Source organism: Plantibacter sp. Leaf1 (assembly GCF_001421315.1).
Classification (GTDB): Bacteria; Actinomycetota; Actinomycetes; order Actinomycetales; family Microbacteriaceae; genus Plantibacter.
On record NZ_LMJX01000002.1, the window covers coordinates 1,816,766 to 1,871,778 of the forward strand.

The following is a 55,013-nucleotide window of genomic DNA, read 5'->3' on the forward strand; positions in this document are numbered from 1 at the left end:
CGGCGATGAGCGAGGCGGCCAAGACGTAGCGACTCCATGCGACCATGATTCGAGCCTAACCGCACCGCACGAGGCACTGTTCTCCGTGTTCCACCACGCGCTGGACAGACCCGCAGCCTGCGCCGACCTCGCCGGGTCAGGGTCGCACTCGACCGCGGCGAAGCCAGGCTGGGCTCGGGTCACGTCGGCTCCACGACGGCTGCCAGCGCGGCTACGTCCCGAGCAACCGCCCCGTCCAGTCGGCCAGAGCCGCCGTGGCGGTCCTGGAGATGGTGGCGTCCGGCATCATGCTCGTGAAACCGTGGAACGCACCCGGCCACACGTGCAGTTCCGCGTCACCACCCGCAGCCCAGAGCGCACTGGCGTAGGCGACCGTCTCATCGCGGAACACCTCAGCGCTGCCGCAGTCGAGGTACGTGCGCGGGAGCCCGGTGAGGTCGGTCGCCCGAGCCGGCGCGGCGAAGATGGAGACGTCGTCACCAGCACGCCGGGATCCGAGGTACGCATCCCAACCGAACCGGGTCAGCTGTCGATCCGCGACCCCCACACCGTCGATCTGCTGCGTCGACACCGTGGCGTCACGGTCGTCGAGCATCGGCGACACCAGGATCTGCGCCAGGAGCGCCGGCCCGTTGCGGTCCCGGGCGAGGAGGGCGGTGCCCGCGGCGAGTCCGCCGCCCGCACTCTGCCCGGCGATCACGATGCGCTCAGGATCGATGCCGAGTTCGTCAGCGTGCGCCGCGACCCACACGAGTCCGGCGTAGCAGTCCTCCACGGGGTACGGGTCCGGATGTTCCGGGGCGAGACGGTAGTCGACGCTCACGAGCACCACGTCGTGGTCGTTCAGGAGCCAGTCGTCGTAGGAGTCGAGGTTCCCGAGGTGGTGGCCGAACATCATCCCACCCCCGTGGATCGTGTAGACCGCGGCCGTCGCTCCCATGCGACCGATCCGCTGAATGACCGCGAGCGTGATCGGATCCCCGAGGTGGCCGGGAACGGTGAGCGTGCGCCGCTCGTATCCCCGCGAGCGCAACCGCTCGTCGAGGGCCTCCTCGGTCAGCTCGAGGGCACGCATGTGCGGCAGCATCTCCGCCGTCAGGGTGAACGGGCCGCGCGCCTCGAGGGCGGTGAGGAAGGTGGCCAGTTCGGGATCGAACGGAGGTCGGGGCGAGAGGTCAGACATGGGAGGGCTCCTGGATGGTGGGTTCGGACGGGGTGCGACGTGAACGGTGGATGCCGACGGCGACGAGGGCCGCGGCGAGGCAGGTGATGGTGAGTCCGGCGATGAGGATCGCATCCTCGAACGACGCGAGCCGATCGGAGGTGGACGTCATCGTCGTGATGCGGCCGCCGACGAGCGCGGCGAGGATGGTGCCGGTCGCGGCGATCCCGACAGCCGTGGCCAACTCGCTGGCCGTGTCGACCAGGGCCGCACCGATGGACGTGCGGTCCGACGGGAGGCCGCGGAGGACGTTGTTGCCGGCGACTACCCCGACCACGCGCATCCCGGCGGCCACGAGCACCAACGCGACCAGCACCCAGGGGTACCCGAATCGGCCGAGGAGCGCGAACATGGCGAGCCCCGCGACCACCGCGGCAGCGCTCATCCAAGCGGCGCGATCGAGGCCTAACCGCTGCACGAACGGACCGACGAAGCGACCACTCGCCAGCAACACCACGACCTGCGGGAGCGTGCCGAGCGCGGCGAAAGCGGGCGGCCACCCCCACGCGAACTGCAGTTGCAGCGTCGTCAGGTAGGACAGCCCCGCCATCGCGAGTCCAGAGGCGGCCTTGTAGGCCAAACCGGACGCCACCAGAGGCTGGGCGACGAGCCGCAGATCAAGCACCGGGCGACGCGCGGTGCGCTCGCGGACCACGAACCCGACCGCGGCCGCCGTGGTCGCCACAGCGACGCCCCACGCCAGCGGAAGGTCGGCGCCTGCGACGAACAGGGTCGGCGTGAGGAGGGCGCCGACGATGGTCGCGGTGCCCAGGGAGGCGCCCACCACGTCGATGCGCTCATTGTGCAGATGGTCTCGCTGGTCGGCGGCGACTCCGGCGCGGATCCCGATGAGAGCGACGATCGCGATGGGCGCGTTGGCGACGATGAGCACCTGCCACGGTGCGACAGCGAGGACGAGCCCACCGATCGTGGGTCCGGCGGCGAGACCGACCAGTCCAGCGGTCGAGATGACCGTCAGGGCACGCACGCGCAGATCGTCCGCGTCGAACAAGCGGAACGCCAACGCCATGGAACCGGGGGTCGTCATCGCCGCGGCGACGCCCATCAGCGCACGCACCGCGATCAACTGTTCCACCGAGGTGACGAACACCGTCAGGACGCTCACGATCGTGAGCAGCACGAGGCCGATGAGCATGATCCGTCGCCGACCGAACCGATCGGCCACCGCACCGAACAGCAGCATCAATCCGCCGAAGGCGACCGAGTATGCCCCCGACACCCACTGCAGTGACGACGTGGAGGCAGTGAGCTCGCGCCCGATGGTCGGGAGTGCGACGTTCAGGACGGAGTTGTCGAGCATCTCGAACAGGAACACCGCCGAGAGACCGGCGAGCGCGACCCACGCGTCGCGGAGGCGAGCCGGTGGTGGTGGCTGGACCGCCGGGGAGGTTGAGGGTTCGAGCATGGACGCACTCCTTCGATGAAGAAGTGGCGACTCCCACGAGACGCTTGTGCGTTTCCGTCGGCCGAGGCGCGACGGGATTTTTCCCTCTGGGATGAGAGTAGCGCATCGTCGACCGGCCAGATCCCTCGTGCTCGCCTCGCGATGACATCATCGACCCATGACCACTCCCCCGATCACCCGCGAAACGCTGGCCACCGTGGACCTGGAGGGTGCGCCGTCCTTCGCCTCCGTCGAGGTGCGACGCATCACCATCCCGGCAGACGTCCACCCCGGTGCGCACTGGCACAACGGGCCCGTCTTCGGCGTGGTCGAATCCGGGTCCGTGTTCTTCCAAGTGGGAACCGGAGAGCAGACCGTCCTCCGCGCCGGCGACACGTTCCATGAACCGGCGAACGAGACGATCACCCGCTTCGACGCGACCGACGAGGGTGTCACCTTCCTCGCCTGGTTCCCGGTGCCTGCCGGTATCACGCCCGAGTTGACCATGGGCGAACCACCCGTCGGGAACTCCTCGTCCTGACGACGGAGGAAGACCACCGTCAATCGACGGGCGACACGCGGATCAAGTTGCCGTCGGGATCGGCGACGACGAACGTCCGACCGAAGACGTCGTCGTACGGAGGTTCGACGACCGTGACGCCCTTGGCGGTCCACGCCTCGAACAGCTCGTCGACGGCGGTCTCCGAGCCGGGGACCATGAGCCCGACCTCGGACGTGCGCGGCGTGCCAGGCACCGCGTGTTCGTTGCGTCCCGTCCAGAGCGCGAACAGGACACCCGGAGCCACCGGGAACGCCACGTACCGCGGGCTCGTGAAGACCGGTTCGATCTCGAAGAGCTCGCTGTAGAACGTCGTGGCGGCTCGGGCGTCCTGGACCTGGATCAGGAAGAGGTTCGGTGCAGACATGCGGATCTCCTATCGGTGTGTATCGAGGTGTTCCCAGCCAATCGACAAATCACGACAGTTCCTGTCAGGTTTCACGAGAACATTGATCCCATGAAGGCCTCCCGACTCCTGAGCCTCCTGCTCCTCCTCCAGACCCGGCAGCGCATGACCACCGTCGAGCTGGCCGAGCGGCTGGAGGTCTCCACGCGGACGATCCTCCGCGACGTCGAAGCGCTCTCGACCGCGGGTGTGCCCGTGTACGCCGAGCGAGGCAGATACGGCGGCATCGTCCTCCTTCCGGGCGCGCGGCTGAACGCATCACATCTGGATCCCGCCGAGATGGACTCGCTGGCGGTCGCCGGGCTCGACGGCACGCAGCGCGAACAGTTGGGGATCGCGGCCGCTCACGACATGGCCCTGCGGAAGATCGCCGCCCGCCGCAGCGGGGACGAGGGCACGAACCTGGCCGAGCTCGTCATCGTCGAGAACTCGAGGTGGCTCGCCGCCGAGACCCGCGAACCGGACGTCGCGGATCTCGCGATGACCTTGCGCTCCCGCTCACGGCTGCGGCTCCACTACCGCCGAAGCGGTGCCGAACACGCCACCACCCGCGACGTCGACCCCTACGGGCTGGTGTCGAAGTCAGGCCGCTGGTACCTCGTCGCCGATGACGGCCGGAAGCCGAAACTCTTCGCGCTCGATCGGCTCGAAGGGTACGAGGCACTCCCGGAACGTGCGGTGACACCCGACGGACACGACCTGCGCTCCGTCTGGACCCGACTCCGCGAGCGCACGGAAGCCCCAGGGCAGGTCGAGGTGACCATCCGGCTCCGAGCAAGTCGCCTCGACCTCGCCGCACGCATCCTGGGAAGTCGATTGCACCCAGCCGGGCCGGTCGACGACGACGGCTGGCAGACCCTGACGGTCACCTACCCGGAGGTCGAAGCCGTACGTCAGCTGCTGCAGTTCGGGGATCACATCGACGTCCTCGCCCCGGCAGCCGCCCGCCGACGCATCGCGGAACTCGCGGCAGACCTCGCCCGCCGGCACGACGACGGACCCGCTTTAAGTCCGGGAGGAGCACACGAACCGACGCCGCAGTGAGATGCCGGCGCATGATCGCGTCCGAGTACCGAGAGAATCAGACATGCGCACACGACGGAACCTCCGGAACCTCTTGGTCACCCTGGGAGTCACCGCGCTCGCGGTCCCCCTCCTCGTGTCCTCCCCCGCGAACGCCGCCGCGGGACTGCCGATCGAGGGATACCTCATGACGGGGTCCGGCGCGCAACACCTCGCCCCGAGTGCCGCAGCCCTCTCGCTCGTCGGGATCGACGGCGTCAACCTGTCCTCCAACGGCGCGAAGGTCACGGCGACCCCGCGGGAAGCCGCGGCCATGGTCACCGAGGCGAAGCGGCACGGACTGAAGACCGAACTCCTCTTCGGCAACTTCGACGCGTCCGCGGGTGACTTCTCGCCAGCCATCGCCACCAAGCTCCTCAGTAGCACGGCGAACCGGAAGGCCGTCGTCGCGTCGCTCGTGTCCAGGGTCGAGCGGGGCGGGTTCGACGGCGTGCAGGTCGACCTCGAATCGCTCGACCGTACCCACACGGCCGGTCTCACGAGCTTCATGACGGAACTGCGTGCCGCGCTCCCGGCCGCATCGACCATCTCGATGGCCCTCATGGCGACCGACACCGCAGCCGGCTACGTGGACGAGGGCTACGAGCTGAGCGCCCTGAACGCCTCCGTCGGACGGTTCGTCCTCATGGCCTACGACCAGCACGGCCCCACCTGGACCAAGGCGGGCCCCATCGGCGGTACCCCCTGGGTGAAGAGCGTCCTCGCCGCGTTCATCGCGACCGGTGTCCCGAAAGGCAAGATCGACCTCGGGGTGGCCGAGTACGCGTACACCTGGCCGACCGACGGCGCCGACGGCGTGCAGCTGACCGTCGCCCAAGCCCGAGCGAAGGCCGGGAAGCGTGCGACGTTCGACGCGAAGCAGCAGGAGTGGACCGCGAAGCTCGCCGACGGCACGGTCATCTGGTGGTCCGATGCCAAGACCCTCGGCCTGCGGAAGGCCCTCGCAACGCAGCAGGGGGTGCACGGTCTCGCCGTGTGGGAGCTGAGCCTCGGCGACCCGATCAGCTGACCCGTGGGCGGGCGGCGGCGGTCCGCGGGCGCCGAGCGCGATGACGGCGCCTGCCGAGAACGCTGCTCGCGCGCCAGCTCCGGCTCAGCCCACCCGCGTCATCACCGCTCGCGGAGACCACGCTCACACCATGCGGCGCATCATCCGTTCGGCGATCCGCAGCCCGAACCGCTTCGGCAGGACGCGAGAGGACACCACGGCCAGGATGCTGTTCGCGGCACCGTCGACCACCGAGGGCGCCGTCCCGCGCATCGCCCGCCAAGCGGTGTCGACGACCTGCTCGGGCATGCGCTTGTCGGTCGAGGGATTGGATCCCATTCCGGTGTCGGTGTCGCCTGGGGAGACCGCGAAGATCCGGAGCCCGAAGGGGCGGTTCTCCTCGGACAGGGCCTCGGAGAGGTTGATCACATAGGACTTCGTCGCGGAGTACGCGGCGAAGTGCGGCATCGGTTGATAGCCGGCCGCACTGCCGATGTTGATGATCGTGCCCGTGCGCTGTGCCCGCATGCGGACGACCGCCGCACGATTCAGGAGCGTCAGCGCCGTCACGTTCAGCGCCACCAGGTCGCGAAGGTCACGCTCTGCGGTGTCCGACAGATCCCCCTCGGGCGCGACTCCGGCTGAGTTGACGAGGTGGTCGACGCGCACCAGCCCGTCGAGGAGCTCGGCGACCAGTGCATCGACGTCAGCCGTGCGGATCAGGTCGGCGACGTGCACCTGCGCGACGATCTGATGGACCGAGGCGAGCTCGTCCGCCAGCGCCCGCAACGCCTCGCCGGAGCGGGCGACGAGGACGAGGTCGAACCCTTCGGCTGCATACCTGCGCGCGAATTGCGCGCCGATGCCGGAACTGGCCCCGGTGATGACGGCCACGGGGCGAGAGGAGAGAGGCACGGTGGGCCTTTCAGTCAGAATGCGGATAATCTATCCGCGCGGATACTCTATCCGCTCTCGAGCGTGATCCGGGTACGCTGTGACGATGGCTACCCCTCGGCGAGACGCTGCTCGGACGCGGCTCCAAATCCTCGAGGCGGCTCGCTCCCTGGTCGCCGCAGGGGAGACGCCCGCCCTCAACACGGTCGCCCACGCGGCCGACGTCGGTGTCGGGACGGTCTATCGCCACTTCGCGACGGTCGCCGAACTCGAAGAGGCGCTGGTCTGGGACCGGTTCGACGCCCTTGCGACGATCCTCCGACAGGCCGGCCCGGAGCACCTCGACCAGGCGCTCTCCGCGCATTTCCGCCTCCTCGTCGAAGACTCCCTGTTCGAGAAGGTCGTCTCGCGGCAGGAGGCAGTACTGGAACGGACGACGCAGTTGCAGACGGCGTTGATCGAGGACCTCGGGACGCTGATGCAGCGCGCCGCCGCGCTCGGTCACCTGCGACCGGACGTCGGCCCGACCCAGGTGCTGCTGCTCCTGTGCGGCATCGCCCACGCCGCTCGCACGGCCAGCATGGCGAGCGACGACCCCGACAGTTCGCTGATGCTGCAGGTCGTGCTCGAGGGCCTCCGCCCCGACCAGGCCGGGACAGGACACCCGGTCGCCTGACCGCCGGCGGACAGGACGTGTCCTCGGCCTGGAGCATGCTTGGTCCATGTGGGATACGACGTCACGGACGTTCCGACTGCTGGAGCTGCTCCAGCGGAACGGGTTCATGGCCACCGAACGTTTGGCCGGTGACCTCGGCGTGACGACGAGGACCGTGCGCCGCGACGTGGCACGGCTCCGCGACCTCGGGTACCCGGTCGACACACGCCTCGGTGTCGACGGCGGATACTCGATCGAACCGGGTGCGGTGCTGCCCCCGATCCACCTGACCACCGAGGAGGCGCTCGCCTGCGCGCTGGCGCTCCGACGTTGGCAGGACGACGTCGACGGGACCCTCGCGGCCGGTTCGCTCGGGAAGATCGTCGCGTCGCTGCCACCTCGGGCGCGCTGGATCGTCGACGCGGTCGCAGCCGTCACCCTCGACGCCCCGATAGACGCCCTGGAGCCGATCGACCATCCGACGGTCGACATCGGCCTCCTCGGCGACCTCGCGAGGACATGTCTGGTGCGGCGCCGAGTCGGGTTCGCGTACACGGGGCGCGACGGGACCTCGACCCCGCGCCGCGTCGACCCGCACCGGCTCGTCAACACGGCACGGCGGTGGTACCTCGTCGCCTTCGACCTCGACGCCGACGCGTGGCGCACGTTCCGCGTCGACCGCATCACCGGGTTCGCGGCGACCGAGCTGCCCACGAGGGAACGTCCGCTCCCGGACCCGGACGTCGAGGGATGGGTCACCCGACGGCTCACCGTCGGCTGGCAGCAGGTCACCGGCACCGTCCGCGTCCACGCGCCGATCGAGGCGGTGCGCCGGTGGGTCGCACCGGCGTGGGGCAGCGTCGAAGCGGTGTCGCCCGAGGTCACGGTGGTGCGCGCCGGAGCGGACAGCCACGACGCGATCGCCCGGTGGTTGCTCCTGGTGCAGGCCGACGTGGAGGTGATCGAACCCGACGGGTTGCGGGCCGCGTTCGGCAGGGTGGCGGAGCAGGCGGGCCGGGCGGCCGAGTCAAGCCCGGCCAACCCGCAACCGGTCACCGGAGCGGTCTGAAGAACTCGGTCAGATCGTCGATGAGTGCCGCCGGTTCCTCGAGGGCGGCGAAGTGGCCGCCGCGGTCGGTGACGTCGGTCCACCGCGTGATGGTGTGCTCCCGCTCGGCGTAGGCACGGATCCCGACGTCGTGGGCGAACATGATGACGCCGGTGGGAACGCCGGACGGTTCGTCGACTGCACCCCACGCCGTGTGCTGCGCGTACCCGACGTAGGCGGCGGTGCCGGCGGTCTCGGTGAACCAGTACAGCGAGACGTTCGTCAGCAGACGATCGAGCGGGACGACCGCCTCGGGAAGCGCCTCGCGCGGCACCGTCCACGCGTGGAACTTGTCGATGATCCACGCGAGCAGGCCGACCGGTGAGTCGACCAGTGCCGCTCCGATCGTCTGCGGCCGGGTGGACTGGATCGCGATGTAGCCGTACTCGTCACGCATGAAGGCCTGGACCCGTGCGAGACGGTCGAGTTCCAGCGGGGTGAAGCTCGCCAGCTCCGCCTCGCTCGGCGCCCGCAACGGCATCCCCAGCGAGCCGTTGACGTGCACGCCGACCACGCGGGTCGGCGCCGCCCTCGCCACCTGGGATGAGACCGCAGCGCCGATGTCGCCGCCCTGCACGCCGAACCGTTCGTAGCCGAGCCGCTCCATGAGCGTCGCCCACGTCCGCCCGATCCGCGCCGCATCCCAACCGCCCTCGACGACGGGGCTCGAGAACCCGAAGCCGGGCAGCGAGGGGATGACCAGGTCGAAGGCGTCGGCCGCCTCCCGCCCGTGCGCTTCGGGGTCGGTGAGCGGGCCGATGAGGTCCAGGAACTCGACGAACGATCCCGGCCAGCCGTGCGTGAGCACCAGTGGAAGCGCACCGTCGACCGCCGACCGGACGTGGAGGAAGTGGATGGTCTGCCCGTCGATGACCGTCGTGAACTGCGGGAACGCGTTCAGCGCCTCCTGCTGCGCACGCCAGTCGAAGGAGTCCGCCCAGTGGTCGACCAGGCGGCGGAGGTAGTGGACCGGAACCCCCGTCGACCAGTCGTCGCCCGGCAGCGTCGGCGGGAACCGGGTGGCCCAGAGTCGACGCGTGAGCTCGGCCACCGCGTCCTCCGGAATGTCGATCCGGAACGGGTGGATGTCGGTGTGCATCATGGTTTCCTTCCCTCGCGGGTGGGCTCCGATGAGCCGCACCACGCTGGCGACGATAGGGACGAACGAGGACAGCACCTGTCCGCCGACGGCGCCGAAACGTGCAGCGTCTCGTGGGGCCGGCGAGTCATCCACCGGGAGGATGCCAAGCTCGACGCATGCCCCTACCCGAGATCGAAGCACTGACGTCGGACCGCCTCACGCTGGAGCCGCTCTCGGTCGACCATGCCGCGGCGATGGTCGACGTGCTCGCCGACCCGGCTCTGTACACCTTCACCGGTGGGGAAGCGCCGTCGCTCGACACGCTCACCACGCGGTACCGGACGCAGCTGCGGGGGCCGGCGGACGATTCGGAGGCCTGGCTCAACTGGATGGTGCGCCGCCAGGACACCGACACCCTCATCGGGTTCGTCCAGGCCACGGTGCGCGCCGAGGGTGAGGGTGGTGTGGACAAGGGCACGCTCGCTGAGATCGCCTGGGTCATCGACCCGGCCCACCAGCGACTCGGGTTCGCCGCCGAGGCCACCAACGCGATGGTCACCTGGCTGCACGCCCACGGGGTGGAGCGGTTCGCCGCGTCGATCCACCCGGAGCACACGGCGTCCCAGCGTGTGGCGCAGCGGCAGGGCCTGCGTCCGACGTCGACGGTCGAGGACGGCGAAGTCCGGTGGGAGTCGTCCGCCCCGGAGGCACCCGGGCAGCACGGAGGGACGAGACCCGGTCCGAAGCACTAGCGACGCGGCCGCCAGACCTCGGCGCAGTCACTTGCGATGATCGCAACCCTCGGCGTAGAGTTGCGATCATGGAAAGTCACTTCGAGGACCCTGCGCCGGACCGACGCCCGGCATCTTCCAGCACCTCGCCGTCCGAGGCGCAGACTGCACTCGACGACATGACCCGCGATCAGCAGCACCTCGCCACCCGCATCATCACGCCGTGGTGGTACCACCCGGCGCTCGGACTCATCAGCGCCGTCTTCGCGGGCGCTCACGCTCTCCCCGGGGCCTGGCCATTGGGTGCGATCGCCCTCGGCATCGCCGCGATCCCCGTCCTGACCACGGCGTACGCCCGCACGGCTGGTGTCGTGGTGACGAAGCCGGCCGGCCCGCGGAGCCGACGGCTGCTCCTGGCGACGCTCCTCGTGCTCGTCGCCGCCATGTCCTGCAGCATCGCGTTCAAGTTCCTCGGGGTCTCCCCCTGGTGGGCGCTCATCCCGGCCGGCGTGACGTTCGTGGCGACCGTCGTCCTCGGACGCCGATACGACGAAACGCTCCGCCAGGAGATCGCCGCTCCGACGGCGCGACCCGCCCGATGAGCACACCGGCACCCGCCTTCAACGAGGTGATCCACGCGCCCCTCCGGCTCCGGATCTGCGGGCTGCTCCGCGCCGTCGACGAACTGGAGTTCTCCGTCGTCCGCGACGCCCTCACCATCGACGACGCCAAGCTCTCGAAGCATCTGAAGGTGCTGGTCGACGCCGGCCTGATCACCCTCCGCAAGGAACGGTCGTCGACACGGACCGACTCCCGGCGCCTCACCTGGATCGCCCTCACCCCCGCCGGTTCGGTCGCCCTCGAAGCCCACCTCGCCGCCCTGTCGAGCATCGCCGCCGGGATCCCGGTGGAGTGAGCCGGGACACCGTCGAACCCCGGTGGTCCGTGTACGAAGACGACATCCGAACGCCCTTCGCATGGGCCGGGGACACCTACGCCGTCCGGAGCCGTCGGGGCAGACTGGCGCTCGGCGACACGCACAGACAGGAGCAGGCATGCACCGCCCGACCGCGCTCGATCCCGCCGACCTCGATCGCCTGACCGCCCTCCGTCGGTGGCTGCACCGTCACCCCGAGCTCTCCGGCGAGGAGGACGGCACCGCGGCGGCCATCACCGCCTTCCTCGCCGACACCGCGCCCGACGACGTCATGACGGGACTCGGCGGACACGGAGCGGCGGTGGTCTACCGGGGTGCCGAGCCCGGCCCCACGCTCCTCCTCCGCGCAGAACTCGACGCCCTGCCGATCACCGAGGTGACCGAGGTGCCACACCGCTCCGTGCACGAAGGCGTCGGCCACCACTGCGGTCACGACGGCCACATGGCGATCCTCGCGGGGGTCGGCGTCCTCCTCGGGCGCCACCGACCGACGCGCGGCCGAGTCGTCCTGCTGTTCCAGCCCGCCGAGGAGAACGCCGTCGGCGCCGCAGCGGTCCTCGCCGACCCGGCCTTCGAACAGGTGCGTCCCGATCTGGCCCTCGCGCTCCACAACCTCTCCTCACTGCCATTCGGCCAGGTCGTGCTCGACGAGGGGGTCGTGAACTGCGCTTCGCGCGGGCTGCGGGTCATCCTCGAGGGCGAACCCACGCACGCGTCGGCACCGGAAGGCGGCGTCTCCCCCGCATCGGCGCTCGCGAACCTGCTCACCTCCCTGCCGGCGCTCGCGCGAGGGGACGGGATCGATGCGGACTACCGCCTCGTGACGGTGACCCACGCCGTCCTCGGCGAGCAGGCGTTCGGTGTCGCGCCCGGGCACGGCGAGCTCTGGGCGACCCTCCGCACCATGACCGACGCGGGCATGGATGCGCTCCGTGCCGACGTCGAACGCCTCGCCCTCGGAGCAGCGGACGAGCACGGCCTCCGCGTCACGTTCGAGGAGTCGGACGTCTTCCACCACTGCGAGAACCACCCGGAGGCCGTCGCGCTCCTCCGAGGCGCACTCGACCGCGAAGGGGTCTCCCACACGACGGGCGTCCTCGAGCGGGGGTCCGAGGACTTCGGCCTATTCCGGACAATCGCCCCATCGGCCATGTTCTTCATCGGCTCGCGGCGCACGCCGGAATCACCCGCCTTGCACCACCCGGACTTCGACTTCCCCGACGAACTCATCGGCACCGGCACCCGGGTGTTCGCCAGAGCGGTCCGCGACCTCCTGGGGTGAGGCGATCGTGGCGGGCCGGCGGCACCGACCACCGGCACCGCCCCACCTCACCGACGGTCGAAGCCGGGATCCTCCTCGGGCCGGTCCGCGCCGACCGTCGGAGCCGTCGTCGTCGCGGTGGTGGGCGTCGATGCCGTGGCCGCCGCGGCGACCGGACGCACCCGCGCCCCGCGCGACCCGCTCCGCGACCGACGCCCGCCGGCCGAGCGCCCGTAGACGAGGTACATCGCGACACCCATGATGATCATGAGCAGCACGGTGTAGACGAAGGTGATCGACATCGAGTCGAGGTTGTTCTCGCCCTCGGTGCTCGCCTTGATCGCGATGCCGAGCGGTTCGAACAGCGGCTGGTACAGGAACACCGCGGCGTCGTAGTCGTCGAGCAGGCTGTTGAAGTTCAGCGCCGTGATGGCCGCAGCCGTCGGCAGCACGAGCGGGAACAGCACCTTGCGGAACGTGAACAGCGACTTCGCGCCGAGGATCCGCGCGGCGTCCTCGAGCGAGTCGGGGATCCCGGCGAACGCCGCCTTCAGCAGGCGGAGCGTGAACGGGATCTTCACGATGATGTACGCGACGAGGAGCAGCACCGTCGTGCCGGTCAGGACCGCGCCGCCGAGCAGCGGGTTCGGCCGGTCGAACGTCATGATGAGCCCGAGCGCGATGAGGATCGTCGGCAGGATCCACGGGATGTGCAGCAGGTACTCGAACGTCGCCGTGACCCGGTTGCGGTAGCGCTGGATGATCCGGGAGACGAAGAGCAGGCCGCCGACGACGATCACGGAGGCGAGGGCGCTGTAGACGATGCTGACGATGAACGGTCGGAGCACCGACGGGGTCCCGAACACGGTCGCGTAGTTCGCCAGGGTGAAGTCACCGGGGGTGATCACGCCGCGCTGGATCGCCGTCGAGTCGAGGAAGGAGAACAGCACGATGAGCAGCACCGGCGTCACGTACAGGAGGAAGAGCAGGTAGGCCACGACGTGCACGACGACGCTGCCGAGGCGGCTCTGGATCCGTTGCTTCTGCAGGGGCGTCGCCACCTTCGCGACCGAGAAGTACACGCCGGACTTCTCCACGCGGTTCATGATCGCGAGCAGCACGATCGTCGCCAAGCCGAGGATGATCGCGAGCAGGGCGGCGAGGTCCTGGGAGCTGGAACTCTTCGAGAACGTCACGATCATCGGCGCGACGGTCTGGAAGTCGGGACCGCCGAGCACGAGCGGCGCGGTGAGGGCCCCGAGGCCGATGAGGAAGGTCAGCACCGTCACGGCGAAGATCATGGGCCGGAGCGCCGGGAGCACGATGCGCCACAGGATCGTCCACGTCGACGCGCCCATGTTCCGGGCGGCTTCGATGGTCTGGTAGTCGATCTTGGCGAGCGCCGAGGAGAGGAAGAGCATGTGGTTCGTCGTCGTCGCGAACGTCATCACGATGACGACGGCGAAGAAGCCCGAGAACCAGTTGGGGTCGATGTCCGGGAAGACGTTCCGCACCGCGTTGGTGACGAAGCCGTAGCGGCCGTAGATGAAGTTGTACCCGGCGGCGAGCACGATGCCGCCGTAGATGAGGGTCGTCGCGTACCCGAGCCAGAGCACCCGCGCCCCACGCACGACGAAGTACTTCGTCACGAGGACGATGAAGATCCCGACGACGTTCACCGTGACCGACAGCGTCACGGCCAGGAGGAAGCTGTTCGCGAGCGCCTTGAGGGCCCGCTCGGAGCTGAACAGTTTCTCCACCGCGCGGGCACTGAAGTTCCCGTCGGGGAAGAAGGTTCCGACCAGGAGGTTGAGGTTCGGGAACAGCAGGAACGTGACGACGAACCAGGTGAGGACGACGATCACGATGATGGCGAGCGGCGAGCGGAACATCGGTCCGAGCGTCGAGGGCTTCCCCGGACGCCGGCGACGACGGGGCTTGCCGGCGCCCGCGTCCGTTGCGGCTGCTGCAGGACGGGTCGAGGTGGTCATGTCGGCCTCAGTACTGGAGCACGTGGCTCGGGTCGATGCGCAGTTCGGCGGGCGACCCGGGGCTCAGGGCGTCCGTGCCGCTCTCCACGACCATGGCGCGCAGCCGACCGCCGACGGTCTCGACCGTGTAGGTCGAGTACGCGCCGTGGTAGGAGCGCTCCACGATGGTGCCCTGCAGCGCGACCAGACCGGGCGGCGGTGTGCGGTGGTCGTCGGCCGCCACCACGGCGACCTTCTCGAGCCGCAGGTACGCCGACGCGGACGGGTCGAGCGGCGCGCCCGCACCCGCGAGCGCCCGGACCGTCTCCGGCGAGAGCTGGTTGATCGCGCCGATGAACGTACCCACGAACTCGGTGGCGGAGTGGTTGTAGATCTCCTCCGGCGTACCCAGCTGCTCCACGACGCCCTGGTTGAACACGGCGATCCGGTCGCTCATCGTGAGCGCCTCTTCCTGGTCGTGGGTCACGTACATCGTCGTGATGCCGAGCTCGCTCTGGAGGCGCTTCAGCTGCTCGCGCAACTGCACGCGCAGCTTCGCGTCGAGGTTCGAGAGCGGCTCGTCCAGCAGCAGGATGCGCGGCTTGAGGACGAGTGCGCGGGCGATGGCGACGCGCTGCTGCTGCCCACCCGAGAGCTCGGCGACGTTCTTCTCGAGCTGTTCCGGGGTGAGTTCGACCTGCTCGGCGATCTCGTCGACGAGCTTCGTCGTCTCCGGCCGCTTCGTCTTCCGCACCTGGAGCCCGAACGCGATGTTCTCCCGGACACTCATGCTCGGGAAGAGCGCGTAGTTCTGGAACACCATGCCGACACGACGTTGCTCGCTCGGCAGGCGGGTGACGGTCTTGCCGTCGATGATCAGCTCGCCCGCCGTCGGCTGGATGAAGCCGGCGAGGGTGCGCAACGCAGTCGTCTTCCCGCAGCCCGACGGGCCGAGGAGAGTGAAGAACTCACCCTCCTCGATCGTCAGGTTGAGGTCCGGGATCGCCAGGTGGTCGCCGAACGCGACCTGGATGCCGTCGTAGGTGATCATCTACGGGAGGTACTCGAGCTCGGTCTTCTCGACCCAGGCACCGATGTTCTCGCGGACGAACTCGAAGTCGATGTCCTGCTTCGGCAGCGAGTCGATGAGCGCGACGACCTCCGGGAGGGCCTCGGCCTTGGCCTTCTCGTTCACCGGGTAGGCGGAGAACTCCTTCGCGAACGCACCCTGCGTCTCGGCGCTGCCGAACCAGTCGATGAACTTCTGCGCCTGCTGCTCACGCTTCGTGCCGGCGATCTCGGCGATCTGCTCGGTCACGTACGGCACGCCCGACTTCGGGGCGATGACGCCGGTCTTCGTGCCGTACTCGGCGTCGCGACTCGTGATGCCGCTGCTCGGGATGGTGCCGAAGTCGACCTCGCCGCGGGTGAGCCGGGCGTACAAGTCGGTGCCCTCGACGGCGGGCGAACCGTTCTTGAAGTACTCCTCGACGACCTTCCAACCCTTGTCGGAGATGCCCAGGTCGCCGTCCGCGTCCTTGTAGGGGGCGAGCAGGCCGGCGAGGACGAGCTGCGGGGTGGCCTGGCCGAGGACGGTGTTGACCTCGTACTTGCCCTGGTACTTCGAGTCCTCCCAGAGCTCGGAGAGCTCGGTCGGCGCGTCGGCCTCGGGGATGGTGTTCGTGTCGTAGACGGTGACGATCGCCTGCTCGACGAGCGGCCAGAACGCACCGTCCTTCGGGTCGCCCGAGGCCTGGTCGACCTCGCCGGACCAGGCCGGCTTGTAGGCGGTGATGGCCTCTTCGGCCTTGAGCGTCTCGAAGAACATGTTGTTCAGGCCGAACACGACGTCGCCGACGGGGTTGTTCTTCTCGGCCACGATGCGGTTCGCGAGGTCGGCGCCGCCGAGCCCGACGATCTCGATGTCGATGCCGGCCTTCTTCGCCTCAGCGGTGACCCACTCGCCGCGTCCGTCGCCGTTGGAGTTCGTGTAGACGATCAGGGGGCCGGAGGCGTCTCCCCCACCGTCGGATCCGGCGTCGCCTCCCGCGGAGCAGGCACTGAGGCCGAGCGCACCGATGACGAGGGCTGCGATGGCGAGGGAACGGGGCGCTGAACGCTTCACGGGATTCCTTTCGGGACGAACGCCCGGGGTTGCCGGGGTCGCCGCGCATGAGTAACGACGTTGTGACCGCTGGTGCAGTCTTCAACCTAGCGTGACGTTTCCCGGTGAACGGGAATTGAACGGATCTCGCGTGCACACTTGACGGGTGACCCGAAATGTCGCAGTCCGACCCGATCCGACCGAAGCCGACACCGCCCGAGCGGGTATCACCACGGCCGAGCTCCGCCGCGATCGCATCGGGTGGGAGCGGTGCCCGAACGGGTTCATCGCCGCCGGCGGTGGCCTGCCGCTACACCGGTGCGAGCGGTTCCCCGACTCCGTCCGGGAGCTCGACGACGACGTCGTCACCAGGACGCACGACGCCCCCGGCGAGGACGACGCCCATGACCCCCGCCTTGCGGACGGTGCGACCCTCGGCGTCCGTGCCCACCAGCTGCTTGAGGAGGCCGGGTTCGAAGCGGTCGATCTGGACGCACGGGTTCCGGAGGCCGGTCACCTGGACGACGGCGTCCGATCCGAGCCGCAGCACCGCGCCCGTGGGGAGGGCGAGCAGGTCCAGCCCCTCGGTGGTCACGTTCTCACCCAGCTCCCCCGGCGCTACATCGGCGTCGACCTCCTCGAACAGTTCGCGGTGGATCAGGTGCACCTGGCGGAGATTGGGTTGCGTGGGGTCGCGTCGCACACGGGACCGGTGCTGGACCGTCGCCCCGAAGTGCGCATCCCCCTCGACGCCGAGACCGGCGACGAGCGTGATCGCCTCGCGTCGAGGCTTGGAGAAGCCGTGCTCATCGTCGCTGCTCACCGAGACGATCCGGGCGTGTGTCATCACCCCAGTGTGCACCCGGACGGTCGGCGGCGCAGGATCACGTGAGAGCGGTTGTGGTCCTGCACCAGCCCGATGCGACGTCCGGTTCCCGCCGGCTCAGGGGGACGCGAACGGCGAAGCTGAACCGCTGAGCGAGACTCAGGGGCTGACGATGGGGTGGGCCGGGTACTCGCGCAGCACCAGGGCGGTGCTGACCGGACCGAACCGCCCGATCGCGTCGATGATCTGCTCGAGGCGCTCGGGTGAGGAGGCGTGCACGTCGAGGACGAAACAGTCCTCGCCGGTGACACGGTAGATCCGGTGAATCTCCGGCAGCTCGTCGAACTCTGCCAGTGACGACTGGATCTGCGCGTGGGTCGTCCGGAGTCGGACGACGGCGTGCGTCGTGAGCCCGAGCCTCTGCGGCGACACCCGAGCTCCGTAGCCGGTGATGTAGCCGGCACGCTCGAGCTTGCGGACCCGCGCCGAGACGGCCGGCTGAGACAGGTGCACGAGCCGGGCCAGGTCGGTCATCGTGGTACGCCCGTCGACCTGGAGCACGTCGAGGATCGTCCGATCCGTGCGATCGAAGGAAAGCGAAGCATCGTCCGTCATCTGCTTAGTAAACAACGGAGACGATGCTTCAGACGCTGACTGCATGGGTTCGGCTGGCACGCTGAGGTCACATCTCCCGACAACGACGAAGGAATCCCATGTCGATCATCACCATGCCCGGGATCGGCGGATCCGACGACGCCCATTGGCAATCACAGTGGGAGCGGGAGACGCTCGCGATCCGTCGGATCGTGCCGGCGTCCTGGGACGCACCGGACCTCGACGACTGGTCCGACGCGCTCGACCGGGCGGTGGCCGACGAACCGGCGATCCTGGTGGCCCACAGCCTCTCCTGTCTGCTTGCCGTCCGCTGGACTGCAGCGAACCCCGCTCGGGTCGCTGGGCTGTTCCTCGTCGCCGCACCCGACCCCGACGGACCGCTGTTCCCGACGGTCGCAGCAGCGTTCGCCGAGGGTCTCGACGTTCTACCGTCCGCACCCGCGCTCCTCGTGACGAGCGAGGACGACCCCTACTGCTCGGAGGATCGCGCCGCCGACTTCGCCACCACGTGGGGCGTGCCTCGGGTCGGCATCGGGCGCCGGGGCCACCTGAACTCCGCCAGTGGACTCGGCGCCTGGCCGGAGGGCCGACGACTGCTGACCGCCTTCAGTGCGGGACTCGGGAGACACGATCGGTCATCAGCGAGATGAGGGGCCGCTACCGCCGGGCGCCGGTGAGCGCAGCGTGCGATCGGCTCACCGACGTGATCAGCGGACGCCCGTCAGGCAGACTGGACCGATGAGCCGAGCTGTCACCGCCCAAGCCGACACCAGCCGGGCAGGCCTGCTCCGCAACCGCATCGTATGGGAGATCGCCGAGCAGGGCTTCGGCGCGCACGGCCTGCACGTGCTCGTCGGCGACGACGAGGCCGGGCACCGGTGGACCGAGGACGTCCGTGAGGACGTCCACTCGGCGGCCAAGGGTGTCTGCGTCCTCGCGGTGGGCTTCGCCGTCGACGAGGGGCTCATCACCATGGACACCACACTCGGCGCCGTCTTCCCGGACGCCGAGTTCGGCGACGGCACAGCCGACGTCACCCTCCGACGCCTCCTGAACATGACGAGCGGCGTCGACCTCCCGTGGTCGCCGACCCTGCTCTCGGACTGGCCGGATCTGACCCTCGAGTTCCTGCGCCGACCGTCACGAGAAGCGGTCTTCCAGTACTCGAACGCGAGCACCTACACGGCGATGCGCGCGCTCGAGACCCGCGTCGGCGATGTCGGCGCGTACCTCGACCGTCGCCTGCTCGCACCGCTCGGCATCCACGACGCCGCATGGGAGCGATGCCCGAACGGGTTCATCGCCGCCGGCGGCGGCCTGGCGCTGCGCACCACGGAGCTCGCGCGCATCGGACGCCTCATCCGCGATCGTGGCCGCTGGCACGACGTGCAGCTCCTCGCACCGGAGTGGGTCGACGCGATGCACACCGAGTGGGTGCCGGCCGGCACCGGTCCCGGCTACGAGCGGTACGCGCTCGCCGGATGGGACGGGCCGGGAGCCGCCTGGCGGCTCCACGGCGCGTACGGGCAGCTCCTCGTCTTCGCCGGCGACGCCGTGGTGACCATCACCGCCGAGGACCACGAGGGCGCGGACCGCATCGCGGCCTCCGTGTCCGCATTCCTCGCCGACGCCTAGGCGGGGCCGCCGGTCGTGTGCGCTGCGGTCGCCCGGGCGGGGCCGGACCGACGTCGCGAAGATGTCTCGCTCAACCCTCACCGGTGAGGACCGAGGACTGTCAGCTGGGGATGCGACGTCGACCACGTCCGAGCGTAGGTGGAGCCACCGACACCGCGGCACCGTGTTGCAGACGGCGTCGCACGCGTCAAGAGGAATCACGACGTCGGTGGGCGGAGGTACCGTCCTGGACATGGGTACTTCACGTCCGGCCACCGGTTCCATCGATCGCATCGCGCGCGAGGATTTCGGCTGGGACACGCTCCTGCCGGGGCAGCGTGAGGCGATCCAGTCGGCCGTCGCCGGTCGCGACACCCTCGTGGTCCTCGCCACGGGTGGCGGGAAGTCGGCGGTGTACCAGATCGCCGGCGCCCAGCGTGGCGCGGTGACCCTCGTCGTCTCGCCGCTCGTCGCCCTGCAGGCCGATCAGCTCGCCTCGATCGAGGCCGCACCGGCGGCCCCTCCGGCGGTCGCCCTCAACGCCTCGCTCGGTACAGCGGCCATCGAGGCGGCGTGGGAACGCATCGACGAAGGTGGCCCGGTCTACGTGCTGCTGGCCCCGGAGCAGCTCGCGAACGAGGAGACCGTCGCACGGCTCGCAGCGGCAGGCGTCTCCCTCCTCGTCGTCGACGAGGCGCACTGCGTGTCGTCCTGGGGAACCGACTTCAGGCCCGACTACCTGCGGTTGGCCGACGTCCGTCATGAGCTCGGCGACCCGCCCGTGCTCGCCATGACGGCCACCGCCTCCGGTCCCGTCCGCGAGGAGATCATCGAACGGCTGCGCATGCACGACCCGGACGTGCAGGTGCACGGGGTCGACCGTCCGGAGATCCGCCTGGTCGTGCACCGCCATGAGCGCGAGCCCGAGAAGCGGGCCGCGGTCGTCGAGGAGGCGCGCAGTTGGACGGCTCCCGGCTTGGTCTATGTCGCAACGCGTCGGGAGACCGAACGGTACGCCGAGGAGATCGCCGCCGATGGACGCCGGGTCGCCGCCTACCACGCCGGTCTGAAGTCGACGGAACGTCGCGCGGTCCACGACCGGTGGCGGGCCGGCGAGCTCGACGTCGTCGTCGCGACCTCCGCGTTCGGCATGGGGATCGACCGCGCCGATGTGCGGTTCGTCCTGCACGCCACGACGACCGAGTCGCTCGACGCGTACTACCAGGAGGTCGGCCGCGCGGGCCGCGACGGCGAGCCCGCCACGACCGTGCTGCACTACCGCGCGGAAGACCTCGGACTCCGTCGCTTCTTCACGAAGCGCTCCGTGTCGGAGTCGGCGGTGCGCGCGGTGTGGCGCGCGGTCCGTGCCACACCGGGGCTGACGGTCACCGATCTTGCGTTGCAACTCGACCGGCCGCGACGCACGATCGCCAGGATCGTGAACGACCTCGCGGACGCCCAGCTGGCGGACACCACCGACGGCGTCCGGGCGGTCGACGAGATCGGCCCGAAGCGTGCGATCCGTGCCGTGCGGGAGATGCTGGAATCGCGGGAACGCATCGCCGAATCACGGTTGGCGATGATGCGCGCGTACGCCGAGACCTCGCACTGCCGCCGCCGGGTCCTGCTCGAGTACTTCGGCGTCGACGCCCCCGAATGGTGTGGGAACTGCGACGGCTGCGAGCGGCACGAGGCGCAGCAGGAGCAGCAGCACTTCGGTTCCGCCGACACCACCGGAACGTCGCCGCTCCACGTCGACCAGGGGGTACTCCACCGCGAGTGGGGCCCGGGCACCGTGATGGGCGTCGAGCCCGACCGTGTCACCGTCTTCTTCGACGGCGAGGGCTACAAGGTCGTCGCCCTCTCGGCACTCGAGACCGGCGTGCTCACCGCCCAGGAGCTCGCCTCGGTCTGATCGCGGTGTCGGTCAGACCTCGTCCGCCGGTGCGCGCCCGGGAGCGTCGGCGATGACGCGGTCGATCCAGTCCCGTCGTGACAGGTACTGGATGTCGTCCCTGGCGAACCAACCGAGCTCGAGAAGCTCCTCGTGATCGGGGTTCGCCTCGCTGAGGAGCTCGCAGTCGTAGGCGGTGGTCACGTAGCCCACGTGGTCGCCGTTCGGGTAGCGCACCATCATCGGTTCGCCGCCGTACGCCCCGACGATGCCGCGGATGCGGATGCGGGCACCCGTCTCCTCCAGGACCTCGCGCAGCAGCGCGTCCGCCGGTTGCTCGCCGGGTTCGACACCGCCACCTATCAGGCTCCACAGGCCGGAGTGGCGATGGCGGGCGAGCAGGAACCGGTCGCCGTCCCTGATGACGGCGGTGACCCCCGGGAGCATGAGGAACCCCGTTCCGATGTGGGAGCGGATCGAGGCGACGTAATCGGACATCGGCATGCGGGGAGTCTACGGAACCGGTCTGATCGGAACGGGTCAGTCGGCGTGCTCCGGCGGCCACACCACGGCGAAGTACTCGAACACGATCTCCTCGGACTCGGACCACACGGCACCGCGCGCCGCCGTGGTCCGCTCCCAGTAGCGCCGGTGTTCGCGCTGCCAGCTCGCCAGCGTGCGATCATCCTCGCCCTCCGCGAACGCGAAGGCGGCATCGGCACTCGCGAACGGGCCGATGCGGAGCGAGGTGCTGCGGATGACGATCCGCGGCGCCCCCGTGCTGTCGCAGGCGATCCAGTGCGAGCCGATCCGAGGGAGCGGATCGCCGCGATGGGCGAACTCCGACACGAGTTCGGCGGTGGCGCGCTTGCGTCCGCTCAGGACGATCTCCAGCAGTCCGTCGGCGAGTCCGGCCGTGTCGCCGAAGTGCTCCACGGTGTAGTCGGCGTCGTCCAGGCCCGCACCGCCACGATGCTCGGTGTACGCGCGCCACATCGCGGTCGCAGCGTCACGGTCGGGCGCTGCAACCGGTGCAGTCTCACTCGGAGAGCTCATGTCCGCGATACTGCCAGAAGGACTGCGGTGCCCCGTTCATCGGGCCAGGAAGCCCGCTCACCGTGCCGCGAGAGCAGAACCGTCGGCCGGGGCGACGAACGAGGTGCTGCCGTAGTCGTCCCCGATGCTGAAGGTGACCTGCGGCGGTCCGGCCGGACGGGCGAAGGTGGGGCTGTGGACGTCGGTGTCGGTCGAGCGGACGAGGTACAGGGACGCGTCGCCGACCGGTAGGTCGACCTGCTCGGCCCCCTCCTCCAGGAGCGACCACATCCGGTCGAGCGCGACATCCGACCACGAGAACTGCTCGGCGGCCGACTCGGGTTCGCTGCTCGCAGCGCCCTGGTGGGTGACCTGACCGTACCGGTACTCCCATCGATCGGTCTTGGTGTCCCCCACGGTGAGCGGCGCCTGGGCGATGACGAAGTCGGCTGCGACCGTGATCGACACGACCCGGTCGTGACCGATCGCCTCCTGGAGCGCTCGCTGCGCCTCCGAGAGCGCTTCCGGGCGACGGAGGTCGGGTCGGAGGCGTCCGTCCTCGAGGGCGATGATCGCCTGCGCGACGGACTGGTGGTACGGCACGACCACGATCGCCGCCGCCGCGACCGCCACGATCGCGAACAGGGCGAAGCGGCCGGGGCGACCGGCCCGGCCCACGCCGAGCAACGGTCCGCGTCGACGTCCGTCGACGATGCGCTGGTGCGGCTGGAGAGGGAGGAACGGGAGGGACGCCCGAGCCGGGACGCGCAATCGCGAACGCTCGTCGGCCGAGAGCTCGCCGGCGTCGATGAACGCGACCTCCGGTCCGCCGTCGAGCAGGACCGCGACATCGCGCTCCGTGCCGGGCTGAAAGGTCGGGATGGCCGTCACCGGGATGACGGTGCGCATCGTGGTCGCGAACGCCGGTCCGTTCAGCGGCTGGACGGAGAGGTCGAGCTCGCAGAGCGGCTGGTCGTTGATCTGGGTGCCGGTCTGACGGAGCGTGTCGATACGGGCGACGCCGAGCCGTCTCGCGTCCTTGGCCTGCTGCACGGCCTGTGGTGAGGCGCCGATCGCACTTCCCAACGACCGGCCGACGAGCGAGAGCACCGTCGCAAAGATGCAGACCGGGAGTGCGACACCGGCGACCGCGTACCCGATGTCGGGCGGACCGACGGCGATCACGATGATGCCGCCGAGGAGAGCACCGAGAGCCGCGAAGGCGATCAGACGAAGCATGCCTTCGACCTTATCGAAGCGCTCGATCGCACCACCGCTGCGGTTCAGCCCGGTCCGTCGCTCGCCGCGGCGAGCAACGGCACGACCACGTCGCTGATCGGCGTGGGGATGCCGTGCACGCTCCCCCGCCGCTGGATGACCGCGTTGCGGACGTCCCATTCGAGCGGCTGCCCCTGCTCGCGATCGGCGAGGATCGACGTCCCGCGGTCGAGCGGGGCTGCTCGGAACTGGTCGAGGAGCCGCCGTGGTTCGTCGTCGGCCAATCGCGCACCTTCCGCTCGTGCGACGGCCGCGCACTCCTCGAGGTAGCCGAGCATCAATCGGCCGATGTCGTCGCGGCGGTACATGCCGGATCGGCGACCGGTCAATGCCATGAGTCCGGCGGCGGCGTTCTGCAGGAGCTTCCGCCAGGCGAGGGTCGTGAAGTCGGTCGAGACCTCGACGGTGCAGCGGGAGCCGCGCAGCGCGTCTGCCACCACGGTGGCACCGGGTGCCTCCGGCAGGGACAGGCGTGGCGGACTCAGCAGCGTGACCGGACCGTCGCGTCGGCGGGTGGCCGGGAACCAGACGACCGCCGGGACGACCGTTCCGGCCCGGACGAGGGGTTCCACCGTCTGGCGTTGTTCGACCCCGTTCTGTAGGACGCACACGACCGTGTCCGGACCGCACAACGCGGCGAGCCAGTCGGCAGCGGCAGCCGTCTGGGTCGCCTTGACCGCCAGGAAGACGAGGCCTGCCGTGCCCGGAGACTCCGCCGGATCGGTGTGGACCGGCCCGGGGACCGTCACCGTCTCGTCATCGACCTGGAGCTGGAGTTCCGGCCGTTTTGACCGCCCTGCGATGAACGGCGTCCGTCCCTGTTCGTGGAGCGCTGCGGCGACCGCGGTGCCGATCGCGCCCGGCCCGATCACTGCGACGCGATCGGGTCCCCCTGGCATCACGTCTCGCTCGATCCGGACAGCGCGTCGATCGTCGCGGCGATGACCGCTTCAGGGAACCGACGGAGCTGCTCGACGTCGACCCATTCCTCCGCCGCGTGCAGTCCGCCTCCCGCAGGGCCGCACACGACGGTCGGGATCCCCGCCGCCTGCCACAGCGCCGACTCCATCCAGTAGGGCGCACCGATGGCGGCTGGCACGGTCTCACCGTCGCGGGTGAGCGCTGCCGCCAGGAACTCGGCGAATCGTGCGGCTGGGCCATGCTCATCGGCTTCCCAGGCCTCGCGCTGGTGCGTGAGCCGGGCATCCGTCCGGAGCCCCGGCGTCCGCGCCGCGACCGCGTCGAGCATGGCCCGCACCTCGACGAGGGCGTCCTCAGCGCGTTCGCCCGGCAGCGTGCGTCGCTCGATGAAGAGGGTCGCGTCGGCGGCGATCGTGAACGGGGCGCTCCCTGCCCTGGCGACCGTCGCGGTGAACGAACCGTACTCGAGCAGCGGGTGCGCCGGCCGCTGACGGAGTTCCTCGTCAGCCCGCTCCACCTCCTGCAGCACGTGGCCGAGGGCACGGATCGCATCGACGCTCAACGCCGGTTGCGAGGAGTGCCCGGCCACACCCTGCAGGGTGACCTCGACGACCGCGTACCCCCGGTGCGCCGACACCCGGTCCAACCACGTGGGCTCGGCGATGAGGCACACGTCCGCCGTCACACCACGATCGGCGAGGTGTCGCAGGACGGCCGCGGCTCCTACGCTCGCGTCCTCTTCGTCGGCGACACCCGTGAAGACGACCGTGCCAGGGTGGTCCGCAGCGACGAGTCGGTCCGCGGCGACGATCAGTCCTGCGAGGCCGGACTTCATGTCGCTGGCGCCGCGTCCGAAGAACTTGCCGTCCGCGATCCGCGGATCGAAGGGGCCGACCATGCCCTCGACCCCGACCGTGTCGAGATGGCCGTTGAACACGACCGTCGGACCCGGCCGCGATCCCGCGTGCACGGCCACGACACTGACGCGCTGCGGGTCCTCAGGCGCGGGAACGAGGTCGACCAGGAAGCCGGCGCCCTCGAGTCGTTTCGCGATCACCGTCGCGATCCGACCTTCGCCGGGAGCCCCCGGGACGAGGCTCGGACTGACGGAGTCGATCGAGATGAGCAGGCGGGCGAGCTCGAGCGCGTCGTCGCCGGGGCTGAGGTCGGACATGCCACGACGATAGCGGGGCGGCTCGCCGGGAACGGCCCGAAGACCAGAACAGGCGCCCGTCTCCCTGAGGGGACTGGCGCCTGAGCTCATCGCCGACCACGGGGGTCGTCGATCGGGACTAGCGGTTCTTGACCCGCGTGACCGCGTCGGTGTTCTCCGAACGTGCGTTGCCGGCCTTCTTGTCGGCCTTCGCGGTCCGCTTCTCCTTCAGCGTCTTCGCCGGTGCGGTCTTGCCGCCCTCTTTACGTGCTGACTTCTCGCCCATGTTGGTGCTCCTTTGCGAGCCACGGTGACCCTGTACCGCTGAGGGTACCGTCACATCCCGTCCGGGGACCCCACCCCCAGGACCTTGTTAGCATTCGGGGATGACGAACCCGGCAGAGATCACCGACGTCCCGATCGGCGGCGAGGGCATCCGACTCGGGCAGTTCCTGAAGTTCGCGGGTCTGCTCGACTCCGGTGGAGACGTGAAGGCCGCGATCGCCGACGGCGCCGTGCAGGTCAACGGCGAGGTCGATCGCCGACGCGGTCGGCAGTTGCAGCTCGACGACGTCGTGTCGCTCGAAGGGCGCAGCGTCCGCGTCCGTCCCTGATCGCCCGACTGAGAGGAACCCCGTGAACCCGAGCACACCCCGTCCCATCGCCGTCACCGGATCGACCGGCGCGCTCGGCGGCCTCGTGGCGCAGGACCTCGCCGCCCGCGGGATCCCGCAACGTCTGCTCGTCCGCACCCCCGCGAAGGCCCCGCAGCACCCGGACAGCACCGTGCACCGGTTCACCTACACCGATCAGGCGGCGGCCCGCGCGGCACTCGAGGGCGTCGACACCCTCTTCATGGTGTCGGGAGCCGAGAGCGCCGACCGCGTCGACCAGCACCGCTCGTTCATCGATGCCGCGGCCGCCGCCGGCGTGCAGCACCTGGTGTACACCTCGTTCGCCGCGGCGGCACCGGACGCCGTGTTCACGCTGGCACGCGACCACCATGCGACCGAGGAGCACATCCGAGCGTCGGGCATGCGGTGGACGTTCCTCCGCGACGGCTTCTACCTCGACATCATGGAGGCCCTCGTGGGTGAGGACGGCGTCATCCGTGGGCCGGCCGGCGACGGTCGTGCGTCCTTCGTCGCCCGCTCCGACATCGCCCGGGCCGCCACGGCCATCCTCGTCGACCCGGCACCCCACGCCGGTCGCACCTACGACCTCACCGGCCCCGAAGCGCTCACCATGACTGAGGTCGCGGCCACGATCAGCCGCGTCCGCGATCGGGAGGTCACCTTCCACGACGAGACGATCGAGGAGGCCTACGCGTCGCGCGCCTCCTACGGCGCGCCCGACTGGGAGGTCGACGCCTGGGTGAGCACCTACACGGCCATCGGCAGCGGCGTGATGGCCGAGGTGAGCCCGGCGATCGAGGACCTCACCGGTGTCCCGCCGATGGACCTGGAGACCTACCTGCGGTCGAACGCGGACTGATTCCGCCTCCGCGTCCGTCCCTGAGCGTCGGCCGCCCGGCCGCCCGGATCAGAGGCCGTAGAAGCCCAACTCCCAGTCGTCCGCTTCGGTCGCGCTGAGGGCGACGCCGGCGGGTTCGCGCGGTCGGACCGGGCGCGGTCCACGGCGTTCGTTGGTCGTGAAGTAGATCGACGTCCCCGGACTGACGAAGACGCTCGCCGAGTCCTGGCCGACGACGTCGAGATCGACGAAGCCGCCGCCCGAGAGCGCCGTGCGCTCCATCGTGTCCTTCAGCTTCGTGAGGACGGTACTCGGGTCCAGATCGTAGACGAGCCCGCCGAGGGTGAGAGTGCTGCTTTCCATCGTGATGTCCTCAATGAGGTCATGGTGCGTGAACGGCAACCGTACGCCATCCGTCAGCGCACTGCCCCCTCATCGCGAAGCCCGCCGCGCCCCACGGCCGGAATAGGGCAGGTGCCCGAGGTAGTGGGGGCACCTCAGAGCGGAACGTTGGTGTCCGAGCACGGCATCCGCAGCCGGCTCGTGGAGGGACAGTCATGATGATCACGAGCGCGACCTACAGCTCGGCCATGTCGGCCGAGACGAGACGGTTCTTCGAGCGCCAGCTCGAACAGGACCTCGAACGGCGGCGGCGACACCGCGAGCGCCTGCTCGACGAAGGCGCTCCCCACCACGACCAGGGTGGGACCATGGAGCGGTGACCCTGCCCGCGACGAGCCCGACGATGATCGGGCGCGCGTCCGACCTCGCTGCGATGCGGTCCGTGTTCGACACCGTCGCCGCGGACGGATCGCGCAGCCTGGTGCTGAGCGGCGAAGCCGGCATCGGGAAGACCCGGCTGCTGACGGAGTTCACCCGATCGGTCCGCTCGTCGGCGCTCGTGATCACGGGGCAGTGCGTCGACCTGGGCGACGTCGCCGCGCCGTACGCCCCCGTGCTGGGCCTCATGAAGGACCTCGTCGCACGACGGGGCCGGGAGGCCGTGCTCGACGCCGCCGGGCCCGGCCGGGCCTCACTCGAGACCCTCCTGCCGTCGCCCGGTGTGGAGCCGGAGGACCAGCGCGACGGCGGCGTGGGGCGGCTCCACGAGACCGTCGCCGTCCTGCTCGAGGCGCTCTCGCGAGAGCAGCCCGTGGTCGTCGCGATCGAGGACGTCCACTGGGCCGACGGCGCGACCCTCAGCCTGCTGGCGTTCCTCGTGCGCGTCCTGACCGATGCCCACGTGATGATCGTGCTCACGGTCCGCAACGAGGACGTGTCGCGCGGACACCCCCTGCGCGGGTTCCTGGCCGAACTCGACCGCACGAGGCGGGTCGAACGGCACGGCCTCGAGCGTCTGAGCCGCGGCGATGTGCTGCGTCAGGCCATCGCCATCCGCGGTAGCTCGCTCGACACGGTCTCCATCGACAGCGTGTACGCCCGCAGCGAGGGCGTCCCCTTCTTCGTGGAGGAGCTCTTGGGACTCGGCGACGACGGCGACGATGTCGGCGACGATCTGCCCGACACCCTCCGCGAGCTCCTCCTCGCCCGCTACGAACGGCTCACGCCCACCACCCAACAGTTGCTGCGCGTGATCTCCGCCGGCGGTGTCCGCGTCGAGCATGCGCTCCTGGAGCGCGTGTTCACCGGCGACCACGACGCCCTCGACGCCGGCGTGCGGGAGGCCATCGCGGCGAACGTCCTCGTCGCGGACACGACCACCTACGCGTTCCGTCACGCGCTCGTCCGGGAGGCGATCCACGACGACCTGCTGCCGGGCGAACGGACGCGCTTCCACGCCGGGTTCGCCGAGGCCTTGGAAGCCGCGGCCGGGGTCGAACCGGTTGCGGCCGAGGTGTCGTACCACTGGATGCTCGCTCGCGACGTCGGGCGGGCGTTCCCGGCCACCGTGCGGGCCATGGAGCAGGCGCACGCGGCCTTCGCCTACAGCACGGAGGCGCAGCTCGGGGAACGCCTGCTCGAGATCTGGGACCAGATCCCCGAGGCACAGGATCTCGTCGGCCGCTCACGCTCTGAGCTCATGCGACGCACGGCGAGCGCCCTACGGAACGCGGGCTGGACGGACCGTGCGATCGCGATGGTCGACGAGGTGCTCGCCACGCCGGAGGACCGCGACGACCTCGATCAGGCCAAGCTGCTGCGCGACAAGGCGTTCTACCTCGCGAACCTCGGGCGGCCAGGGTCGGTGGAGCTCCTCGAACAGGCGCTCGCGCGTGTCCCCGCTGACACCCCGGGCGAGCTGCGCGGTGTGCTGCTCACGAGCCTCGCCGCACGACACATGATCGTCGGCCAACTGGAGCGGGCGATCGAGTACGCCGATGCCGCCGCGCAGGAGGCCGCGCGCACCGGCTCGGCGCGGAACGCTTCGGTCGCGGCGAACATCGGCGGCATCGCCCGCATCCACCGTGGTGAGCTGGACGCCGGGAGGCCGATGCTCGCGACCGCGGAGTCGCTGGCCGACGGCGACGGCAGCGCGCTCCTCCGATACCGGGTGAACGCCTCCGACATGGCGAACCTGCTCGGTTCGTACGAGGACGCGCTCGCATCGGCGCTGGAAGGTGTCGCACGCGCGAGGGCACTCGGCGTCGAGCGCAGCTCCGGGCTCATCCTGTCGTCGAACGCGGTCGACCCCCTGGTGGCGCTCGGGCGATGGGACGAGGCGGAAGAGCGCGTGCACCGGGCCCTCGCCCTGCAGCCGCCGCTCGCGTTCTCCGTGTACCTCCGCCAGTCGCTCATCCTCCTCATGCTGTGGCGTGGCGATGCCGAGACCGCAGCGACGCTCTACCGCCGCTGGCGGAAGGGGATGCTCTCACTGTCGGGCCTGGAGGTGCAGACCCGGTTCGGCGTCGCGCGCGTCGTGATGCAGGTCGGCCTCGCCACCGGCGACCTCGCCGGAGCGTGGTCGCCCGCCGGTGTCGGCGTGTTCGACGCCCCCGACCACCGCCCGATGCCGGCGTACGACCTTCCTGCGCTGGCGGACGCGGCCCGGGTCATGGCCCGGGTGCGGGTCGCCATGGCTGCGGGGACGCTCGATCTCGGATCCGGGCCGTTCGCCGGCCTCGACGACGCACGGCTCCGCGAGCAGGAGACGCGTTGGCGAGCACTCATCGCGAAGGAGCGGTTCTGGCCGACCGCACCGCTGTGGAGTGCCCTGGTCGACGCTGAACTCGGCGGGCCGGACGGCATCGGCGACGACGTGGGCGCCTGGGAGACGGCTCGCGCGATGGCCGAGCGTCCGTTCGCGCCCGCCGCGCTCGCGCCCTACACGGCGCTCCGACTCGCGGAAGCGCTGGTGGCCGCCGGCGATCGTCCACGGGCGCAGGACGCCCTCATCACCGCCGTCGCGGAGGCGACGACACTCGGCGCCGGCCTCGTCCTCGACGGTGCACGGGCGTTGGCGGCGCGGGCATCACTGAACCTCGACGGCCGACCTCGGGCACGCACCTCGGGCGGGTCCGTGGAGCTGACCGCGCGCGAACGCCAGGTGCTGCAGCTCGTCGCGGAGGGCCTCAGCAACCCGCAGATCGGTGAGCGCCTGTTCATCAGTGCGAAGACGGCCAGCGTCCACGTCTCGGCCATCCTGCGGAAGCTCGGTGTGTCGACCCGGACCGAGGCCGCGATGGTCGCCGGAGCGAGTGGATTGCTCGCGGCGAGCGCCGAGCAACCCGACTGACCCGGACGACCGTCTTCGCGGCGGGGTGGGTCCCGGCCGAAATCGAGGGAACGTCGGCCGGGAACCCTGACAGGGCGAAAGGGTCCTGTCGGCATCAGCGTAATCACGGAGCCGGAGGCGGGGCGGGCTGTTGCGTTCTTTGGACAGCGGGTGCGTTCGGGAGCCCCCTGGCCAGACGTGTGGAGGCGGCCTTGCGATACTGAACCCATGCCTGCCCTGACCCTGCGAACGATCGAGCGCCCTCGTGACGACGACGCGTTCGTCGCGTTCCTGAGCACTCACGAGTTCCCCTTCCACGTGCAGACGCGACCGACGGCGGAGGATGCACGCGCCCGACTGGCTTCGGGCATCATCGACGGACCGGGCGCATTGGGCTGCTGGGTGCTCGCCGACGGCGAGGCCTTGGGTGTCGTCATGCTCGAGGACCTCGAAGACGACACCGCCATGATCGACCTGCGGCTCGCCGCGGACGCACGAGGACGAGGTGTCGGCACCGCGGTGCTGCCGGCCATCGTCACCGAGGTGTTCGGGCGGTTTCCGTCCGTCCGCAGGCTTGAGGGGCAGACCCGGGAGGACAACGTCGCCATGCGTCGCGCCTTCGGTCGCGCCGGCTGGGTGAAGGAGGCCCATTTCCGTGAGGGTTGGCCCGTGGCCGGCGGACCTCCGCTCGCCTCGGTCGCCTACTCCGTGCTGCGCAGCGACTGGCAGTCCGGTACGACGACGCCGGTCCCCTGGGACGACGAGCCGTGAGCCGCGCCGACACGCATGCCTGGGTCGGGGCACTGAGAGCCACTCCCCTCAGGACCCTCCGCCGTCAGCCGGGGAGCTCCCACAGCGGATCGCGCAGTAGCTCGGTCGCGTACCCGTCGCCGCGCGCTGCCGCGATCTCGTAGGCCTGCCTCGCCGCAGCATCGTCGCCGAGCGTGTGGAGCAGGTTGCCGAGCATGCGCGCCGAGCGGGCATCTCCGACGGCAATCGCCCGGAGGTAGGCGTCCTGCGCCCGGTCCACATCGCCCGCCCAGTCGTGAATGTCTCCGAGCACGGCCAAGGCGTCCAAGTCGTTTGCCGCCACCCGGTCGCCGAGCAATGCGACCGCATCCTCCACGTGGCCGAGCTTGGCGATCGCCAACGCCCGCCAACACACCCAGATGTCCTCGCTGTCCCCGACACGGTCGAGACAGGCGAGCGCCTCGTCCATGTGCTCCGCGTCGTCGTAGTGGTCCGCGATGAGACCGCCGAGGATTCCGAAGAGCCTGGGATCCTCCCAGTCGGGGTGGCGCGATACGAAGTCGCGGAGCACCGCCTCGGCGCGAGGATCGCCGAGCCAGTCGAGCGACTGTGCCAGGGCGAATCCGGCGAGGTCGAGCCCAGCGGCTGCAGACGCTTCCAACGCGAGGAGTGCCGCCTGCGGGCGGATGTCGTCCCGATCGGACCAGTCGAGCTCCCACAGGGCGGTGCCGCAGTCATACATCGCGTTGGCGAAGGACTCCTCCGGGTCGAAGAACGTCTCCCAGTACTCTTCCGCGAACGGGTGCCCAAGTGCGGCCAGGGAGGCCCGGACGAGCGCGCACGCGCGTTCCGGTCGACCCTTCGCCCTGAGATCGAGGAGCGCGGCGATGAGCGCTTCCGACGATTCGAATCGCATCATGCCACCCCATTCCGCGCCACCGGCCACGAGTGGACATCATGGCAGCATCGCCGTTCGCGCTGCGACGGAGCGCTACCGCCGGTTGTTCAGGGAACGCTGGACGGCTCCGAACGCGATGGTGCCGACGATGAGGATGACGCCGATGACGCCGAGCCAGAACAGGCCCTTCAGCACGAACCCGACGATGGAGAGGATCGCCCAGAGGGCGAGGAGGACGACGATGACGACGGCGAACTTCTGCACGGGTGTGGGTTTCCTGTTCCGAGGGTGATGGCGGCTGGCGGGATCGGGTGACGATCAGGCAGGACCCTAGCAGGACGGCCTTTGCAGGAGCCGGAACCTGTCACCCCGACGAGGAGCCGTCGCAGGCGGACTCGCACCGCTTCGTCGAGACTCAGGAGGTCGAAGACGCCGTCGACCGCGGCGACGAACGCGCGCACATGCGGGGTGACCTCGTCGAGGAAGGCGTCGACCTGCTCCGCCGTCCAGGTGGCTTGGCGATCGTGCGTCGGCCCTCCGTGTGGCGCAGCCCCCGCCATCGCACGGACCGACGCCGCGTAGTCGTCGACGATCGCCTCGTCGGGGACGCCGGCGTTGGCGAGGAGGAGGGCGCTGATCAGGCCGGTGCGGTCCCGTCCGGCGGCGCAGTGCACGAGGATCCCAGGCTCGCTCGTGGCGACCGTCTCCAACGCGACGCGGACGAGGTCCGGCAGGATGCGCACGTTGTGCTGCCAGTACTCGGGCGAATCGAGGATCGGCAGGCAGACCTCACGGAACTCGGGATCCGCCTGGTCCTCGGTCGGCGCCAGCGTGATGACGAGATCCGCCGGGGGCCGGGCGTCCGGGTCGGCGTCTCGGGCACCGACCTCGTCGGCACTGCGGAGGTCGACCACGGAGCGCAGCCCCCATCGCGTCGCCGCCGCCCACCCGGCTTCGGTGAGCAGCTCCCGTCGTGGTCCTCGCGCGATCCGCCCGCTGACCGTCACGCCGGTGGACGACAACGGCGTCGGCAGGCCGCCGAGGTCTCTCAGGTTGCGCAGGCCGTCCCAGTCCAGGTTCCGCATCCGGCAGAGCGTACCCGACCGGCCTGCGCCGTGCGGCTCGGCGCGGTACGCCTCAGCGCTACTTGCGCTTGCTCGCAGCTCGGCGGATGGCACCAAACACTATCGTCCCGATGAACAGGACGATGCCGATGATGCCCAGCCAGAGCAGGCCCTTCAACGCGAACCCGACGACGGAGAGGATCGCCCAGAGGACAAGGAGGACGATGATGATCTGCATGGGCGTGGGTTCCTGCTTCCGTGGGGTGGTGGTGCTCGGTGATGGGGGTCAGTGTATGCGGAGCTCGGCGACGAGCGGGCACGCGAACGGATCGCGGGCCCCGAGGCCGACCCGGTTGAGGTAGCGGATGACGATGCCGTACGACCGCAGCAGCGTGGTCTCCGTGTACGGCACGTCGAGCGCCGCACAGTGGTCACGCACCAGCCGTCGCGCCTCCTTCAGCGCGGGCCGCGGCATCGACGGGAACAGGTGGTGCTCCACCTGGTAGTTCAGGCCACCCATGAGGAACGACACCCACAGGCCACCCGTGACGTTCCGCGAGGTGCGCACCTGGCGGGAGAAGAAGTCGACGTTCGCGTCATGGGCGATCGTCGGCATGCCCTTGTGGTTCGGCGCGAAGGACGCGCCCATCATGACGCCGAACACCGCGAACTGCACGCCGAGGAACGCGCACGCCAAACCGAAGGGCAGGAAGGTGAACACGACGCCGAGGAGGAGACCGAACCGGGCCAGGAGCAGCGCCCCCTCGATCGCGCGATCGCGGCCGCCGGCCCTCGTCCCGACGCCGCTCACCACCGAGCGGATCGCGAGCCAGTGCAGGTTGAGGCCCTCGAGCGTGAGGAGCGGGAAGAACAGCCAGCCCTGGTGGCGGTAGAAGAGCTTCGCGGCCCGATTGCGCACCGCGCTGACGTCCTCCGGCAGGAAGCGGATCGTGTCCGGCTCGATGTCGGGATCCTTGCCCACGGTGTTCGGGTTGCCGTGATGACGGGTGTGCTTGTTCATCCACCACGAGTAGCTGAGACCCACGAGGAACGTCCCGAGGAAGCGACCGGCCCGGTCGTTCCACGCACGCGACTCGAACACCTGCCGGTGCGCGGCCTCATGCGAGAGGAACGCGAACTGCGTGAACAGCACGCCGAGCGCCGCGGCGACGAGCAGTTGCCACCAGGACGCTCCGAGCATCGCGAAGGCCACCCAGCAGCCGGCGGTCGCGAGGACGAGCACGGCGAAGAGGGTCCAGTAGAACGCGTACCGCCGCCGGAGGAGACCGGCTGACTTCACCTGTGCGAGGATCGCGGAGTAACTCGACGTACCGCCGGCCCGCGGCGTGCTGCTCGGTCCGGTCTTGCGGAACCCGCTGCTGCGTTCGACCGTCACCGGACCCGCTCCGCCAGGTGGACGGGCGGTGTCGTCGAGGTCGATGATCGCCGACGGCGCGTGGAGAACGGGCCTGATCGGTGCGTGCGCATGATGCTCCCTGGGCATGGACGGATGTGGAGGGATTGTCCGGCGACCGGGGTCTGGGGCAGCGCCCGTTCAGCGTAGGACGGCCCCGGCGATCGATGCAAATCAGGCCGGAAGAGATGCCGCCGCGGTGCCACGGAAGGGTTCCGGCTCGGTTACGGTTGATCCGCTACTCGACAGATGAGGACGAACCCAGCCATGGATGACACGCGCGAAGCACGACTCATCGAGACGTTCGTGACACTCACCGACAGCCTCGTCGACGACTACGACGTCGTCGAGGTCCTGCAGATCCTCGTCGATCGGGCCGTCGAACTCTTCGACGCCGCGGCCGGGGCGATCCACCTCGCCGACCGCGACGGCGCCCTCAAGGTCGTCGCCTCCACGAGCGAGCGCAGCAGCTTCTTCGGACTCCTCCAGTTGAACGCCGGCGAGGGCCCGTGCATCACCGCGGTCACCTCGGGCGACCTGGTGACGGCGGAGACCGTCGACGACCTCCGCGCGCACTGGCCGAGGTTCGCGGAGGCCTCGAGCGAGCACGGGTACGCCGGTGTCCACGCCATCCCCATGCGACTCCGCGACACCATCGTCGGGTCGCTGAACCTCTTCCGCGAGACCGAGGGCGCACTCAACGGCGCCGACGCCCGAGCAGCCCAGGCGTTGGCCGACGTCGCGACGATCAGCCTCCTGCAGCAGCGGACGATCGAGAGCGCGACCCTCGCCACCGCACAACTCCAGCGCGCCCTCGACACCCGCATCACCATCGAACAGGCGAAGGGGTACCTGGCGCGGGCGGCGGGCGTCGACATGGACACCGCGTTCGGGATGATCCGGCAGTACGCGCGCTCCCGGCAGCGACGGCTCGGTGACGTGGCCGCCGCGGTCGCCCGCGAGGAGGTGCCGCTCGAGGAGGTCGTCGGCAGCACACCGGTGGCCGGGGACGAGTAGTCCCCCGCACTGCGCGGGGCGGCGTCGGCGGGAAATCCGTGGCAACCCCCTCCACTCTCAGCCGGAACACGGCAGGATGGAGGTTCGAACACCACACGAGCACTCCCGAAGGAACAACCCATGGCAGGCCTCAGCCTCTCCAAAGGCAGCAACCTCTCCCTCACGAAGACCAGTCCTGGTCTGACGATCGCAACGGTCGGTCTCGGTTGGGATCCGCGCACCACCGTCGGCGTGGCGTTCGACCTCGACGCCTCGGCGATCCTCGTCGCGGAGAACGGCAAGATCCGGAGCCCAGCGGACTTCATCTTCTACAACCAGATGTCGACGCCGGACGGCTCGGTCGTGCACCAGGGCGACAACCGCACCGGTGAGGGCGACGGAGACGACGAGCAGATCACGATCGACCTCCGCACCGTCGAAGCCGACGTCTCGCGCATCGTCATCGCGGTCTCCATCCATGACGCCGACAACCGTCGCCAGAACTTCGGTCAGGTCCGCGACGCCTTCTGCCGCGTCCTCGACCAGGACCAGCAGGAGATCGTCCGCTACGACCTCACCGAGGACGCCTCCCAGGAGACGGCGATGCTGTTCGCCGAGATCTACCGCCACAACGGCGAGTGGAAGTTCCGTGCCGTCGGGCAGGGCTACACGACCGGCCTCGCCGGGATCGCCGGCGACTTCGGCGTCCCGCTCGACTGAGCGGCACACCGAAGGCGCTGGAGCTTCCGGCGGTCAGTGACCGCCGCCGAGCTATCGGGCGTGCCTCGCCGACGCGTCCAACCAGAAGTCGACGGCACGCGGGGACGGACGCTGCGTGACCGTCGTCGTATCACCGAACTCGAGGACCACCTCCGGAGACTCCTGGACGGTCGGCCAGCGCTCGACGGTCGGATTGCGGGGGTCCTGTCGGAGGGTGAAGGCCAGCCAGGAGGCGGTCATCTCCGACTCGAGCCGTCGATCCACGGCCCCGTAGTCGGCGTCACCGTCGGCGCCCAGGTTGCCGTAGGCGTACATCACTTCAGCGCCGTGGTACGCGCCGAATTTCTCTAAGCCCTTCGCCGGTGGCACGCGGGAGAAGAAGTAGGTGTAGACGGGCGAACGCCCGGTCTGGGCCGCCATGAGCGCCCACTCGCGCATGGGCGCGGTCATCGACTCGTCGGTACCGGCACGCAGGCGGGAGTCGACGACCTGATCGGGATCCCCACCGGGATACAGCTCGAGGAACCGGTCGGCGTCGGCGCCGTGTTCCGCCCGGACCTCGCGGCGGTAGGTCTCCGGATCCGAGTCCACCCCGGTCACCTGGTCCAGCGAGGTCTCATCCGCGTTGCTTCCGAGCAGCAGCGGCACGTCGTTCTGTCGTCCTTCGGCGTAGATCGCGGACGGGGTCGTGGGGAGCACGGCATCGTCGACCGACGGCCACCAGTGCGCCGACAGCTCGGCCGCCGCGGACGCGATGCGTTCCGCCGGCATCGCCCGCATCTCCTCCAAGGTCGCCCCGCCCAGTGCGGCACGCAGCTCGCGAGCGGCTTCGCCCGCCGTCGGCCGGTCGTCGTAGAGGTCGCCTGCGTCGCGGTCGCCTGCCGTTCCGAGGCATCCGCCGCTCTCCCCGATGATGCCGTGGACGAGGCCCGCGGCGAGCGGTGACGCCCCGAGGATGCAGGCGCTCCCGGAACCTGCCGACTCGCCGGCGACGGTGACGCGGGTCGGATCGCCGCCGAACGCACCGATGTTCTCCTGCACCCACCGCAGCGCGGCGAGCTGATCGAGCAGCCCCTGGTTCCCGGGCGTCGAGCCGCCGATCGCGTCGTCGGCGAGGAACCCGAAGACACCCAGTCGGTAGTTGAGCGTCACGACGATGACGTCGCCGCGGGCAGCGAGCGCGGCGCCGTCGTAGGCGGGGAACGCGCCCGAACCGGCGATGAACGCGCCTCCGTGCAGGTACACGAGGATGGGGCGCGGTCCGGTGGTCGATGGTGCCGACGCGCGCCAGATGTTCAGCCGCAGGCTGTCCTCGCTCGTCCGGTATCCACCGAGGAGGGTCTCTTCGAGCGGGAGGTCGAGCAGGCGGGTCGCCGCCCGGGAGAGGAACGTCGGCTCCGCCTGCATCGCGGACGGACCGAAGTCGTCGGCGATCAAGACCGAGTCCCGGTCCGGCGCGGGAGCCGGCGGTCGCCATCGCAGGGGCCCGACCGGTGGTGCCGCGTAGGGGATGCCCGCGAACGCATCGACCTGAGCGCGGTCGTCCCGCACCCCGACGACCGCTCCCTGCGCCGTGCTCACCGGATCCGTGTGCGTCCCGCTCAGCGTGCGCGTGGTCGGCACCGGCCCTGCCGCGAAGGCGGTACCCACGACGATCCCGGTGACCACGAGCCAGGCGGAGGCGCGGACGAACCACGGCCTGCGGAGCCAGGTCCGGGCAGCGAAGGCGCTCAAGGCCAGGATCCCGCCGAGGAGCAACCACCCCCACCACGGCGCGGCGTTGAGCCACGCGACGAGTGCGCCGAGCAGCCCCGCCCCGAGGAGCGGTACCCCGATCCTCACCCAGGTCGGCTTGTGGCGGCGCTGCTGCATGATCCTCCTCGATACGATGTGTATTGAATACAGATCGTATCGAGTTCGGGAGGAGAGCACCAACCCGGCCATAGGCTGGGGGCATGAGTGACAGCGGGTCGACGGGGCGCAACCGGGGCGAGACCAGACGCCGTCTCCTCACTGCCGCCGCGGAACTCTTCGAGACGAGCGGGACCATCGCCCAGAGCGTCGAGGACATCGCGCGTCGAGCCGGCTTCACGCGCGGCGCGTTCTACTCGAACTTCGCCTCGGTCGAGCAGCTCTACCTCGCCCTGCACCAGCAGCAGGCGGCGGCGGTGTGGGAACGACTCAGCGTCGCCCTGGACGAGCAGCTGCTCGGAGCGCACCCGGCAGGGAGCCTCGACGAGGCGGTCGGGCACCTCCTCGACGCACTCCCGGCGAGCCGTGACTGGTTCTCCCTGCGGACCGTCCTGTTGTCGAAGGCGGGCGCCGATCCGGTGTTCGCACAGGACATGATCATGACCGACGGAGGACGACGACTCTCCGAACTCGGGGGCCGGTTCGCCGCCCTCGCCGCCGTCCACGGGCGCACCCCGGTCGTCGACGCGTCCGTCCTGGCCAAGGCCGTGATCGCCGCGCACGTCGGCGCCGTGGGCCTGTCGCCGGTGGACGCCGAGACGTCCACGACGCAACGCGTGGTCGTCACCGCCGTCCTCCGCGGGCTGACCACGGCCTGATCACCGGCATCCACGCCGGGGCCCGGTCACGATCGCGACCCGACTCCCCCACCTCCTCGGGTACGGAGCCGCGGTCCGTCAGTGACCGCCGCCGAGCTTGCCGGCGAGCCTCGTGTGGATCCGGGTGCTCGCGTCGTTCATCCCTTCGATGACGACGCGCTTGCCGTGGCGCACGTACTTCGTCGTGATCGCGTCGAGCGCGGCGACGGTCGAGGCGTCCCACACGTGCGACTGCGAGAGGTCGATGACGACGAGCTCCGGATCGTCGGCGTAGGCGAACCACGTCGTGAGCTCGTTGCTCGATGCGAAGAACAGCTCGCCCGTGACGGTATAACGAGCGGTGGGCGTCTCCGCAGCCTCGTCGACGGTCCGCTCGACGGTGGCGACGTGCGCGACCCGCTTGGCGAAGACCACCATCGCCGCGACCACACCGACGACGACGCCGATCGCGAGGTTGTGCGTCAGGACCACCACGACGACCGTCGCCACCATCACCACGGTCTCGCCGATGGGCATGGCGCGCAGCGTGCGGGGACGGATGCTGTGCCAGTCGAAGGTCGCGACGGACACCATGACCATCACCGCGACGAGGGCGGCCATGGGGATCAGCTCGACGACGTCACCGAGGGCGACGACGAGCACCAGGAGGAACACGCCGGCGAGGAAGGTCGAGATCCGTGTCCGCGCACCCGACGCCTTCACGTTGATCATCGTCTGCCCGATCATCGCGCAACCACCCATGCCCCCGAAGCAGCCGGAGAGCACGTTCGCGATCCCCTGACCCAGCGACTCGCGGGTCTTCCCCGACGGGGTGTCGGTGATGTCGTCCACGAGCTTGGCGGTCATGAGCGACTCGAGGAGCCCGACGAGCGCCATCGCGGCGGCGTACGGCGCGATGATCGCGAAGGTCTCCATCGTGAACGGCACGTCGGGGAGGAGGAAGCCCGGCAGGCTCCTCGGGAGCTCGCCCTGGTCGCCGACGGTGGGGACGTTGAGGCCGGTCACCACCGTCGCCGCGGTGATGAGGACGATGGCGACGAGCGGAGCCGGGACGAAGGTCGTCAACCGCGGCATCACGACCATGACCACGATGCCGACCGCCACGAGCGGGTACACGAGCCACGGCACCCCGATGAGGTTCGGGAGTTGTGCGGTGAAGATGAGGATCGCCAACGCGTTGACGAAGCCGACCATGACGCTGCGCGGGATGAACCGCATGAGCTTCGCGACACCGAGGAGGCCGAGGGCCACCTGGAAGATTCCGCCGAGGATGACGGTGGCGATGAAGTAGTCGAGGCCGTGTTCCCGGGCGACGGGGGCGATGACGAGGGCGATCGCGCCGGTGGCTGCGGTGATCATCGCCGGTCGGCCACCGAGGAAGGCGATCGCGGTGGCCATGACGAACGAGGAGAACAGCCCGACCTGCGGGTCCACGCCCGCGATGATCGAGAACGAGATCGCCTCGGGGATGAGTGCCATGGCGACGACGAGGCCGGCCAGCACCTCCCGGGTGAGGATCCGCGGGCTCCGGAGGGCTGTGAGGACGGTCGGTTGCGGCGTGATGGGCGTGAGGGGTGTCTGGCCGATGGCCATGGGTCTCCTGTCGGAGTCGGGGCCCTCAGCGCGAGGACCGGATGGGTGCGTCAGGGGTCCGGTGTGGCGAGGCGCGCGTCACCGGCCGCGCGGAACGGTCGCGCGCGGAAGAATGGAGGGGTTGCGGCCGCATCGGCCGTCATCCGTAACTCTACCCTAACGTAAGGGTTGATTTGAAGTGAGGCCATCGTGACGAGCGAACCGACCACCATGCACATCGGTGAACTCGCCGAGCGCACCGGCCTCTCGCTCCGCACCCTGCGGCACTACGACGACGTCGGCCTGGTCTCGGCATCCGCACGCACCGAGGGCGGGTTCCGCCTCTACACCCAGGACGACTACGACCGGCTCATCCTCATCCGGCGCATGAAGCCGCTCGGATTCTCCCTGGAGGAGATGGCCGAACTCCTCCGCGTGATCGACGCCATGGACACGGCGCCCGACGACGACACCCGGGCGATCCTCGACGAGTTCATCGCGGACGCCGCCGAGCGCCGCGCCAAGCTCCAGCAGCAGCTCGCGATGGCCGACGAGTTCGTCTCCCTCCTCGAAGCCCGGCGGTGAACCGCTTCGGATAGCGGACAGCGGGTGCGCTCGTTTTGGCGATGCGCTCGAATGGTGGTCGACTGACTTTGTGAACGACAGTCGCCGCGAAACCCCCGGCCGCCCTGCCCGAACGGCCACTCGATCCCGCGGTCGGACGCCCGTCGTCCTCGCGGCCCTGATCGCGATCGTCTGCGGCCCACTCGCCGTCGCCGGGACGGCCGCCGGGACGGAGCCGTCCAAGCCGACGACGACCCGGACGGTGGCCGCATCCCTGTCACCGGAGGACACCACGGCATGGCTCGACGGACTGCTGCCCGCCGCGCTCGAACGCGAAGGGATCACCGGCGCCATCGTCTCGGTGGTGAGCGGCGGCGAGATCGTCACTGAGCGCGGCTACGGGCTGGCGACGGCGGGCACCGCGACGGTCGAACCGGTCGCGGTCGACGTCGACCGGACGCTCTTCCGCATCGGGTCCGTGTCGAAGCTCATGACGGCGACCGCCGTGATGCAGCAGGTCGAGGCCGGAGTCCTCGACCTCGACGAACCTGTGCAGTCCTACCTCGACGTCACCCTGCCGGTGGCGTTCGAGACCCCGATCACCCTCCGTCATCTCCTGACGCACACTGCCGGCTTCGAAGACCAACTCGCCGGACTCATCGCCTCGGCGCCCGCAGAGCCGAAGCCGCTCCGCGACACGGTCACGATCGACCCACCCGAGCAGATCTTCGAGCCGGGGACCACGCCGTCCTACTCCAACTACTCCAACGGGCTCGCCGCCTACGTCGTCGAGTGCGTCACCGGCACACCCTTCGAGCAGTACGCCACCGAGCACGTCCTGGAGGCGTCCGGCATGACGGACGCGACGTACGAGCAACCCCTGTCGCCGGAACGCCGACGCGACATGTCGGCGGGGTACCGCTTCGCCGGGTCACCCGAGGTGCCGTTCGAGGTCGTCAGTCCGGCACCGGCAGGCGCGATCAGCGCGACCGCCGGCGATCTCGCGAACTTCATGAACGCCCAGCTCGGCCACCCGTCGGCGGACGGTCGCACCCTCCTCACACCGGAGAGCCTCGAGCGGATGCACACCCCTGCCCTCGACGAGGAACACCTCGGGAACCTCGCGAACGGTCCGCGGATGACCCTCGGATTCTTCGAACGGGACCGGAACGGACACCGCATCCTCAGTCACGCCGGCGATCTCACCGCGTTCCACGCCCAGCTCGAGATCTACCCCGACGACGACGCCGGGATCTTCATCTCCCTGAACAGCACGGGCGTGAACGGCGACTCGAGCACGGCGATCCGCAACGCGGTCACGACCGGCTTCGCCGACCGGTACTTCCCGGAGGAGCGGTCCGCCCCACGCGTCGAGGAGACGGCCGCGGCGCACGCCGCAGCACTGGCCGGCACCTATCAGCTGTCGCGACGTGGCGAGTCGACGTTCGTCCGACTCTTCTACGTCCTGTCGAGCGTGGAGGTCACCGCCGAGCAAGACGGTGTCGTCACGATCTCCGCGATCACCGACAGCGCGGGGACACCGCTGCGCTTCGTCGAGGTCGAACCGTGGGTGTGGCAGGAGGTCGACGGTCAACGCCGGGTGGCGGCCTCGACCAATGGCGACACGGTGACCGCCGTCGGCTTCGATCCGGCGTTCACCATGCAACCGATGCCGACCGAACGGGCCTTGGTCCCGACGATCGCCGCCGGCTCGCTCGTCATCCTCGTGATCACCCTGCTCGCGTGGCCCCTCGGCGCGCTGCGTCGGGCGGGGACCTCTCGGCCCGTCTCATCTGACCGACGGGACCGCGCGCTCTCGTGGTGGACGCGCGGATCGGTGCTCGCGCTCATCGCCGCCGCACCGTTCTGGTCGGTCGTCGCGCAGGCGCTCATCTCCGACGGACCAGCCCCGTCGCCGGTCGTCATCCGGATCGCCCAGATTCTCACGGCCCTCGCGGTGCTCGGGTGTGTCCCGAGCGTTTGGCGGGCGGTCCGCGCGGCGCGCGGAACGGAGACGGAACCGGGCACGAGCGACGGTCGCCCGCGCCGTCGGGTGGCCACTGCCGTGCGCGTCACGGGTGGCGTGCTCACCGCGCTCGCGTTCGTCGGGCTCGGATTCGTCGCCGTCGTCGGCGGACTGCTCCTCCCGGACCTCAGCTACTGAGCCGCCGATCACGCCTTCCGGCGGCGGGCGGCTGACCGGCAAGGCGATCGTCGTGCCACCGTGATCCTGGGAGGAACCCGGAATCCGGTGGGAAACCCCGGAGAGTCCGACCTCCGACCCGAGGTCGGACTCCATCCCGCCCGTACCATGGACGGAGCAAGGGGAGTACTCCTTCGCGGCATGCTCGTCAGTACGGACCCACCGTCGGGATCCCGGGGTGCCGGCTCTCATCGAGAGTGGAGAAGACCTTGTTCCGGCGTCGTCGCCGGAACTTCGTGTCCCTCGACCCCTTGGAGCCGTCATGGCCGTCACCCCACTCATCTGGATCATCACCATCGGTGTCACGATCCTGTTCTTCGTCTACGAGTTCTTCGCGCACGTGCGGAAGCCGCACGAGCCGACGATCGCCGAGTCCGCCCGCTGGTCGATCTTCTACGTCAGCCTCGCGCTGCTCTTCGGCGTCGGCATCGGGCTCGTGTCCGACTGGACCTACGGCGGCGAGTACTTCGCCGGCTACCTGACGGAGAAGGCGCTGTCGATCGACAACCTGTTCGTCTTCCTCATCGTGATGGCGGGCTTCGCCGTGCCGAAGGCGTACCAGCAGAAGGTGCTGATGATCGGCATCATCATCGCCCTCATCATGCGCGGCGCGTTCATCGCCGTGGGCGCCGCCCTCATCGAGAACTACTCCTGGATCTTCTACCTGATGGGCGCGCTGCTGCTGTTCCTCGCGTACCGTCAGGCGTTCAGCAACCATGAGAGCGACCCGGCGAACGGCAAGCTCGTGCGCTTCGCCCGCCGCATCCTCCCCATCACCGACACGTACCACGGCGACCGACTCTCGGTGAAGATCGACGGCAAGCGCTTCTTCACCCCGATGCTGCTCACCATCGTCGCGATCGGCTTCATCGACCTCGTCTTCGCGGTCGACTCCATCCCGGCGATCTACGGCCTCACCGAGCAGGCGTACATCGTGTTCACGGCGAACGCCTTCGCCCTCATGGGGCTGCGCCAGCTGTTCTTCCTCATCGGCGGCCTGCTCGAGCGGCTCGTCTACCTGGCGCAGGGCCTCGCGGTCATCCTCGCCTTCATCGGCGTGAAGCTCGTGTTCCACGCCCTCCACGTCAACGAGCTGCCGTTCATCAACGGCGGGCAGCACATCGACTGGATCCCCGACATCCCGATCTGGTTCTCGCTGCTGTTCATCGCGCTGACCATCACGGTGGCGACGGTCGCCTCGCTCGCGAAGACCCGCCGCGACGCACGGGCGGGGCTCGAGCAGTAGGCGCATCCGCAGCACCTCGCCGCTACGGGGCGACTGTGCTCAATATCTGACTAGAGTCAGTATTGAGCACAGTCGTCATCGATCGGAAAGCAGCCCCCTCATGCCCTCACTCACTGGAGCAGTCGTCCTCGTCACCGGCGCGAACGGCGGCATCGGCACCCACTTCGTCCACGAAGCCCTCGCCCGGGGCGCCGCGAAGGTCTACGCGACCGCCCGCAACCCGCGCACCTGGGACGACGAGCGGGTGGTCCCCCTCACGCTCGACGTGACCGACCCGACCTCGATCGCCGCGCTCGTCGAGGCGGCCCCCGACGTCACTGTGCTCATCAACAACGCCGGTGTCGCCGTCACGACCCCCGGCATCCTCACCCAGACGGACGAGGAGATCCGCAGCAACGTGGAGACCAACTTCCTCGGCCCGCTGTTCCTCGCCCGCGCCTACGCACCCCTGCTCTCGGGGCGCGAGGGCGCGACCATCATCGACCTGCACTCGGCCCTCAGCTGGTACGCGGTCAACGGGATCTACAGTGCGACGAAGGCGGCCCTGTGGTCGGCGACGAACTCACTCCGGCTCGAACTGCTCCCCGCGGGCGTCCACGTCATCGGCGTGCACGTCGGCTACGTCGACACCGCGATGGCAGCACACACCACGGACGCGAAGCTCGACCCGGCGCTGCTCGTCGCCCAGGTCTACGACGCGATGGCCGCCGACGAGTACGAGGTCCTCGCGGACGACACCTCCCGCCACCTCCGCGCCGGGCTGAGCGCACCGCTCGAGGCCGTGTACCCGCAGCTCGCGGAGTAACCGACGCCACCCTCCCGCACGGGACGCGGACACCGGCGATCCGTTTTCCGAAACGGCCGCCACCCTGAGGAGCACCTCTGCCACGATCTCCTCAGGGTGGTCGTCGCGGGGGCGTCCACCGCGACGAGGAGTGACGATGGGTGTGCTGCGGGACCGGATGTCCGGGGTGATCGTGGTCGCCCTCGCGTGCTGCGTCGTCGGTGCGGGAGCGGCACCGGCCGGAGCAGCCACCGCCGCCTGTCGCTCACTCCCGGCACCCGCCGTCGAGCTCCTGAACGCGGGTGATGCGGCGACGACGTTCGGTGTCGACGGCTCCGGCGTCCGCGTGGGGATCATCTCCGGCTCCTTCGGGAACGCCGGTGACGAGGCCGTCGCGGCCGACGTCACGGCCGGCCTGCTGCCCGGGCCCGGGAACCCGTGCGGCTACCGGACACCGGTCACGCTCGTGGACGACCCGGCCGGGGACGAAGACGACGAGGGCCGCGCGATGGCCCAGCTGGTGCACGGGATCGCGCCAGGGGCGGAGCTCCTGTTCGCCTCCGGGACGTCCGACTTCCCCGGCGCGATCGACCGTCTCACCGCGGCCGGCGCGACGATTATCGTCGACGACGTCCAGGGCGGCGACGACCGCCGATACCGGACCGGAGCCGGCGAAGCGGCCATCCAGCGGGCGGTGGACGCCGGTGTCTTCTACACCACCGCCACCGGCAACTTCGGCGTCCCCGGCGCACCGGGTTCGCCGAGCGCAGGCTTCCCGATCGGCTCCTGGGCGACCGAGCAGTACCGCCCGACCAGCTGCCCGCAGAACGTCGCCGACCTCTTCCCCGCCTCCTCCGTCGACTGCCTCGACTTCGATCCCGGCGACCCGGCCGATCCGACGATGGGCGTCACCCTGCCACCCGCCGCATTGATGTTCGGTGTCCTCGACTGGGCCGAACCGGACGGCGCCGTCGCGACGCGGTTCGAGTACGTCCTGTCGCTGGCGGACCGCACGATCCCGTTCACGCCCTCCGACCCTGGCCTCGCGACCGGCACGGCTCCGCTGCAGAACCCCTCGGAGACCGAGCTGTCGGAGGTCCAGGTCAGCGTCGTGCGCCAGGTGACCGCCACCTCGGGCACCCCTCCGGTGGCGTTGACCTGGCTGCCCTTCCCCGATCGGCCCGAGCTGTCCTCGCAGGAGTACTTCCGCTCGACGGCCACCGACACCGTGGGCTCAGCACTCTTCGGCCACCAGGCGTACCCGGCCGCGTTCCGGGTCGCCGCGGTCGACGCCGCGGATTCGACATTGGAGACCTACTCCTCCCTCGGACCCTCGACCATCCTCTTCGGCGTCCCGGCGCGCGTGACCGTCTCCGGCCCGACCGCTGCCGGCGTCGACGACCTGCCCGTGTCGACGACGGTCCTCACCGGCTCCGGGAACTTCCGCGGCACCTCCGCCGCCGCACCCACCGTCGCCGCAGCGGCCGCACTGGTCCGTCAACTCCGACCGGACCTCACGCCCGAACAGGTGCGGACAGCGCTCACCGACCACGCCCGCCTCGACACCATCACGATTCCGTGGGATGCGAGCATCCCGACCGAACGCTCGGTCGGCGCGGGCCTGATCGACGTCGGCGCGAGCCTGCAGGCCCTCGCGTCCGCAGCGCCGTCGCCGTCGACGCCCGCGAGCTCAGCGGCGGCGGCGACGGACGTCCTCCCGCCGACCGGGCTGTCGGCTGTGGCGCTGCTCCTGACCATGGGGACGGCGGCCGCGATCATCGGCGGCGGTCTCCTGCTCCTCGCACGGCGGCGGCAGCGACTCGCCTGACCGCGCCTCCCGTCACCGGCAAGGGCTCGACCGCCCGCAGCTGCACTCCTATGCTGAGCGCATGTGCGGTCGCTTCGTCGTCACCGATTCCACGTCCACCCTCCTCGCGGACCTCGTGGCCGAGTTCGAGGCGCCCGCGCCCGACTACAACGTCGCGCCCACCACGGCGGTGACCGTCGTCCGCACCCGTCACGACGAACGGACCGCGACCGCGGCCCGATGGGGATTCGTACCGGGCTGGGCGAAGGACTTCGCCAAGCAACGGCCGCAGCCCATCAACGCCCGCATGGAGACGGTCGCGACGGCGTCGATGTTCCGGAAGGCGTTCACCTCGGCGCGCTGCATCGTGCCTGCCAGCGGGTACTACGAGTGGGTGGTGACGGAGACGGGCAAGCAGCCGCACTTCATCCACGACCCCGATGCGGAGCTGGCCATGGCCGGCATCATCAGCGCCTGGCCGGACCCGACCAAGGGCGAGGACGACCCCGACAAGTGGCGGCTGTCGATGGCGATCATCACCCGCGACGCCCACGTCTCGCCGGGTGAGGTCCACGACCGCATGCCGGCCTGCCTCACCCCGGACGGCTACGACGACTGGCTCGGCGACCACCTCGACACCGACCAGCTGCTGCAGCTCCTCGACCGTGAGTCCTTCGCCGTCGCCCACGACCTCACCCACTACGAGGTCACGCGGGACGTGAACAACGTCCGCAACACCGGGCCGCACCTCATCGAGCCGCTCCCGGCCTGAGCGGAGCGCCCCGACGGCCGAGTCCCCCTCAGGGGTTGCTGATGACGGCCTTGCCTCGGATGCCACCGGAGGCCAGCGCCTCGAGCGCCTGGACGGTGTCGTCGAACGGGGAGATGCGCCCCACGACGGGTCGGAGGACGCCACGTTCGACGAGCGCCGTGATCTCGCGGAGCTGATCACCACTCGCCCGCATGAACAGGAACCGGTACTGCACGTCGAGCCGCTTGGCCTGCTTGCGGACCTTCGCGCTGAGGGCGGCGATCGCGAGCCGCAGCACCGCGTTCAGCCCGGCCGCCTTCGCGAACTCCGGCGTCGGGGGGCCCGAGATGCCGACGACCGTGCCGCCCGGACGCAGCACCCGGAGCGACTTCTCCAGGTTCTCGCCACCGAGGCTGTCGAGCACGAAATCGTAGCCGGACAGCCGTTCGGCGAAGTCCTCCGAACGGTAGTCGACCACGACATCGGCCCCCAGCGACCGGACGAATCCCGCGTTGGCGGCGCTGGCCGTGGTCGCCACCTCGGCCCCGAGCTGCTTCGCGAGCTGGATCGCGATCGACCCGACCCCGCCGGCACCCGCGTGGATGAGGACCTTCTGACCGGGCTGCACGTTCCCGATCTCGACGAGTGCCTGCCAGGCCGTCAACGCGACGAGCGGGAGGGATCCGGCCTCCTCCATCGTGATCGACGCGGGCTTCAGGGCGACGTCGGCTTCGTCGATCGCGATGCGCTCGGCGAAGGTGCCGATGCGGTGATCGCGGGGACGGGCGTAGACCTCGTCGCCAGGCTTGAAGGCGCGGACGGATCCACCGACGCGGACGACGGTACCGGCGACGTCGTGGCCGAGCACGATCGGCAGGCGGTACGGCAGGATCTGCTTGAACTCGCCGAGCCGGATCTTCTCGTCGAGTTGGTTCAGTCCGGCGGCCTGCACCTGGACGAGGACGTCGTGGTCGCCGACGGTCGGCTCAGGCACCTCGGCTTCGTGCAGTGCGGTCTTGTAGCTCGAGACGACGAACGCTCTCATGACGGTCTTCCTGTTCTCGTAGGGGCTGACATCCATCGCTGTCAGCTCTTTCTGAGTCTACTCAGTTTTCTCGACTCCAAGCTCCTTCGTCATCCCAGGTTCTTCCCAGACGATCGTCTAAGCTGGACGGCGTCCTCCTCAGACGATCGTCTGATCAGGCCTCGGACACCCACCAGACCGGATGGTCACCCACTTCGAAGGAGCGCCGGTGAGCGGTCTGCGCCAGTACGCGATGAACCAGGTCCGCGACGAGATCATCGACGCCGCCGGCCTCGAGTTCGGGCGCAACGGCTACGCGGGCACCTCGTTCTCCGGCATCGCCGCCGTCATGGGCAAGCCGAAGTCGGTCATCGGGTACCACCTCTTCCCATCGAAGCGGAGCCTCGCGCACGCCGTCATCGCAGAGCAGGACGAGCGGTGGCAGGCGGCGGACGCGACGATCGGCGTGCCCTACGGCGCACTCCGGTGGGTGACGATGATCCTCGCCTCGGCTCGGGAGGCCCAGCGGTCCCCGATCGCCATGGGCGCCATCCGGCTGCTGCACGAACTTCCCCGCATGGACGACCCGGTCTACACGGTGTTCGACTGGCGCGCCTACACCCGAACGAATCTCCGCATGGAGGCCGCCGCGCACGACCTCGACCTGCCCGACCTCGACGGCGTCTCCGACGTCCTGCTCGACGCGTGCTTCGGCCTCGTCACCACGACGGTGGGCGACGACGACGCGGCCGAGCTCCGAGACCGGCTGATCACGCTCATCCGCCCGATCCTCGCGACCGTCGACCCGGCCGGCGCTGCGGCCACGACCGCCGCCGCCGCCTCGCACGAGCTCGTGAGCGGACCGGCCGAGCACTGACCCTCCCCTGAACCCCGTCTCCGCAATCGGAAGGACGCCCATGTCCCAGAGCGACGCCGTGCACCCCGACGCAGCGCACCCCGGTGCCGTGCCGAACACGACCACCCGCGCCAGCACCGTCACCGACGGCGTCCACTTCGTCCAGGGCCCTGCCGTGAACTGGATCATCGTCGAGGGCGAGCTCGGACCGATCCTCATCGACACCGGCTACCCGGGTGACGGTGCCGCCGTCACTGCGACCCTCGGCACCCTCGGGTACGCGGTCGAGGACGTCCAGGCGATCCTCCTCACCCACGGACACGGCGACCACATCGGCAACGCCGCGTTCATCGCCGGCCTGGCCGACTGCGACGTCCTCGCCGCCCGCGACGAGATCCCCAACGTGCGACGAGACGTGCTCGAGCAGGTGGGGCTCGCCGACGTCCAGCCCCACCTGGAGCGTCCGGGCGTCGCGAGCTGGTTGAACCACGCCGTGGAGGCCGGCGGACTCGAGGTCGTGCCACCCACCGTGGTCGTGGCGGTCGAAGCGGTCCCCGAACTCCGAGACGCCCTCGGTGTCGAGATCCGGCCGATCCCCCTCCCCGGGCACACGCGCGGCCACCTGGGATTCCTGCTCGTCGAGCACGGGGTCCTCATCGCCGGCGACGCCCTCATCACCGCGCACCCGACGAGCCCGCACGACGGACCGCAGCTGCTCCCGGAGATGTTCCACGGCGACCTGCAGCGCGCCCGGCAGTCGCTGACGAAGCTGGCCGGGCTCCCCGCGTCGATCGTGCTGCCCGGGCACGGGCCGGCGTTCTTCGGCTCGCCCGCACAGGCAGCAGCGGAAGCGCTGGCGTTCGGCAGCGCGTTCTGAGCCCCTGGTCGCCCGCGGAACGCCTGCGCTAGCGTTGGCGGGGTCCCGAACCCGCACGCCGAGCCACGAGGAAGTGACCATGCAGAACCCGTTCCGCCGCGACGGCAGCCCGAGCAACGCCAGCCCGAATGAGACCGGCCCGAGCGACGCTCAGCCCGACGCCACGGACCAGCCGAACCAGGGCCGCACCCTCGAACCGAGCCCCGACGTCCTGGCACAGCTCGACGCGCTCGACGCCGCCTGCCGCGCAGCACCGGAGGAGATCGACCCGCAGATCCGCCTGTGGCAGGCGGTCGCGTCCCTCGACCGCTGGGTCTTCATCAACCGCGGCACCGACGACGAACCGCGTCCCTACGCGCTCGCCGCCCAGCCGGGGAACCTGCTCTGCGTCTACAGCAGCGGGACGCGTGCCCAGGAGGCCGCCTACGCGAACGGCCTCGTCCCGCCGGACGCCACGGTCTCCCTGCTCGCGGTCCCGATCCCGGCGGCGATCGACTGGGTCCTCGCCTTCGGCGAACGCGGCGTCGTCGGCGTGGCCCTCGACTACCCGCGGCTCGGCTCGTGGGTCCCGCTGCCGAACCTGGCGCGGTTCCGTCCGGCGTCCGAACAGCGCTGAGCCGTCCACCCGGGAGGATCACGATGCACGGTGTCGAGCTGCAGGAGCGCGCCGCCCGCCGGGCCGACGAGCTTCCGGGCGCGGAGCTCACCCATCCCTTCGGTGAGGAGTGGGACGTGTACAAGGTGCGGGGCAAGGTGTTCATGCTCCAGACCGGCGCGACGGGCGAACCGATCGTGACCCTGAAGGCGCGCCCCGAGGACAGCCGCAGCCTCCGTGAGGCGTTCCCCGACATCATCCCCGGCTATCACATGAACAAGCGGCATTGGATCTCGCTCACGCCGGACGGTGAGCTCGAACCGGCGTTCGTCGACGACCTCGTCACGGAGTCGTACCTCCTCGTCGTGGAGGGGCTGCCGAAACGCTTGCGGCCGGTCGACCCCGCCACCTTCGGGCAGCGCGGCGACGCCTGAGCTCAGGCGGTGCGCGTGCCGCCCGGCAGCGCGCTCAGACCGGGATGCGGCGAGCGCCCGTGCCGGTGTCGCCGAGTTCGTCGTCCGGGTTGAGGAGGGTGCAGGCCTTCATCGAGAGGCAGCCGCAGCCGATGCAGCCGGTGAGTTCGCGTTCGAGCTGTTCGATGCCGCGTCGGCGCTGTTCGAGGACCTTCTGCCAGCGACGTGAGGCCCGCTGCCAGTCCTCGTGGCTGGGGGTGCTGGTGAGGGGGACGTCGGCGAATGCTTCGGCGACGTCTTCGAGCGGGATGCCGAGGCGTTTCGCGACCGAGATGAGGGCGACGCGGCGCAGCATGTGTCGTGGGTACCGTCGCTGGTTCCCGGTCGACCGCTCGGAGGCGATGAGGCCGAGGCGTTCGTAGTAGTGGAGGGCGGAGACGGCGACGCCGGTGCGGCGGCTCATCTCGCCGACACTCAACAGCTCGCCGGGACGGTGCACGTCGCACCACCCGCCTTCCTCGATCCGACCTCAAGCCGCCTTCAGGTTCGGCCCGCTGTCGACGGTACACCAGCCCAGGGTGACGGATGGGCACCCCTCCCCATGCTCGATCCGGACCGATCCGGGCCGACGCCTGTCGCTCATCGGCGTCCCGCTGGCAGGATGGTCGGCATCTGACACGGACCGTGGGGGGACGAGATGACACAGGACGGGGACTTCCTCGAGGTGATCGCTGCCGAGGTGGCGCAGGATCCACAGAACGCGGCACTACGCGAGGACTTCGTCACGCTGCTGCTCCAGCACGACGTGGACCGCGCGGCCGAGGAGGTGTCCACCTTCGAACGGTTCGGCGGTGACCCCGCGCGCGTGCGCCTGCTCCGAGCGCGGGTGATGGCGGCACGGTTGCGCGGTGGCACGACGGGCGGTGCGCCCGCCGAGACCCCCGGGGGCGACCCGACAGCGAACTCGTCGACACCGGACCGGCCGACGGCGGCCCCGAACGCGTCGACACCCGACCAGGCGCCCGTCCGCATCGGGCAACCGGGCCTCTGGGACGCGGAGCGGCCCGCGATCACCCTCGCCGACGTCGCGGGTCTCGCCGACGTCAAACAGCACCTCGACTCGACGTTCCTCGCTCCGCTGCGCAATCCCGAACTCGCCGCCGCGTTCGGGCAGAAGCCGGGCGGGTCACTCCTCATGTACGGGCCGCCCGGGTGCGGGAAGACCTTCATCGCGAAGGCGATCGCCGGAGACCTGGGCGCCTCCTTCATCCACGTCACCCTCGCCGACCTCCTGAGCAAATGGCTGGGCGACAGCGAGAAGGCCATCCAGAGCGTCTTCCACGACGCCCGCGCAGCCGCGCCCTGCGTCATCTTCTTCGACGAGTTCGACGCCCTGGGCGGCCGACGCACCTCGGGCGGCGGGTCGCAGTCGATGCGCACGATCGTGACCCAGCTGCTCGAAGAGCTCGACGGTGTCGCGAACGAGAACGACGGCGTGTACTTCCTGGCCGCGACCAACCGTCCCTGGGACATCGACCCGGCGCTCCGTCGTCCGGGGCGGATCGACAAGACGGTCCTCGTGCTCCCGCCGGACGCCGTGGCTCGGGCCGCCATCCTCCAGGGCGACCTCGAGGGCAAGCCTGCCGAGGGGGTCGACGTCATCACGGTGGCTGCGGCGACCGAGGGGTTCTCCGGTGCCGATATCGCGCAGGTCTCACGGGTCGCCCTGCAACGGTCACTGTCGGCGTCGATGGAGGCGGGCGCGATCGTGCCCGTCACCACAGAGGGGTTGCTCGAGGCCGCCGCCGGCCTCATCCCGTCGACGGCGTCCTGGTTCGACCAGGTCGCGCCCGTGCTCGAATACGGCGTGGACGACGGCACCTTCGCCCAACTCCGGACCTACCGCGTGCAGCACGGTCTCCGATGAGCGAGCCCGTCGGCGTCGAACGCGAGGCCATCGAACACGACCGCGACCTCGCCTGGGAACTCTTCGAGTTCCAGCCACAGCACCCGCGGATCCCCGAACTCGCGATGAGCGTCCTGGCCCGGGCGCCGCAGTTCACCGGGATGATCATCCTGCTGTCCACGCACCGCGAGGCGTGCGGCGACGTCGAGGAGGCCCGACGGCTCCTGCGGGAGCTGCTCGGACGCCGGGACCGGCAGTTCCTCGGGGCACTCCGGCGACTCCGCGACCTCGAGGCGTCCGCCGGTGACTTCACGGAGGCCATGCGCCTCGGCGAACTCGTGCTCCGAGAGGATCCCGACGCGGACTGGTTCGACCACATGGACCTCGCGGCCGCCGTCGCGATGGCCGACGACCCCGAGCGCGGTTGGACGTCGATGGACGGCGCCGTCGAACTGGCCGGTCGGACCGCGCCGGAGGCGTACGCCGGGGCGCTGGGGCTCCGAGCCCTCCACTTCCTGTCGACCGGAGCCCCGCCGGCACGGTTCCTCGTGGCCGCACAGCAGGCGATCGAAGCCGACCCGAGCGAGACGACCCTGTCGACCGCTCTGGCCTTCGCCTACCTCTACGACTACCGTCCGCAGGAGGCCGCCGAACTGCTGGCCCGCGTGCTCCGCGAGGACCCGACGGACGAGGTCGCCCAGGGCGGGATGATCGTCGCCCGCGGGTTCCTCGACCCCATCGAACGCGGGGCCGGCACCATGGACGACCTGCGACGAGCCGGCATGGGCGAGATCGCGTGGCGGATCCTGCGCGACAAGGTGTTCGGAGCCGGGCTCGCCGAGGCGCTCGCCGCGCTGGACCCGCTGCTGCCGGCGGAGCTGGCGGCGTCGCTGCGCCCGCCCCTCGACCGTGATGCGGCGCGTGCCAGCGGCGGAGACGACAAGGTCCTCGCCTGGCGCGACGGACAGCGTCCGGGATCCGGCGGCCTGTGGGGTGACGGTCGGCCCTTCCGACTGCTCAGTGGCGCCGAGGTCGCAGCCCTGGACGCGGCGATCGAACAGCATCCTGCGGCATGGCCGCAGTGGGACGCGGAGCACGAGTACTTCACCCTGCTCTT

At 70.0% G+C, this 55,013-nt stretch carries 59 protein-coding genes (2 of these 59 running past the window's edge); 32 read left to right on the forward strand and 27 right to left on the reverse strand.

The window, feature by feature from the left end; genetic code table 11:
* The 3 genes from ASE44_RS10775 to ASE44_RS10785 form a co-directional block, all read right to left on the reverse strand.
* Positions 1-46: the beginning of a hypothetical protein gene (locus ASE44_RS10775; RefSeq protein WP_056779630.1), read on the reverse strand. Its footprint begins 149 nt before the window's first position; the window shows 46 of its 195 coding nt (coding positions 1-46); the start codon lies at positions 44-46; the stop codon falls past the left edge of the window.
* 165 nt (positions 47-211) lie between these two features.
* Positions 212-1,183 (reverse strand): alpha/beta hydrolase, encoded by a 972-nt coding sequence (locus ASE44_RS10780; RefSeq protein ID WP_056779633.1) that lies wholly within the window; start codon positions 1,181-1,183, stop codon positions 212-214.
* A complete protein-coding gene (locus tag ASE44_RS10785; protein WP_056779636.1) occupies positions 1,176-2,648 on the reverse strand; it encodes an MFS transporter in 1,473 nt (490 codons plus the stop codon). Before ASE44_RS10785 ends, ASE44_RS10780 begins: the two co-directional genes overlap by 8 nt.
* A gap of 157 nt (positions 2,649-2,805) precedes the next feature.
* Here ASE44_RS10785 and ASE44_RS10790 point away from each other — a divergent pair, with 157 nt between their 5' ends.
* Entirely contained in the window at positions 2,806-3,168 is a 363-nt protein-coding gene (locus ASE44_RS10790) for a cupin domain-containing protein (protein WP_056009376.1), read from the forward strand.
* A gap of 19 nt (positions 3,169-3,187) precedes the next feature.
* Here the strand turns inward: ASE44_RS10790 and ASE44_RS10795 are convergent, their stop codons facing one another.
* Positions 3,188-3,553, reverse strand: coding sequence for a VOC family protein (locus ASE44_RS10795; protein WP_056779639.1), 366 nt, complete (start codon positions 3,551-3,553; stop codon positions 3,188-3,190).
* Positions 3,554-3,643: 90 nt separating this feature from the next.
* Here ASE44_RS10795 and ASE44_RS10800 point away from each other — a divergent pair, with 90 nt between their 5' ends.
* Entirely contained in the window at positions 3,644-4,636 is a 993-nt protein-coding gene (locus ASE44_RS10800; RefSeq protein ID WP_056779642.1) for a YafY family protein, read from the forward strand.
* Between the two features lie 43 nt (positions 4,637-4,679).
* On the forward strand, positions 4,680-5,684 hold the full coding sequence (locus ASE44_RS10805) for a glycosyl hydrolase family 18 protein (RefSeq protein WP_056779645.1): 1,005 nt from the start codon (positions 4,680-4,682) through the stop codon (positions 5,682-5,684).
* A 123-nt stretch (positions 5,685-5,807) separates the two neighbouring features.
* On the opposite strand, the gene ASE44_RS10810 is transcribed toward ASE44_RS10805, so the two are convergent.
* On the reverse strand, positions 5,808-6,578 hold the full coding sequence (locus ASE44_RS10810; protein WP_082455960.1) for an SDR family oxidoreductase: 771 nt from the start codon (positions 6,576-6,578) through the stop codon (positions 5,808-5,810).
* A gap of 85 nt (positions 6,579-6,663) precedes the next feature.
* On the opposite strand from ASE44_RS10810, the gene ASE44_RS18525 reads away from it, so the two are divergent.
* Both ASE44_RS18525 and ASE44_RS10820 read left to right on the forward strand, forming a co-directional pair.
* On the forward strand, positions 6,664-7,233 hold the full coding sequence (locus ASE44_RS18525) for a TetR/AcrR family transcriptional regulator (RefSeq protein WP_056914192.1): 570 nt from the start codon (positions 6,664-6,666) through the stop codon (positions 7,231-7,233).
* A 46-nt stretch (positions 7,234-7,279) separates the two neighbouring features.
* A complete protein-coding gene (locus ASE44_RS10820) occupies positions 7,280-8,281 on the forward strand; it encodes a YafY family protein (RefSeq protein WP_056779654.1) in 1,002 nt (333 codons plus the stop codon).
* Here the strand turns inward: ASE44_RS10820 and ASE44_RS10825 are convergent.
* Positions 8,265-9,419, reverse strand: a complete 1,155-nt coding sequence (locus tag ASE44_RS10825; protein WP_200921055.1) for an epoxide hydrolase family protein — start codon at positions 9,417-9,419, stop codon at positions 8,265-8,267. The genes ASE44_RS10820 and ASE44_RS10825 overlap by 17 nt on opposite strands.
* A 158-nt stretch (positions 9,420-9,577) precedes the next feature.
* Here ASE44_RS10825 and ASE44_RS10830 point away from each other — a divergent pair, with 158 nt between their 5' ends.
* The 4 genes from ASE44_RS10830 (at position 9,578) to ASE44_RS10850 (ending at position 12,351) form a co-directional block, all read left to right on the forward strand.
* Entirely contained in the window at positions 9,578-10,153 is a 576-nt protein-coding gene (locus ASE44_RS10830; protein WP_056009396.1) for a GNAT family N-acetyltransferase, read from the forward strand.
* A gap of 68 nt (positions 10,154-10,221) precedes the next feature.
* Complete coding sequence (locus tag ASE44_RS10835; protein WP_157579889.1) at positions 10,222-10,734, forward strand: hypothetical protein; 513 nt, start codon at positions 10,222-10,224, stop codon at positions 10,732-10,734.
* On the forward strand, positions 10,731-11,048 hold the full coding sequence (locus tag ASE44_RS10840; protein WP_056009400.1) for a transcriptional regulator: 318 nt from the start codon (positions 10,731-10,733) through the stop codon (positions 11,046-11,048). Before ASE44_RS10835 ends, ASE44_RS10840 begins: the two co-directional genes overlap by 4 nt.
* 139 nt (positions 11,049-11,187) lie before the next feature.
* Positions 11,188-12,351 (forward strand): amidohydrolase, encoded by a 1,164-nt coding sequence (locus ASE44_RS10850; RefSeq protein WP_056009404.1) that lies wholly within the window; start codon positions 11,188-11,190, stop codon positions 12,349-12,351.
* Positions 12,352-12,398: 47 nt separating this feature from the next.
* On the opposite strand, the gene ASE44_RS10855 is transcribed toward ASE44_RS10850, so the two are convergent.
* The 5 genes from ASE44_RS10855 to ASE44_RS10875 form a co-directional block, all read right to left on the reverse strand.
* Entirely contained in the window at positions 12,399-14,222 is a 1,824-nt protein-coding gene (locus tag ASE44_RS10855; RefSeq protein WP_157579994.1) for an iron ABC transporter permease, read from the reverse strand.
* Positions 14,223-14,328: 106 nt separating this feature from the next.
* Entirely contained in the window at positions 14,329-15,351 is a 1,023-nt protein-coding gene (locus ASE44_RS10860) for an ABC transporter ATP-binding protein (protein WP_056009406.1), read from the reverse strand.
* Positions 15,352-16,425, reverse strand: a complete 1,074-nt coding sequence (locus ASE44_RS10865; protein ID WP_056779661.1) for an extracellular solute-binding protein — start codon at positions 16,423-16,425, stop codon at positions 15,352-15,354.
* 289 nt (positions 16,426-16,714) lie between these two features.
* Positions 16,715-17,251 carry an MOSC domain-containing protein gene (locus tag ASE44_RS10870; protein WP_056779664.1) on the reverse strand — a complete coding sequence of 179 codons (537 nt, stop codon included), beginning with the start codon at positions 17,249-17,251 and terminating at the stop codon, positions 16,715-16,717.
* 138 nt (positions 17,252-17,389) lie between these two features.
* Positions 17,390-17,845, reverse strand: a complete 456-nt coding sequence (locus ASE44_RS10875; RefSeq protein WP_056779670.1) for an Lrp/AsnC family transcriptional regulator — start codon at positions 17,843-17,845, stop codon at positions 17,390-17,392.
* A 98-nt stretch (positions 17,846-17,943) separates the two neighbouring features.
* Here ASE44_RS10875 and ASE44_RS10880 point away from each other — a divergent pair, with 98 nt between their 5' ends.
* The 3 genes from ASE44_RS10880 (at position 17,944) to ASE44_RS10890 (ending at position 21,374) form a co-directional block, all read left to right on the forward strand.
* On the forward strand, positions 17,944-18,495 hold the full coding sequence (locus ASE44_RS10880; protein WP_082455963.1) for an alpha/beta hydrolase: 552 nt from the start codon (positions 17,944-17,946) through the stop codon (positions 18,493-18,495).
* 88 nt (positions 18,496-18,583) lie between these two features.
* Positions 18,584-19,480: a serine hydrolase gene (locus ASE44_RS10885; protein ID WP_056779673.1), complete on the forward strand. Its 897-nt coding sequence runs from the start codon at positions 18,584-18,586 to the stop codon at positions 19,478-19,480.
* Positions 19,481-19,712: 232 nt separating this feature from the next.
* Positions 19,713-21,374 (forward strand): ATP-dependent DNA helicase RecQ, encoded by a 1,662-nt coding sequence (locus tag ASE44_RS10890; protein ID WP_056779675.1) that lies wholly within the window; start codon positions 19,713-19,715, stop codon positions 21,372-21,374.
* A gap of 12 nt (positions 21,375-21,386) precedes the next feature.
* Here the strand turns inward: ASE44_RS10890 and ASE44_RS10895 are convergent, their stop codons facing one another.
* The 6 genes from ASE44_RS10895 to ASE44_RS18530 form a co-directional block, all read right to left on the reverse strand.
* Entirely contained in the window at positions 21,387-21,857 is a 471-nt protein-coding gene (locus tag ASE44_RS10895) for an NUDIX domain-containing protein (RefSeq protein ID WP_056779678.1), read from the reverse strand.
* A gap of 36 nt (positions 21,858-21,893) precedes the next feature.
* A complete protein-coding gene (locus ASE44_RS10900; RefSeq protein ID WP_200921057.1) occupies positions 21,894-22,409 on the reverse strand; it encodes an ASCH domain-containing protein in 516 nt (171 codons plus the stop codon).
* Between the two features lie 57 nt (positions 22,410-22,466).
* On the reverse strand, positions 22,467-23,627 hold the full coding sequence (locus tag ASE44_RS10905) for a hypothetical protein (protein WP_056779682.1): 1,161 nt from the start codon (positions 23,625-23,627) through the stop codon (positions 22,467-22,469).
* 44 nt (positions 23,628-23,671) lie between these two features.
* Entirely contained in the window at positions 23,672-24,565 is an 894-nt protein-coding gene (locus ASE44_RS10910; protein WP_056779685.1) for an oxidoreductase, read from the reverse strand.
* Complete coding sequence (locus ASE44_RS10915) at positions 24,565-25,761, reverse strand: M20/M25/M40 family metallo-hydrolase (protein WP_056779688.1); 1,197 nt, start codon at positions 25,759-25,761, stop codon at positions 24,565-24,567. The genes ASE44_RS10910 and ASE44_RS10915 overlap by 1 nt, the downstream gene beginning before the upstream one ends.
* 118 nt (positions 25,762-25,879) lie before the next feature.
* A complete protein-coding gene (locus ASE44_RS18530; protein ID WP_157579891.1) occupies positions 25,880-26,026 on the reverse strand; it encodes a hypothetical protein in 147 nt (48 codons plus the stop codon).
* A gap of 100 nt (positions 26,027-26,126) precedes the next feature.
* On the opposite strand from ASE44_RS18530, the gene ASE44_RS10920 reads away from it, so the two are divergent.
* Positions 26,127-26,354 carry an RNA-binding S4 domain-containing protein gene (locus ASE44_RS10920; protein WP_056009426.1) on the forward strand — a complete coding sequence of 76 codons (228 nt, stop codon included), beginning with the start codon at positions 26,127-26,129 and terminating at the stop codon, positions 26,352-26,354.
* 22 nt (positions 26,355-26,376) lie between these two features.
* Positions 26,377-27,234, forward strand: a complete 858-nt coding sequence (locus ASE44_RS10925; RefSeq protein WP_056779691.1) for an SDR family oxidoreductase — start codon at positions 26,377-26,379, stop codon at positions 27,232-27,234.
* Between the two features lie 48 nt (positions 27,235-27,282).
* On the opposite strand, the gene ASE44_RS10930 is transcribed toward ASE44_RS10925, so the two are convergent.
* On the reverse strand, positions 27,283-27,576 hold the full coding sequence (locus ASE44_RS10930) for a hypothetical protein (protein WP_056779694.1): 294 nt from the start codon (positions 27,574-27,576) through the stop codon (positions 27,283-27,285).
* Between the two features lie 194 nt (positions 27,577-27,770).
* Here ASE44_RS10930 and ASE44_RS18535 point away from each other — a divergent pair, with 194 nt between their 5' ends.
* From ASE44_RS18535 to ASE44_RS10940, 3 genes are all read left to right on the forward strand, one after another.
* A complete protein-coding gene (locus ASE44_RS18535; protein WP_157579893.1) occupies positions 27,771-27,935 on the forward strand; it encodes a hypothetical protein in 165 nt (54 codons plus the stop codon).
* The gene (locus ASE44_RS19075) at positions 27,932-30,907 is read left to right on the forward strand and encodes a helix-turn-helix transcriptional regulator (protein ID WP_056779697.1); all 2,976 of its coding nucleotides are present in this window, start codon (positions 27,932-27,934) and stop codon (positions 30,905-30,907) included. The genes ASE44_RS18535 and ASE44_RS19075 overlap by 4 nt, the downstream gene beginning before the upstream one ends.
* Positions 30,908-31,114: 207 nt before the next feature.
* Positions 31,115-31,657 carry a GNAT family N-acetyltransferase gene (locus tag ASE44_RS10940; RefSeq protein ID WP_056779701.1) on the forward strand — a complete coding sequence of 181 codons (543 nt, stop codon included), beginning with the start codon at positions 31,115-31,117 and terminating at the stop codon, positions 31,655-31,657.
* Between the two features lie 64 nt (positions 31,658-31,721).
* Here ASE44_RS10940 and ASE44_RS10945 read toward each other — a convergent pair whose 3' ends face one another.
* The 5 genes from ASE44_RS10945 to ASE44_RS10955 form a co-directional block, all read right to left on the reverse strand.
* Positions 31,722-32,555, reverse strand: a complete 834-nt coding sequence (locus tag ASE44_RS10945) for a lipopolysaccharide assembly protein LapB (protein WP_056779704.1) — start codon at positions 32,553-32,555, stop codon at positions 31,722-31,724.
* Between the two features lie 72 nt (positions 32,556-32,627).
* Positions 32,628-32,798: a hypothetical protein gene (locus ASE44_RS18835; RefSeq protein WP_164488333.1), complete on the reverse strand. Its 171-nt coding sequence runs from the start codon at positions 32,796-32,798 to the stop codon at positions 32,628-32,630.
* Positions 32,723-33,619: a tyrosine-protein phosphatase gene (locus ASE44_RS10950; protein ID WP_082455965.1), complete on the reverse strand. Its 897-nt coding sequence runs from the start codon at positions 33,617-33,619 to the stop codon at positions 32,723-32,725. The genes ASE44_RS18835 and ASE44_RS10950 overlap by 76 nt, the downstream gene beginning before the upstream one ends.
* 58 nt (positions 33,620-33,677) lie before the next feature.
* Complete coding sequence (locus ASE44_RS18840; RefSeq protein WP_164488334.1) at positions 33,678-33,836, reverse strand: hypothetical protein; 159 nt, start codon at positions 33,834-33,836, stop codon at positions 33,678-33,680.
* 48 nt (positions 33,837-33,884) lie between these two features.
* The gene (locus ASE44_RS10955; protein WP_056781102.1) at positions 33,885-34,994 is read right to left on the reverse strand and encodes an acyl-CoA desaturase; all 1,110 of its coding nucleotides are present in this window, start codon (positions 34,992-34,994) and stop codon (positions 33,885-33,887) included.
* Between the two features lie 285 nt (positions 34,995-35,279).
* Between ASE44_RS10955 and ASE44_RS10960 the strand changes: the two genes are divergently transcribed.
* Both ASE44_RS10960 and ASE44_RS10965 read left to right on the forward strand, forming a co-directional pair.
* A complete protein-coding gene (locus tag ASE44_RS10960) occupies positions 35,280-36,029 on the forward strand; it encodes a GAF and ANTAR domain-containing protein (protein WP_056779707.1) in 750 nt (249 codons plus the stop codon).
* A 120-nt stretch (positions 36,030-36,149) separates the two neighbouring features.
* A complete protein-coding gene (locus ASE44_RS10965) occupies positions 36,150-36,728 on the forward strand; it encodes a TerD family protein (protein ID WP_056009439.1) in 579 nt (192 codons plus the stop codon).
* Positions 36,729-36,779: 51 nt separating this feature from the next.
* Here ASE44_RS10965 and ASE44_RS10970 read toward each other — a convergent pair whose 3' ends face one another.
* Positions 36,780-38,600 (reverse strand): carboxylesterase/lipase family protein, encoded by a 1,821-nt coding sequence (locus ASE44_RS10970; protein WP_056009441.1) that lies wholly within the window; start codon positions 38,598-38,600, stop codon positions 36,780-36,782.
* A gap of 83 nt (positions 38,601-38,683) precedes the next feature.
* Between ASE44_RS10970 and ASE44_RS18845 the strand changes: the two genes are divergently transcribed.
* Positions 38,684-39,298, forward strand: coding sequence for a TetR/AcrR family transcriptional regulator (locus ASE44_RS18845; RefSeq protein WP_056009444.1), 615 nt, complete (start codon positions 38,684-38,686; stop codon positions 39,296-39,298).
* A gap of 78 nt (positions 39,299-39,376) precedes the next feature.
* On the opposite strand, the gene ASE44_RS10980 is transcribed toward ASE44_RS18845, so the two are convergent.
* A complete protein-coding gene (locus ASE44_RS10980) occupies positions 39,377-40,891 on the reverse strand; it encodes a SulP family inorganic anion transporter (RefSeq protein ID WP_056009446.1) in 1,515 nt (504 codons plus the stop codon).
* Positions 40,892-41,101: 210 nt separating this feature from the next.
* On the opposite strand from ASE44_RS10980, the gene ASE44_RS10985 reads away from it, so the two are divergent.
* The 6 genes from ASE44_RS10985 to ASE44_RS11010 all read left to right on the forward strand — a co-directional run bounded on the left by ASE44_RS10985 (position 41,102) and on the right by ASE44_RS11010 (position 48,246).
* The gene (locus tag ASE44_RS10985; protein ID WP_056011660.1) at positions 41,102-41,455 is read left to right on the forward strand and encodes a MerR family transcriptional regulator; all 354 of its coding nucleotides are present in this window, start codon (positions 41,102-41,104) and stop codon (positions 41,453-41,455) included.
* A 70-nt stretch (positions 41,456-41,525) separates the two neighbouring features.
* Positions 41,526-43,598: a serine hydrolase gene (locus ASE44_RS10990; protein WP_056779710.1), complete on the forward strand. Its 2,073-nt coding sequence runs from the start codon at positions 41,526-41,528 to the stop codon at positions 43,596-43,598.
* A gap of 301 nt (positions 43,599-43,899) precedes the next feature.
* Positions 43,900-44,883: a TerC family protein gene (locus tag ASE44_RS10995; protein ID WP_056779712.1), complete on the forward strand. Its 984-nt coding sequence runs from the start codon at positions 43,900-43,902 to the stop codon at positions 44,881-44,883.
* Positions 44,884-44,983: 100 nt separating this feature from the next.
* Positions 44,984-45,688, forward strand: a complete 705-nt coding sequence (locus ASE44_RS11000; RefSeq protein WP_056779715.1) for an SDR family oxidoreductase — start codon at positions 44,984-44,986, stop codon at positions 45,686-45,688.
* Between the two features lie 136 nt (positions 45,689-45,824).
* The gene (locus ASE44_RS11005) at positions 45,825-47,495 is read left to right on the forward strand and encodes a S8 family serine peptidase (protein ID WP_056779717.1); all 1,671 of its coding nucleotides are present in this window, start codon (positions 45,825-45,827) and stop codon (positions 47,493-47,495) included.
* 61 nt (positions 47,496-47,556) lie between these two features.
* A complete protein-coding gene (locus tag ASE44_RS11010; RefSeq protein ID WP_056779720.1) occupies positions 47,557-48,246 on the forward strand; it encodes an SOS response-associated peptidase in 690 nt (229 codons plus the stop codon).
* A gap of 28 nt (positions 48,247-48,274) precedes the next feature.
* Here ASE44_RS11010 and ASE44_RS11015 read toward each other — a convergent pair whose 3' ends face one another.
* Positions 48,275-49,270 (reverse strand): NADP-dependent oxidoreductase, encoded by a 996-nt coding sequence (locus ASE44_RS11015; RefSeq protein WP_056781104.1) that lies wholly within the window; start codon positions 49,268-49,270, stop codon positions 48,275-48,277.
* 208 nt (positions 49,271-49,478) lie between these two features.
* Here ASE44_RS11015 and ASE44_RS11020 point away from each other — a divergent pair, with 208 nt between their 5' ends.
* The 4 genes from ASE44_RS11020 (at position 49,479) to ASE44_RS11035 (ending at position 52,011) form a co-directional block, all read left to right on the forward strand.
* Positions 49,479-50,126 carry a TetR/AcrR family transcriptional regulator gene (locus ASE44_RS11020; RefSeq protein WP_162235748.1) on the forward strand — a complete coding sequence of 216 codons (648 nt, stop codon included), beginning with the start codon at positions 49,479-49,481 and terminating at the stop codon, positions 50,124-50,126.
* Between the two features lie 40 nt (positions 50,127-50,166).
* Positions 50,167-50,982: an MBL fold metallo-hydrolase gene (locus tag ASE44_RS11025; protein WP_056779723.1), complete on the forward strand. Its 816-nt coding sequence runs from the start codon at positions 50,167-50,169 to the stop codon at positions 50,980-50,982.
* A 79-nt stretch (positions 50,983-51,061) separates the two neighbouring features.
* Positions 51,062-51,598, forward strand: a complete 537-nt coding sequence (locus ASE44_RS11030) for a hypothetical protein (protein WP_200921059.1) — start codon at positions 51,062-51,064, stop codon at positions 51,596-51,598.
* Between the two features lie 23 nt (positions 51,599-51,621).
* A complete protein-coding gene (locus tag ASE44_RS11035) occupies positions 51,622-52,011 on the forward strand; it encodes an MmcQ/YjbR family DNA-binding protein (RefSeq protein ID WP_056779726.1) in 390 nt (129 codons plus the stop codon).
* A 34-nt stretch (positions 52,012-52,045) separates the two neighbouring features.
* Here ASE44_RS11035 and soxR read toward each other — a convergent pair whose 3' ends face one another.
* Positions 52,046-52,489: a redox-sensitive transcriptional activator SoxR gene (gene soxR, locus ASE44_RS11040; RefSeq protein ID WP_255353627.1), complete on the reverse strand. Its 444-nt coding sequence runs from the start codon at positions 52,487-52,489 to the stop codon at positions 52,046-52,048.
* Positions 52,490-52,687: 198 nt separating this feature from the next.
* Here soxR and ASE44_RS11045 point away from each other — a divergent pair, with 198 nt between their 5' ends.
* A complete protein-coding gene (locus ASE44_RS11045) occupies positions 52,688-53,917 on the forward strand; it encodes a 26S protease regulatory subunit (protein ID WP_056779729.1) in 1,230 nt (409 codons plus the stop codon).
* On the forward strand, positions 53,914-55,013 hold the 5' portion of the coding sequence (locus ASE44_RS11050) for a hypothetical protein (protein WP_056779731.1). 199 nt of this gene lie beyond the right edge of the window; 1,100 of the gene's 1,299 nt are visible here — the first part of the coding sequence; it begins with the start codon at positions 53,914-53,916; the stop codon falls past the right edge of the window. Before ASE44_RS11045 ends, ASE44_RS11050 begins: the two co-directional genes overlap by 4 nt.

Coding starts and splice junctions, on each gene's coding strand:
- ASE44_RS11035 (WP_056779726.1), top strand. CDS start 51,622: ATGCACGGTGTCGAGCTGCAGGAGCGCGCCGCCCGCCGGGCCGACGAG.
- ASE44_RS10855 (WP_157579994.1), bottom strand. CDS start 14,222: ATGTTCCGCTCGCCGCTCGCCATCATCGTGATCGTCGTCCTCACCTGG.
- ASE44_RS10840 (WP_056009400.1), top strand. CDS start 10,731: ATGAGCACACCGGCACCCGCCTTCAACGAGGTGATCCACGCGCCCCTC.
- ASE44_RS11025 (WP_056779723.1), top strand. CDS start 50,167: ATGTCCCAGAGCGACGCCGTGCACCCCGACGCAGCGCACCCCGGTGCC.
- ASE44_RS18845 (WP_056009444.1), top strand. CDS start 38,684: ATGAGTGACAGCGGGTCGACGGGGCGCAACCGGGGCGAGACCAGACGC.
- ASE44_RS10980 (WP_056009446.1), bottom strand. CDS start 40,891: ATGGCCATCGGCCAGACACCCCTCACGCCCATCACGCCGCAACCGACC.
- ASE44_RS11000 (WP_056779715.1), top strand. CDS start 44,984: ATGCCCTCACTCACTGGAGCAGTCGTCCTCGTCACCGGCGCGAACGGC.
- ASE44_RS10920 (WP_056009426.1), top strand. CDS start 26,127: ATGACGAACCCGGCAGAGATCACCGACGTCCCGATCGGCGGCGAGGGC.
- ASE44_RS10805 (WP_056779645.1), top strand. CDS start 4,680: ATGCGCACACGACGGAACCTCCGGAACCTCTTGGTCACCCTGGGAGTC.
- ASE44_RS18535 (WP_157579893.1), top strand. CDS start 27,771: ATGATGATCACGAGCGCGACCTACAGCTCGGCCATGTCGGCCGAGACG.
- ASE44_RS10825 (WP_200921055.1), bottom strand. CDS start 9,419: ATGCACACCGACATCCACCCGTTCCGGATCGACATTCCGGAGGACGCG.
- ASE44_RS11015 (WP_056781104.1), bottom strand. CDS start 49,270: ATGAGAGCGTTCGTCGTCTCGAGCTACAAGACCGCACTGCACGAAGCC.
- ASE44_RS10870 (WP_056779664.1), bottom strand. CDS start 17,251: ATGACACACGCCCGGATCGTCTCGGTGAGCAGCGACGATGAGCACGGC.
- ASE44_RS10960 (WP_056779707.1), top strand. CDS start 35,280: ATGGATGACACGCGCGAAGCACGACTCATCGAGACGTTCGTGACACTC.
- ASE44_RS11005 (WP_056779717.1), top strand. CDS start 45,825: ATGGGTGTGCTGCGGGACCGGATGTCCGGGGTGATCGTGGTCGCCCTC.
- ASE44_RS18840 (WP_164488334.1), bottom strand. CDS start 33,836: ATGCAGATCATCATCGTCCTCCTTGTCCTCTGGGCGATCCTCTCCGTC.
- ASE44_RS10910 (WP_056779685.1), bottom strand. CDS start 24,565: ATGCCAGGGGGACCCGATCGCGTCGCAGTGATCGGGCCGGGCGCGATC.
- ASE44_RS11045 (WP_056779729.1), top strand. CDS start 52,688: ATGACACAGGACGGGGACTTCCTCGAGGTGATCGCTGCCGAGGTGGCG.
- ASE44_RS10985 (WP_056011660.1), top strand. CDS start 41,102: ATGCACATCGGTGAACTCGCCGAGCGCACCGGCCTCTCGCTCCGCACC.
- ASE44_RS10890 (WP_056779675.1), top strand. CDS start 19,713: ATGGGTACTTCACGTCCGGCCACCGGTTCCATCGATCGCATCGCGCGC.
- ASE44_RS10785 (WP_056779636.1), bottom strand. CDS start 2,648: ATGCTCGAACCCTCAACCTCCCCGGCGGTCCAGCCACCACCACCGGCT.
- ASE44_RS10795 (WP_056779639.1), bottom strand. CDS start 3,553: ATGTCTGCACCGAACCTCTTCCTGATCCAGGTCCAGGACGCCCGAGCC.
- ASE44_RS11010 (WP_056779720.1), top strand. CDS start 47,557: ATGTGCGGTCGCTTCGTCGTCACCGATTCCACGTCCACCCTCCTCGCG.
- ASE44_RS10970 (WP_056009441.1), bottom strand. CDS start 38,600: ATGCAGCAGCGCCGCCACAAGCCGACCTGGGTGAGGATCGGGGTACCG.
- ASE44_RS10940 (WP_056779701.1), top strand. CDS start 31,115: ATGCCTGCCCTGACCCTGCGAACGATCGAGCGCCCTCGTGACGACGAC.
- ASE44_RS10930 (WP_056779694.1), bottom strand. CDS start 27,576: ATGGAAAGCAGCACTCTCACCCTCGGCGGGCTCGTCTACGATCTGGAC.
- ASE44_RS10835 (WP_157579889.1), top strand. CDS start 10,222: ATGGAAAGTCACTTCGAGGACCCTGCGCCGGACCGACGCCCGGCATCT.
- ASE44_RS10905 (WP_056779682.1), bottom strand. CDS start 23,627: ATGCTTCGTCTGATCGCCTTCGCGGCTCTCGGTGCTCTCCTCGGCGGC.
- ASE44_RS10790 (WP_056009376.1), top strand. CDS start 2,806: ATGACCACTCCCCCGATCACCCGCGAAACGCTGGCCACCGTGGACCTG.
- ASE44_RS10895 (WP_056779678.1), bottom strand. CDS start 21,857: ATGCCGATGTCCGATTACGTCGCCTCGATCCGCTCCCACATCGGAACG.
- ASE44_RS10820 (WP_056779654.1), top strand. CDS start 7,280: ATGTGGGATACGACGTCACGGACGTTCCGACTGCTGGAGCTGCTCCAG.
- ASE44_RS10780 (WP_056779633.1), bottom strand. CDS start 1,183: ATGTCTGACCTCTCGCCCCGACCTCCGTTCGATCCCGAACTGGCCACC.
- ASE44_RS10875 (WP_056779670.1), bottom strand. CDS start 17,845: ATGACGGACGATGCTTCGCTTTCCTTCGATCGCACGGATCGGACGATC.
- ASE44_RS10885 (WP_056779673.1), top strand. CDS start 18,584: ATGAGCCGAGCTGTCACCGCCCAAGCCGACACCAGCCGGGCAGGCCTG.
- ASE44_RS18530 (WP_157579891.1), bottom strand. CDS start 26,026: ATGGGCGAGAAGTCAGCACGTAAAGAGGGCGGCAAGACCGCACCGGCG.
- ASE44_RS10860 (WP_056009406.1), bottom strand. CDS start 15,351: ATGATCACCTACGACGGCATCCAGGTCGCGTTCGGCGACCACCTGGCG.
- ASE44_RS10995 (WP_056779712.1), top strand. CDS start 43,900: ATGGCCGTCACCCCACTCATCTGGATCATCACCATCGGTGTCACGATC.
- ASE44_RS10800 (WP_056779642.1), top strand. CDS start 3,644: ATGAAGGCCTCCCGACTCCTGAGCCTCCTGCTCCTCCTCCAGACCCGG.
- ASE44_RS10900 (WP_200921057.1), bottom strand. CDS start 22,409: ATGAGCTCTCCGAGTGAGACTGCACCGGTTGCAGCGCCCGACCGTGAC.
- ASE44_RS10950 (WP_082455965.1), bottom strand. CDS start 33,619: ATGCGGAACCTGGACTGGGACGGCCTGCGCAACCTGAGAGACCTCGGC.
- ASE44_RS10850 (WP_056009404.1), top strand. CDS start 11,188: ATGCACCGCCCGACCGCGCTCGATCCCGCCGACCTCGATCGCCTGACC.
- ASE44_RS10880 (WP_082455963.1), top strand. CDS start 17,944: ATGTCGATCATCACCATGCCCGGGATCGGCGGATCCGACGACGCCCAT.
- ASE44_RS11030 (WP_200921059.1), top strand. CDS start 51,062: ATGCAGAACCCGTTCCGCCGCGACGGCAGCCCGAGCAACGCCAGCCCG.
- ASE44_RS10915 (WP_056779688.1), bottom strand. CDS start 25,761: ATGTCCGACCTCAGCCCCGGCGACGACGCGCTCGAGCTCGCCCGCCTG.
- ASE44_RS10965 (WP_056009439.1), top strand. CDS start 36,150: ATGGCAGGCCTCAGCCTCTCCAAAGGCAGCAACCTCTCCCTCACGAAG.
- ASE44_RS10830 (WP_056009396.1), top strand. CDS start 9,578: ATGCCCCTACCCGAGATCGAAGCACTGACGTCGGACCGCCTCACGCTG.
- ASE44_RS18525 (WP_056914192.1), top strand. CDS start 6,664: ATGGCTACCCCTCGGCGAGACGCTGCTCGGACGCGGCTCCAAATCCTC.
- ASE44_RS10945 (WP_056779704.1), bottom strand. CDS start 32,555: ATGATGCGATTCGAATCGTCGGAAGCGCTCATCGCCGCGCTCCTCGAT.